Below are 56,297 nucleotides of genomic sequence, written 5' to 3'. Positions count from 1 at the left end.
CCCGGGTGTGCTGCGCCTGAGCGAGTTTTCCGACGGTGAGAGGCTGGTGCTGGCGCGCTGGGCACTATTCCACCTGCTCGCAGGGCAGGACGACGCGCTGCTGTTGCTGGACGAACCCGAAACCCATTTCAACGACGCTTGGAAGCGCGAGATCGTGCAGGTGGTGGATGCAGCCATGGGAGCGGATGCCAGCCAGGTGCTAATCGCCACCCACTCGGCCATCGTGCTGTCCGACGTGTTCGATGAGGAAGTGGTTCTCATCCGCAAGGCGAACGGCCAATCCACCGCCGAGGGCGTGCCGGACCAAACCTTCGCCACCGACCCCAGCGCGCTGATGATGACGGTGTTCGAAGCCGAGGACAGCATCGGGGCGCGGGCCCAGCAGCGCATCGAGGCCTTTTTGCGCGCCGCCGCCCAAAAGACGCAGCCAACGCCGGACGACGTGCGGCAACTGCAGGCGCTGATCCGTCGCCTGGGCACGGGCTTCTATCGCACCGAGCTGCAAACCTTGCTCAACCGCTGGCAGCAAGCTCCCGACCTGCGCGCCATCGAGCAGGTGATTCCCACCCTGCAGTCGGACGCGTTGAAGAACGAACTGCGCGCGCTGATCCTCAAGGCCCGCGATGCGAACGGCAACGCGGAGGACAGTGATGCTTAAGCCCATTCACCGCGTGGCGTGCTCACCAGCCTTGGCCGCCTGCCAGCAGTTGATGCGGCGCTTCGCACTGTGGCTGTGTGATCACCAGCTCTCCGGCGTTTCCATTACCCAAGCGAACCTTCGGGCCAGCATGGGCAGCGCCATTGAAGGCGATTGGCTGTGGCTCTTGCTTGCAGGCGCCAGCGGCACCAAGGCACTCTTGGATAAGGCGAAGCGCATCGCCGACCTGTCACCGGCTGAGAAGACTGGGCTCCAGCAGTGGATTCAGGCGGTTAGTGCTCTGGCGCAGCATTTCGGCCCGACACCACCCGCCGCTCTGCCGGTCGCTCCGCCGAATCAATGGCGCAGCCAGGACGAGCACTGGAAAGCCTTCAAGACACTGATGGTGGCGTTCTACGAGGACGGCTTGCGCGGCGGCCTGCCTTACGCTGCCAACGGCGCCCCCACAACTGATGTCACGCTACGCGTGAGCTACGACCAATTCGTGCGCGAGTTTCGCGCCGCGCATCGCCTCGACTCCCACCCCGATGCCCGCGAGGCCTGCGTGCTCTGTGGCGGGCCGCTGGTACTGCCCGCCGTGGACCACTGGCTGGCCAAGACGACGTTCCCGCTGCTGGCCGTGTGCGCGGACAACCTGTTGCCGATCTGCGGCGAATGCAACGTGGCGCCGCAGAAGGGCCAGAAGGCCGTTCACACTGGCGGCGCGTTCTCCGATTGGTTCCACCCCTACCTGCGCCATGCCAACGGGGCAATCCGGCTGCGCTACGACGAAGCCACGCCGAGCGTTCGCGTCGAGAGCGCAACGCCTGCCGATGCCGTCAAGGTTCAGAACCTGGACATCCTGCTCAATCTTGGTCAACGCTGGACCCGAGAATTCAAAGCCGAGTACCGGCGACTGCAGCGCGAAGCGCAGCGCCGATACCGCGGCGACGTGCGAGCGCTCCAGCATCGCATCATGGACTACCGCCGAAGCCTGTCGGCAGCCGAACCGCACCACGAGATTCACGCTCTGCTGGCCGAGGCGCTGCTCGACCCCGCGCGCTTGCAGGCGTTTGCAGAGTGAATGCCGGGCAGGCTGCAGCAACCCGCACCAGTGCTCATAAGCTCGGGAGGCCAGTCAGCACACGGTCAACCGCCCGCCACCAATACCTCAAGGCCAACCGTGCGCGGTTGGCCTTTTTTATTCGCCCCCACAAGCCCTTGCGTCAACCCGGGCAAGCCCTGGCTTTACTTTACTTGAGCCGGGATTTGCGATATCGATAAGCCAATTTCCCTTCATACGCGGCTTTTACGGGTTCCCCGCAGCCGCCGGCCAGCCATGCCCATCCTATCCAGACTCACCCTGCTCGCCGCCTGCGCTTTTGCCGCGCACGGCGCCGTGGCGTCGTGCATGCCGCGCACCGATGAAGAATTGAAGTCCATGAGCAATGCCGACGTAAGAGCGGCCTATTGCGAAGCCCGCATGCAGTCGGCGATCCGGACGAGCCCGCCGCCGGCGACATCGCCCCTGCCGCACCTGCCCGGCGTCGGTCAATCGAACCCGCTGGGGGGTGCTCCAGCGGGGAATGCATGCCTGACCGCGACCGCGCAGTTGGTGCGCGTCATGGAAGCGCGCAAGATCGACGTCGAACAAGCGCGCAAGCAGTGCGACAAATAAGGCGGGAGGCAGCCGCCAGCCCGCCGGCGTGACCCTCCCGGAAAACAAAGGTCCGGACTCCCGGGATATGGGGACCGGACCTCGCTCGTGCGCTTATCCGTACTTAGAAACGTGCACCGGAAGCGGCAATCTCATCCAACTTGGCCCGCAAGGCTTCGCGCGCGAGCTCGGCCGCGTCCTTGGGTGCGCTCATCTTCGCCATGCGGTTCGCCTTGTCCGAAGTCGGCTCCGGCAGCGGCGGCCCTTCGCAAACGCTGCTGCGGCCGGCCACCACCCCGTCGAGGAAATAGCGGCCGATCATTTCGTCCACGCAGGGAATGCTCTCGCCCACCAGGCCGTGCGTGTAGTGGTTGGTGACCGTGACCAAGTGGGCCTGCGGCAGCTGCTCGAAGGAACGCAGCGCACCTTCCGTCGCGGTGAGCGCGTCGAACTCGCTTTGCAGCATCAGGATCTGCCCCGCGCGCGCCGCCTGTGATAGCGGGGGCTTGACCACGGACGGCCCGCCCCAGTCGAGGCACAGGTGGCGCGTGACGGAACCGCCGGAGTAGGGATAGCGGGCCGCCATTTCGTTGCCGAGCCCGACCCAATACTGGGTATCGGTGTTCGAGACAGGCGTATCGTTACAGACCACGGAGTGGAACACCGAATCCGAGTTCCGGAGCGAGATCGGCCCTGGCGCCGGCTCCAGCGCTTCGAAATAGGGCTCCACCATGGCCTGCGCCAGGCCGCGGATTTCGATGTCCTGGCCGAAGTCGTCGGAGAAGGTGTACTCCATCAAGGCGTCGTTCAAGGCATTGGGGTCCTGCGCACGGGCGGAATCCTCCTCGATGAGCCAATGCATGCCTTTGGCTGCGGCGATGAGCTGCACGCCCCGCTCCACCCGCCGCGTCAAGTTGAGGACGCTGTGCAGGGAGAGGACCCGGTCGAAGGCCACCCGCATCGGCTCAGGCAGCCCCCGGAAAACCGCGGCGATCGCGGCCGGATCGGTGCCGAGACTGTAGAGGCCAGGATAAGCGCTGGCATACTCGGGAATGAAGCTGTCCAGCACCCGCTGCATGGACATGGGCTGCCACACGAGGTTGACGTCGATGGGGCCGGTAACGTCCATCGAGCTGTCCAAGACCATGCGGCCGACGCGTTCCGGGAAGAGCGAAGCGTACCAGGCGCCCAGCCACGTCCCGTACGAAATGCCGTAGTAATTGAACTTGGCATCGCCGAGCAATTCGCGGATCAAGTCCATGTCTCGCACGGTGTTGTCGGTATTGACGTACTTGGCGAGCGGGTTGCGCAGGCAGGCGTCGGCCAGCGCATGGGCGTTGAACAGCATGGCGGCGATGTTCGCCTCGCTGCGGTCGGAGCTATGGCGCTCGGGCTGCAACGCCCCGTTCGTCGCGCAGTAGAGCCGGCTGCTGGCCCCGACGCCACGCGGCGAGAATCCGATCATGTCGTAGCGTTGCACGATGGTGGGCAGCAGCTGGCCCGCCGTGGTGCTCGCATCCGCGCCGCTCCATAGCGAAGCGAGCATCAGGGACATGGTCAGGCCGTCCCCGCCCGGGCCGCCCGGGTTGATCAGGATCGCGCCCTGGCGCTGGGAAGGCTCGCCGGCCGCCACCCGCGTCACGGCCACGACGGCGTCGCCGCGGGAAGTATTGGAATAATCCAGCGGGACGCGGATCGTGGCGCAGGTCAGGCGATCCTTGAAGGTCTGGTACGCGATCGAATCGCCGCCCATGACTTCCGGGTCGCATGGCTGCCAATCGACGACCTGCTCCCGGTAAGGCTGCAAGGGGTCATCGGGCGGCGCGACCGCCCCGTCGCCACCGCAGGCGGCCAGCACGCCCAGGACCGCGACGGCCAAGCCCTGCGCCAGCATGCGTCCGCCACGGCGCCCCCCCGCCTGGCAGCTGGTGGAAAAATCGTTGGTTCCCGCCACTGATACGCTCCGTTAAAGAATTATCAATTTGTTTCATTCATTATCAACTGCGATGGCAAGGAAGGGCAAGTGGACTCGGCCACTGCGGGCGGTACACTGGCTTGCACGACAGAACGCATCCCCGACGGCATGGACGCACTGACCTTATTCCTGGAGCGCACCCGCACGCCCGTGGGAGAACTGCTCATCCTCACGGACGCGAACGGCCACTTGCGGGCGGTGGATTGGGAAGATTATTCGCCGCGCATGCACCAGCTCCTGGGCTGGCATTACGGGAAGAACGGCTACATCGTGCGCGACGCAGCACGATGCAGCGAGGCGCGAGGCCGGCTCGAGGCCTATTTCGCTGGCGAGCTCTCAGCCATTGACAGTCTCGAGGTCGCCACGGCCGGCACGATATTCCAACGCGAAGTCTGGGCCGAACTCCGGCGCATACCGCTAGGCAGCACGATCAGCTACGCCGAGCTGGCCACCCGCATCGGCCGGCCCAAGGCGGTACGGGCGGTTGGCCTGGCAAACGGGGCGAATCCCATCAGCATCGTCATCCCGTGCCACCGGGTCATCGGCGCCAACTCCGGGCTGGTAGGCTACGGCGGCGGCTTGCATCGCAAGATGTGGCTGCTGGAGCACGAGGGCGCACTCACCCCTTCTGCGCCGCCCCGGCAGCCGGCTTTGTTCTGAGTGCATCAGCCTCAGGGGCGCGGAGGACACACGCGCTCGCATGGCACACCACCAGCGCACTGGCGGCCGCGCAAAAAAAACACCGCCTGCGCAACGCGCAGGCGGCGGGTCGATGGAACGCGGCGGCGCAGCCGAAGCTAGCGTTTCATTTGCGCGTTATCGCGGGTGGACTTGACCAGGCTTTGCAATTCCTTGCCCTTGGCCAAATGCTGCTGCAGATTGGGCAGCACCTTGGCCGCGAAGGCCTTGACCTCGGCATCTTCGGCGTCCTTGGCCGCTTTCTCAAATAGCTTGACGGCATCCTCGTGCGCGTCGACGGCGATCTCCTCGGCGTACTCCTTGTCGAAATCCGCGCCGTTTTTCTTCTGCAAATCGTTCACAGCGGAGCGCACCTTCCGGGTCGGCTCGGACGGAAGCTCTACGCCCTTGCGGCTCGCCAAAGCCTTGAGTTCGCTGTCCACGGCGGTATGGTCGGCCACCATCATTTTGGCGAAGGACTTCACGTCGGGGTGGGAGGCGTTTCGTTCCGCCAGCTGGCTCGCGCTGATTTCGAGCTGTCCGCTCTCCGCGGCGTCCTGTAGAAAGCTGGCGTCCTTGCGGGCGAGGTCGGCCGCGCCGGCCGAACCGGCGCCAAACGCCAACGCTGCGGCGAGTACCGCGGTCTTCAACTTAAGCATGGTGATCTCCATCGTCGGTTGTGTGGTGTATGCCTACCCAGCAAGCCGCGTTCCCAGCCCACTCACGGTTTAGGGCCTTCCCGCTTTTCCAGTGTCCACGGGGTATCGTCTTGCGGCTTGCCCAGCCCGGGGCGGTCTTGTCGCGGGTCGGGTTGGGGCGAGCCGTCATACTGCGTCGCCGGCTCGTGTTCGGCTCGCTTCGACGGCGGCTCACCCTTGGAGGCTCCGGTACTCTCGGGTAGCGATGCCATTTGGCCCGCGCCTTCGTCATTGGGGGATCGCTGGGGCTCCTGCTGTTTGCTCGACGTCATGGTGTGCTCGCTGTAAGGTGTTGACTCCGGGGGAGTCCAGCAAGCGCCATGCCCTCTTGGGCTGCCACCACGGCGGCGGGGCCGCTTCGCGACACCCCATCTTTTCTACTCACGCGAGGCAATGACGATTGACGATGGACAGACAGCTCTATGACCTGGCCGGCGCCAACCCGGAATTCCGTTTCAGCCCCTACTGCTGGCGCTCCCGCTTGGCACTCATGCACAAAGGGCTGAGAACCGAATTCTTGCCGTGGCGCTTCACGGAAAAAGACAAAATCGCTTTCTCGGGCCAGGGGCGCGTACCGGTGCTCGTGGACGGCGGTCGCGTCGTGGCGGACTCCTGGAACATCGCGCTCCACCTGGAAACCACGTACCCGGACGCACCGTCGCTGTTCGGAGGGCCGCAGGCCCAGGCACTGGCGCGCTTCGTCAACGGCTGGGCGGACTCTGTCCAATTGCCGGGCCTTTCCCGCCTCGTCTTGGCCGACATCGTGCCCGCCTTGCATGAAGGCGACGTGGAATATTTCCTGCGCAGCCGCCAAGAGCGTTTCGGCATGCCGGTCGAGGCCGTCTGTGCGGGGCGCGAGCGAGAGGTGGAAACATTCCGCGCCAATCTCGCTCCCTTGCGCCTACTCCTACGCAACCAGCCTTTCGTCTGCGGCGAGGCGCCCGCGTATGCCGATTACATCGTCTTCGGCGGCTTTCAATGGGCACGCTGCGTCAGCGACTTCCCCGTCCTGGCGGCAGACGACGTCGTGGCGGAGTGGGTCGAACGCATGCTCGACCACGCCGGCCCGCAAGCGCGCGACATGCCCAAGCTGCGCCGCGTGCAAAATCCCTTGTAGGATGACGCTTCCGGCCCCATATTTGTCGTTCCGGCCGACTGGGGCACAAAGCCGGAGGGTCTGTCCGCCCCCGATACTGATCGGGGTTCGCCATCGCGGACTGGCGCCTCCTCACGATAGAAATTCGTGATTGCCGGAATAAAATCAATCAATTTGATCAATTCTCAGGTGACGTATACCATTCATATACGTCTTTTCAACCCAGCAAGAGAGGAAACTGCAATGTCTCTAGTGAACACTCCGATCAAGCCTTTCAAAGCAACCGCTTTCAAGGACGGCAAGTTCATCGAAGTCACCGACGAAACCCTGAAGGGCAAGTGGGCCGTGGTGATGTTCTACCCCGCCGACTTCACCTTCGTGTGCCCGACCGAGCTGGAAGACTTGGCCGACAACTACGAAGAATTCCAAAAGCTGGGCGTCGAGGTGTACTCGGTTTCGACCGACACGCACTTCTCGCACAAAGCTTGGCATGACACCTCGCCCGCCATCGGCAAGATCAAGTTCGCGATGATCGGCGACCCGACCTGGGAATTGGCCACCAACTTCCAAGTCCTGCGCGAAGGCCAAGGCTTGGCTGACCGCGGCACGTTCATCATCGACCCGCAGGGCGTGATCCAGGCCGTGGAAGTCACCGCCGAAGGCATCGGCCGCGACGCCAAGGAACTGCTGCGCAAGGTCAAGGCCGCCATCTATGTGGCGAACCACCCCGGCGAAGTCTGCCCCGCCAAGTGGAAGGAAGGCGATAAGACGCTGGCTCCTTCGCTGGATCTGGTCGGCAAGATCTAAGCACCGCGCGGATGGATGGCGGCTCCTACCGGAGGCGCCATCCCGCGGAAAGGCATCGCAGTCAACGAATCATCGTATCAAGCAGTATCGCCCGGGCAGCCACAAGCGGTCCGGGCACCATCCGAAAACACAAGACGGAGCGAAGGGAGCGCATATGTTGGACGCTAATCTCAAGAACCAGTTGCAAGCCTATTTGGAAAAGATCACGCAGCCGATCGAGATCGTTGCGTCCATCGACGATGGAGAGAAGTCTCGTGAACTTGCCGAACTCCTGAAGGAGATCGCGGGTCTGTCGAATCGCATCACGCTGATCGAGCGACGCGATGACGACGAGCGCAAGCCTTCGTTCTCGATCAACCGCCCCGGTGAAGACATCGGCATCCGCTTTGCCGCGATTCCCCTGGGCCACGAATTCACCTCGCTCGTCCTGGCGCTGTTGCAGGTTGGCGGCCACCCCGTCAAGCTCGACGCCGACGTGATCGAACAGATCAAGGGCCTGGACGGCGACTTCTCGTTCGAAACTTACGTATCGCTGTCCTGCCAGAACTGCCCTGAAGTCGTGCAATCGCTGAACGTGATGGCGTTGCTCAACCCGCGCATCCGTCACGTGACGATCGACGGTGCGCTGTTCCAGGACGAAGTGGAAAAACGCCAAGTGATGGCCGTGCCGACGATCTTCCTGAACGGCGAAGTGTTCGGCCAGGGCCGCATGGGCGTGGAAGAATTGCTCGCCAAGCTCGATAGCAACGCCGGCCAGCGGGAAGCGGAAAAGCTCAATGCCCGTGCGCCGTACGACGTGCTCATCGTGGGTGGTGGTCCGGCCGGGGCCGCGGCGGCCATCTATGCGGCACGCAAGGGCATACGGACCGGCATCGTCGCGGAACGGTTCGGCGGCCAAGTGCTGGACACGCTGGCGATCGAGAACTTCATCTCGGTCAAGGAGACCGAGGGGCCCAAGTTCGCCAGTGCGCTGGAAGAACACGTCAAGGCCTACGACGTCGACATCATGAACGCACAGCGCGCCGAAGCGCTGCTGCCTGGCGACAAGCAGATCGAGGTCAAGCTCGCCAACGGCGCCGTGCTCAAGAGCCGCTCGGTCATTCTGGCCACCGGTGCCCGCTGGCGTGAAGTGAACGTGCCCGGCGAGCGCGAGTACCGGAACCGCGGCGTGGCCTATTGCCCGCACTGCGACGGCCCCCTGTTCAAGGGCAAGCGCGTGGCAGTCATCGGAGGCGGCAACTCCGGCGTAGAAGCTGCGATCGACTTGGCCGGCATCGTCGAACACGTGACGCTGCTCGAGTTCGCAGGCGAGCTGCGCGCCGACGCGGTCTTGCAACGCAAGCTGCACAGCCTGCCTAACGTGAAGGTCATCACCCAGGCGCAAACCACGGAAATCACCGGTGACGGCCAGAAGGTCAACGGCCTGACCTACAAGGACAGGCAATCCGGCGAGCTGCAGCACATCGAGCTCGAAGGCGTCTTCGTCCAGATCGGCCTGGTGCCGAATACGGAATGGCTCAAGGGCACGGTGGCGCTGAGCAAGCACGGCGAAATCGAAATCGATGCCAAGGGCCAGACTTCCGTGCCGGGCGTGTTTGCCGCGGGCGACGTGACGACCGTGCCCTACAAGCAAATCATCATCGCCACCGGCGAGGGTGCGAAGGCCGCGCTGAGCGCATTCGATTACTTGATCCGCTCCTCGGTGGAGGCCGAGAAGCCGGAAGCCGTTGCAGTACCCGCCTGAGTCCACGCTGGGTTGGCGGTACGAGGGCCTGCCGGGGCAACCCGCAGGCTTTTTTTCTTTCACCCGCCGGCCGTGCCGTTGCCTGTCGCGGGTACATCCCGGGACGCCTGCTCCCACTCTTGGAGCAGCACCGCGATGTTGGCCGCCGTCCGCTCGATATGGACTTTCAGCAAGGCGGCTGCTCGCTCCTTCTCCCGGGCAAGCGTGGCCGTCAGGATGGCCTCGTGTTCGTCGGGAATGTCGCGGTCCAACGGTCGCTCTCGAAAAAATATGCGGCGATAGCGATCCGAAAACGCCAGCAGCTTTTCGCAGAACTGCGCCAACACCGGCATCTGCCCGCCGCCGATCAGCGTCATGTGAAACTCGCGGTGCCGGACCTCCCACTCCGACAAGGCTTCCCGGTCCGAAGCCGCCCGCCTTTCCACCTGCTGTAGCCGGTGATGCGCGGCCAGCACCGAAATCTCCCACTCTTCCCCCCCCTGCTCCATCGCGACGATGAGCGCATGAGGCTCCAGCATGAGCCGCAGGTCCGTGATTTCTTTGTGATTGCGGGCAGACACCGGGGCGGCCCGATAGCCGCGTTGGTCGTGCGCGATCACCAGGCCTTCGGCCGTGAGCCGTGACAGCGCTTCCCGCAGCGGGCTCAAGCTGACGTTGAACTGCTGACTGAGCTGGTTCAGGCGTAGAGGCTGCCCCGGCTTGAAGGTGCCATTCAACAACTCATCGCGCAAAGCGGCAGTCAGTTGAGAAGTCAGGGATGTGCTCATGGGAGGCCGCGGCACCGGACTAAAAAAATCGATATTGACTATAAAATCGATTTAAATAAATATAAACGAAAATCTACAAGCCAGGAGATCCTCTATGCTGCCCAAACGCATTGACCGCGCGGTCGTCAACGCCAAGATCGGCGAATATGCAGACCCGAACCGTTCGCTCGACGATCGGGCGGCCATTTACAAGGAACTGATCGGATTCGTGCCGCCTCGCATCGAGGCGCGGCTGTCAGTGACGGGAGCGCTCGATCCCACGCTCGTGGACCTGCAGGAGAAAATGCGCGAGCACGCGATGTATCCGAAGTGCTTCGACGTGAAAACCGCGCAGCTGATGCTCTTCGGCATGTTATTGATGGACATGAGCGATGCCGCGGTTCTCCATGGCATCGCGGCCCGGCGTGCAGGCGCGACCTGGGAGGAGATGCAGGCGGTAGTGAGCCTGTGCTTCCTGTTCCGCGGTCTGTCGGCCGCCAATCGCGGAGCCGAGCTATTGGCCAACATTGCCGAACACGAAGCCAAGCAGGAAACGCAGCCGCAAGGCTGAGCCGGGTTCCGGCACATAAAAAACCATCTCCGGGAGACACCCATGATTTCTACCTTGCGCCGTCGGCAGACGGCCGGCGCACTCGCGGTCGCGGCCGTCCTTTCGTTGGGAAGCTGGCCCCTGCCCTCGGCTGCCCAGGATTATCCCAACCGCCCCCTGCAGCTGATCGTGCCGTTCGCCGCCGGCGGCGCCATCGACCAGATGGCGCGCGCCGTAGGCTCGGCCTTGAGCCGTGAACTAGGTCAGCCGGTCGTGATCGAGAACAAGCCGGGCGCCGGCGGCAACATCGGGGCCGCGCAAGTGGCCAAGGCCGCACCGACCGGGTACACATTGCTGGTCGGCACCTCGGCCACGCACGGCGTCAATCCCTCCCTGTATTCCCAATTGCCTTACGACGCGGTCAAGGATTTCATCGCCGTCGCCCACTGGGGTTCCGTGCCCAATGTACTCGCCGTACTCGCGACCTCGGACTTCCAATCCGTGGAAGATCTCGTCGCCCAAGCCAAGCGCGAGCCGGGCAAGCTGACTTTCGGTTCGGCGGGCAACGGAACCTCGCTGCACTTGGCCGGGGAGCTCTTCAAGCAAGCCGCCCAGGTCGATCTCGTCCACGTGCCCTATCGCGGCGGCGCGCCGGCGTCCCTGGACCTGCTCGCAGGCAACATCACCATGATGTTCGACACGGTGGCGGTGTCGCTGCCCAATTTGCGCGCCGGCAAGACGCGGGCCCTCGCTGTTGCAGCCAAGACGCGGCATTTCGCGTTGCCGGACGTTCCCACGTTCGCCGAAAAAGGGTATCCCTCGGTGGTCTCCGCCACTTGGGCCGGCATCTTCGCGCCGACCGGCACGCCGGCGCCGGTCGTGCAACGGCTGGAGGAAGCAACGCGCAAAGCCCTGGAAGATCCCACCGTGGTAGAGGTCATGCGCAAGACGGGCGTGCAGATCGACTACAAGAACAGCGTCGACTTCGCCGCCTACGTCGACAGTGAAATCAAGCTGTGGGGCAACATTATCCGAAGCAACAACATACGCGGCGACTAATGCCCTCGCGTGGCTATGCCTCCCGGCTCTCCAGCGTGAAGGCGGCGCTTTCGTCCTGCGCCAGCACGCTGGTGAGCCAGGGCATGGTCTCTTTCAAGGCCGATGCCAGCACCCAGGGAGGATTGACCACGAACATGCCACTGCCGTGCAGGCCCAGGCCGTCCCGCGCGGGTTTGCGCACCGCCAGGCTGACATGCAGCCAAGAGCCCGCAGGCACGCGCGCCAGGCGCGACGGCAGTTGCTGTGCCTCGCGCCGCTGCACGAGCGGATACCAGATCGCATAGCAGCCCGTGGCGAACCGCTTCACCCCCTCCTGCAAGCAATGAACCACGCGCGCGTAGTCGCGCTTGTCTTCATAAGAAGGGTCGATGAGGATGATGCCGCGTCGCGTCGGGGGGGGCAGCAACGCCTTTAGGCCTTCGAAGCCGTCCGCCGCATAGACCATGGCGTGGCGGGCGACCTCCTTGCCCAACTGTCCGACGTTGCGGCGCAATACGTCGATCTCGGTCGGATGCAGCTCGAACAGGCGCAGCCTGTCCCGCTCGCGCATCGCCTGCGCCGCGAGAAACGGCGAACCGGGATAACTGCGCAAGAACTCGCTGCCGTTGAACGCTTCGACCTCCTCCACGTAGTCTGCCGCCGCCGGCGGCAAGTCTTCGCGCGTCCACAGGCGGGCGATGCCCGTTTCGAACTCCGCCGTCTTGTCGGCCCACTCGCCATCCAGCGCATAGGCGCCGGCACCGGCGTGTGTGTCGATGTACCAATAAGGACCGTCTTTCTGCGCGAAGTAACGCAGCAATTGGACCAGGACGATATGTTTGAGCACGTCGGCGTGGTTGCCGGCGTGAAAGGCATGGCGGTAGCTGAACATGGGATTTCCAGAAGAGCGCTCATTGTAGGGGGCCTCGCGCGGCCGTTGGCCGCGATGGTTACAACTGCCACCCATCCCTTGCAAACGTGACCGCTTGCACCCTTGCCCCGCGTTCTCCCGCACCGGCGCGCATCCATCTTACAAATCCACACACGCCGACAGGCATCCGCCGCGGGGTGGCCTTATGGTGACACGGTCCGGCCGCACCGGCGCATCTTGCCGAGCACCCGCTCGGCCCACGCCAGGCCGATTCCAGGAGAGATCGATGACCCTACGCAAACTCATGATCGTAGCGATCGCCGCCGCCAGCACGGCGGCGCCACCATTGGTCATGGCCGCCTCCGACGCCGCGGAGGCAAAGCGCTCTGCGGGCGAGTTCGCAAGCGACGCGCTGATCACCACCAAGGTCAAGGCGGCACTGCTCAAGGAGCAATCCACCCAGTCCCTCAGCATCAAGGTCACGACGCAGGACGGCGTCGTCCGGCTCAGCGGCACGGCAGACGACGAAGCGCAGATCGACTCCGCGGTACGCGTGGCGCGCGGCATCGATGGCGTGCAGGACGTCAGGAACGACATCCAGCTCAAGCCCCAGGGCAAGGACAAGCCCTAGCCGCCCGTGGCCCCGGGGCCGCTTCCGGCTGCCCCGGCCCCCTTTCGCACACCGTTGCAACGGGGAGAAATGCCCCATCTCTGTGCTTTTCATTTTGCAGCGCCGCCCCTAATATGCGCCTGGGGGAACGGACCATGGATGGGCCGCAATCCGGAACGCGCGAACCGCGCCCACGCGGCTCCGGGCCGGGCACTTCGCATGGCATCCCGCCACTGTCAAGCACCCGACCTGGAATCCACCATGCTAGAGCGCTTCTTCAAACTGACCGAACACGGTACCAACGCGCGTACCGAATTGCTGGCGGGAATCACGACGTTCCTGACCATGTCCTACATCATCTTCGTGAACCCCCAGATCCTGTCGTCTACCGGCATGGATCGTGGAGCGGTCTTCGCGGCGACCTGCCTGGCAGCAGCCATCGGCTCGCTCATCATGGCCTTCGTTGCCAATTACCCGATAGGCATGGCGCCGGGGATGGGGCTGAACGCATTCTTCGCCTTCACGGTGGTAGGCGCCCTCGGATTCACCTGGCAGCAGGCGCTCGGCGCCGTATTCATTTCCGGCGTCATTTTCATCCTGCTGACGGTCACCGGCATCCGGACATGGCTGATCGCCGGCATCGCACCCTCCCTGCGCAGCGCCATCGCTGCCGGCATCGGGCTCTTCCTCGCCATCATCGCGCTGAGCAGCTCCGGCATCGTCGTAGACAGTCCCGCCACCCTGGTCACGCTGGGCGACCTGCACAAGCCCGGCCCGCTGCTGGCCATACTGGGCTTTTTCATCATTGCGGTATTGGACGCGCTCAAGGTGCGGGGTGCGATTTTGCTGGGCATCCTGGTCATCACGGTGTTGAGCATGCTGCTCGGCATCAATGAATTCCAAGGCGTCGTCTCGGCGCCTCCGAGCCTTGCCCCCACCTTCCTCCAACTGGACATCCTCGGCGCGCTGCACGCCGGTTTCCTGCACGTCGTGCTGGTATTCGTGTTGGTCGAAGTGTTCGACGCCACGGGTACGTTGATGGGAGTGGCCAAGCGCGCCGGACTGCTCGTCGAAGGCAAGAACCGCATCGGGCGCGCGCTGTTCGCCGACAGCACCGCCATCACCGCCGGCTCGTTGCTCGGGACGAGCAGCACCACCGCCTACGTGGAAAGCGCTGCCGGCGTCCAGGCAGGCGGTCGCACCGGCCTGACGGCTCTGGTCGTGGGCGTGCTGTTCCTGGCTGCGTTGTTCATCTCGCCGCTGGCCGGGTCGGTCCCAGCCTATGCCACGGCGCCGGCCCTGCTGTACGTGGCCGGTTTGATGATGCGCGAACTGATCGACGTGAAATGGGAGGACGTCACCGAGGCGATCCCGGCCGCGCTCACCGCCCTGGCCATGCCCTTCACCTACTCGATCGCCACGGGCCTGGCCTTCGGCTTCATCAGCTACGTCATACTCAAGGCCTGCACGGGCCGCGTCCGCGAAATCCATCCTGCAAGCTGGCTGATCGCCGTCCTGTTCCTCATCCGCTTCGCGTTCTTCGCCGGCGGTTGATCACCACGCCCTGCCAAAGAACCACCGCGGCCGCCGACAGGCCGCCGCGGGCCGGTTCAGGCTTCGTCTTCATCGACAAATAACGTACACGCGCCTTCCTCGGCTGCGCTCACCACCCGGCGCATGGCGCCGAACAATTCGCGCCCCACCCCCCGGTGGTGCGCCCGCAAGTCAGGTGCCAAGGCCGGGGGGCGCGCCTCCAGGTCCGCCAAGACCTCCAATACCCCTTTTTCGGCATCGAGCCGGACCATGTCCCCGGTGCGGACTTTTCCGATGGCGCCGCCCTTGAGCGCCTCCGGCGTCACGTGAATGGCCGCGGGCACCTTGCCTGAGGCCCCCGACATGCGTCCGTCCGTCACGAGCGCAACGCGGAATCCCCGCCCCTGCAATACCGACAGGGTCGGCGTCAGCTTGTGCAACTCGGGCATGCCGTTGGCTGCTGGGCCTTGCCACGGCACGACGGCGACGAAGTCGCGCTCCAGCTCACCCCGCTGGAAGGCTGCCAATACCTCATCCTGGTCGTTGAAAACGATGGCGGGCGCTTCGACCTTGAAGTGTGCCGGGTCCACCGCAGACGTCTTGACGACGGCCCGACCAATATTGCCGGAGAGGACCCGCAGGCCGCCACTGGGCAGGAAGGGGCGGTCGATGGGGCGCACGATATCCTCGTTCCTCGAAACGGAAGCACCCTCCCGCCAGGCCAGCCTGCCGCCGTCCAGGTAAGGTTCGCGGCAATAGGCGGCGAGTCCCGGCCCCACGATGGTGTTGACGTCGGCATGGAGCAACCCCGCCTGGAGCAATTGGCGGATGACGAACTGGAGGCCGCCCGCTTCGCGGAAACCGTTGACGTCCGCGCTTCCGTTGGGGTAGACGCGGGCCAAGAGGGGCACCACGTCGGAGATGGCCTGGAAATCGTCCCAATTGAGCTCTATGCATGCCGCCCGCGCCATCGCGATCAGATGCAGCGTGTGGTTGGTCGACCCGCCCGTGGCCATCAGGCCAACGATACCGTTGACGAAGGCGCGCTCATCCAGCACGTCGCATATCGGGGTATATCGGGCGCCCCCGTGCCAAAGCGAGACGGCCAGCCTGGCCGCTTCGCGCGTCAGCGCTTCGCGCAGCGGGGTATGGGGATTGACGAAAGAGGTGCCCGGCAGGTGCAGGCCCATGAACTCCATCAGCATCTGGTTGGAGTTGGCCGTCCCGTAGAACGTACAGGTACCCGGCCCGTGGTAAGCCCGGCTCTCGGCTTCGAGCAACTCCTCGCGCCCGACCTTGCCCTGCGCATAAAGCTGCCTCACCCTGGCCTTGTCATCGTTCCCGACCCCGGTAGTCATCGGCCCGGCCGGAACGAACACCGCTGGCAAATGGCCGAAGGCCAGCGCGCCCATGACCAAGCCTGGCACGATCTTATCGCACACCCCTAGGTACAGCGCCGCATCGAACATTTGGTGAGACAGCGCAACGGCGGTAGACATCGCGATCACGTCGCGGGAAAACAGCGACAGCTCCATGCCCGCCTGGCCCTGGGTCACGCCGTCGCACATGGCGGGCACCCCGCCGGCGAACTGCGCGGTAGCGCCCGCTTCCATCGCAGCCTCTTTCAGCCACGCGGGAAACTCACCCAGCGGCTGGTGTGCCGATAGCATGTCGTTATACGAGGAAACGATGGCCACATTGGGCCGGTCCTGGACTTTCAGCCATACCTTGGCCTGCTCGGGCATGGCCGCAAAGCCGTGGGCCAGATTCGTACAGGAAAGGCCACTGCGCTGGACTTTGGACCCGGCCCGGGCGCGGGTTTCCTCCAACCACCTCCGGCGCCGATCGCCTCCCCGGGCGACGATGCGCTCGGTGACCTCTTGCACTACGGGATGCAAAGACATGGCGTGCTTCCTCCGGAATCTCGACGGGCGGGCGCGGCCGGCGCGCCGGAGCGGCGCCGCAAATATCGCGCCCGACCCGGGGCTAGCCTTCCAGCGTCTTGAGTCGCCGCAATTGCGGAAACCATATCATCCATAGCAGCGCAACCGCGATCGTGCCCGCCCCGCCGATCAGCACGGCGGGCACCACGCCAAACAGCGCTGCGGTGACGCCAGACTCGAACTCGCCCAGCTGGTTCGAGGTGCCGATGAACAAAGAGTTCACGGCGCTCACCCTGCCCAGCATTTCGGGCGGGGTCTGCAGTTGCACCAGCGTGAAGCGGATCACGACGCTGACGACATCCGAAGCGCCCAAAACGAACAGCGCTGCCACGGACACGATCAGATTCGACGACAGGCCAAATACGATCGTGGCCAAGCCGAACACGCCCAAGGACGCAAACAGCACCGGGCCGACATTGCGCTTGATCGGATAATGCGCCAGCACGACAGACATGACCAAAGCGCCCACAGCCGGAGACGTCCGCAACAGTCCCAACCCCCAGGGCCCGGTCTCTAGGATGTCGCGCGCGTAAATCGGCAGCAACGCCGTCGCGCCGCCCAGTAGCACGGCGAACAAGTCGAGCGACAGGGTGCCCAGGATGACGGGCCGGCTGCGGATGAACGAAATGCCCGAGAAAACGGATTTCAGCGTAACGGGCTCTCTCGGGGCAGCCACCTTTTCGGCGCGAATGAGCGCCACCAGCACGCCGCCTAGGAAGAAGAATAGGCAGGCGACGACGTAGGCCGTCATGGAACCGAGCCCGTAGAGCAGCCCCCCCAGGGCTGGGCCCAGGATGTGCGCCGTCTGCGTCGCCGAGGTAGACCAGGCCGCAGCCTGGGGAATGAGCTCCCGCGGCACGACCCCCTGCACCAGGGCCGCCATGGTCGGCGATTCGAATGCCCGCGCAGCGCCGCCCAGGGCGACCAGCACAAGAATGGCATCGCGCGTGAGCCAGCCGTAATACGTGCCGAGCGCCAATGCGCCGGCGGCAAGCGACTCCACGAGCATGCAGATGCTTGCGATGGCCCGCCTGTCATAGCGATCGGCCACCTGTCCGACCACGAAAGTCAGCAACACCATCGGTACGAACTGCGCGAGCCCGACGAGCCCTAAATCAAACGCGCTGCCCGTGATCTCATAGACTTGCCAGCCGACGGCCACCGACAGCATCTGGAACGACAGCGTCGACATGACCCTGCCGAACCAGAACAGAATGAAGGGAGGATGCCGTGCAACCGAAGTGACCTGTCCGGCATCACTTCCCGAACGCATCGCCCATCTCTCGCGCACGTTGGGCGGCGGCCTGCATGGCGCGGACCAGGGCTTGCCGGAAACCTGCCTGAGCCAACACATCGAGGGCGGCAGCGGTGGTCCCGCCTTTGGACGTGACGCGTTCGCGCAAGACGGCCGGCGGGTCGGACGACGACGCGGCGAGGTTGGCGGCGCCCGCCAGGGTGGCCAAGGCCAGTTTGCGCGACTGTTCCGCATCGAGCCCCACGGCGAGCCCGCCTTCGATCAGCGCCTCGATGAACAAGAAAACGTACGCCGGCCCGCTGCCCGACAGGGCCGTCACGCCGTCCAGGTCATCTTCGCGCCCGACCCAGACGGTTTGTCCGACCGCTTGGAGAATGGCTTCGGCCTGGGCCCGATCGGCCTCGCCGACGCCATCGGACGCCGCCAAGCCCGTCACGCCCTGCCCGATCAGCGCCGGCGTATTCGGCATGCAGCGCACGAGCCGCTGCCAGGGGGCCGCCTCCGTGCCGAGCCAGCGCGCGAGGTCGACCATGCGGATTCCCGCGGCGATGCTGATCACCAGGCTATCTTTCAGCCACGGCCGGGTGGATGCGGCCACCTCCTTCATGACTTGCGGCTTCACTGCGTAGACCCAGACCTTGCAGCGCGACAGTGCCTCGTCGGGCGCGGCCGAGACGCTCGCCCCCCGCTCGGCCCAGGACTGGCGAACCGAGTCGTTCACCTCGACGACGTGGATGTTCGCCATGGGGCACAGCTTGCCGGCGAGGCCGGAAATCAGCGCGGCGGCCATATTGCCGCCGCCGATGAACGCGATGGAAAGATCTGGAGTCATGTCAGTTCCGATGAAGGCGATGAATGCGGTTGCGCGCTCACGGGTGGGCGAGCGCCGAAAATGGCGGTGCCGACTCGTACGACCGTGGCGCCGGCCGCCACCGCGGCCTCCAAGTCGTCCGACATGCCCATGGACAGCGTATCGAGCTGCAGCCCGGCGCGGTTCAAATCATGCATCAGATTCGCCAGGCGGGCGAAGACCTCACGCTGTTCGCGCGGGTCTTTCTGGGGTGCGGGAATGCACATCAGCCCCCGCAGGCGCAGCCGGGGCAGTGCCTGGACGGCAAGCGCCAGGTCAAGCGCATCTTCCGGCGCCACGCCGCTCTTGGTAGGCTGGGCGTCGATGTTGACCTGTATGCACAGTTGCAACGCCGCCGCACCCGCCGGCCGGAGATCCGAGAGCCGCTGCGCGATCTTGAGGCGATCGATGCTATGCACCCAGTCGAAATGGGCGGCCACATGCTTGGCCTTGTTGCTCTGCAAAGGGCCGATGAAGTGCCACTCAGTATCAGGCCTCAGGTCCTGGAGCCTGGACAGTTTCTCGACCGCCTCTTGGACGTAGCTCTCGCCAAAGGCACGCTGGCCGGCGCGATAGGCCTCCCGCACCGCCTCCGCCGGGAAGGTCTTGGAAACGGCGATCAATCGCACCTGTTTCGGATCGCGCCCGCAATCCAGGACGGCACGCTCGAGGCGGGCGCGAACCGCGAGAAGGTGATCGGCAATAGACGACATGGAATGACAACCCGTTTTAGCCCAGGACCGAGGTCTGCACGAAAATCCCGGCGAACACCGAAAAGCCGAACCAGGTGTTGTGCAAGAAAGCCCGGAAGCACGCTGCGCGGTCGCGGTTCCGTATCCACCAGAGGTGCCTGGCCGCGACTCCCGCCGCGCAGGCGAGGCCCGCCGCATAGGCCCAGCCGTAGTCGAGCATGGCGCCGACGACGCCCAGCAGCGCCAACGTTGCGACATAGCAGAAGCCTACCGCTGCGACGTCCCATCGGCCAAAAGTGATGGCCGAGGTGCGCAACCCGAGCTTGAGGTCGTCCGGACGATCGACCATGGCGTACTCGGTGTCGTAGGCCACGGCCCAGAAAATATTGGCCGCCAACATGATCCATCCCTCCAGCGGGATGGTCTCCAACACGGCGGCATAGGCCATCGGAATCCCAAAGCCGAAGGCGATGCCCAGGTAAGCCTGGGGGATGGCAAAAAAACGCTTGAACTTGGGATAAGTCGCCGCCAGGAAGACAGCCACCACCGACAAGGCCCACACCAGCTTGTTCATCGGGAGGATCAACACCAATGAGACGAGCGCGAGCGCGATGGACACGCCCAGGGCCTCGTTGGCGGTGATCAACCCGGAGGTGAGGACCCGGTCGCGCGTGCGCTCGACGTAGCGGTCGACATCCCGGTCGAAATAGTCATTGATGGCACAGCCCGCCGACCGCATCAGGGCGGTACCGGCCACGAAGGCGAACACGTAATACAGCGAGGGCCGCCCCTGGCTGGCCGCCCAAAGCGCCCAGAGCGTGGGCCAGACGAGCAGCAGTATGCCGATGGGCTTGTCGATGCGCACCAGCCGAGCGTACAGGGCGAGGCGCTGGAATACCGTCGGGGAAAGCGAACTGTTCATCCCCATATGGTAACAAGCCGCCGGATTTCCCGGCGGCCATCCCGCCCCTACAGGCTGCGCAGGGCAAAGCGTTTGAGCTTGCCCGTCTCCGTCCGGGGCAAGGCGTCGACGAAGCGGATGACGCGCGGGTACTTGTACGGGGCGATGGTTTGCTTGACGTGCTCCTGCAGGGTCTTGACCAGCTCGTCTCCCGGCTCGAACCCGGGGCGCAGGACGACGAAGGCCGCCACCACCTGGCCCCGTTCCTCGTCCGGCATCCCCACCACGCCGCATTCGGCCACGGCTTCATGCTGCAGCAGCGCACCCTCCACTTCCGGACCGGCAATGTTGTAGCCGGCCGAGATGATCATGTCGTCGGTGCGCGCTTGGTAATAGAGGTAACCGTCTTCGTCCATCAGGAAAGAATCGCCGGTCAAGTTCCAGCCGTTCCTGACGACGTTTGCCTGGCGCTCGTCGGCCAGGTATTTGCACCCGGTCGGCCCCCGCACGGCCAGGCGCCCCACCGTGCCAGGAGGCAGGGAACGCATCGACTCGTCGACGATGCACACCTCATAGCCCGGCACCACCTTGCCGATCGCTCCTCTGCGCACCTGGTCGCCGGCGCTGGAAATGAAGATATGGATCATCTCGGTGCTGCCGATGCCATCGGTCATCTCGATCCCGGTCGCCTGCTTCCAAAGCTGGCGCGTGGCGTCCGGCAGGGCCTCGCCAGCGGAAACCGTATGGCGGAGGCTGGAAACGTCGTAACTCCCGGCCAGGGCTGCCATCTGGCGGTAAAACGTCGGCGCGGTGAATACGATGGTCGCCCGCGCAGACTGGATGATGTCCAGCAGTCCGGCCGGAGTCAGCTTCTCGGCCAGCACGGTAGAGGCACCGGCCCGCAACGGGAAGCACAGCATGCCGCCCAGCCCGAAAGTGAAGGCCAGGGGCGGCGTGCCGCAAACGACGTCGTCCGGGCGCATGTCGAGAATCGAACGCGGGAAAAGATCGCACATGGCGAGCACGTCGCGGTGGAAGTGCATGCAGCCCTTCGGGCTGCCCGTCGTGCCACTGGTGAACGCGATCAGGCACACGTCGTCGGCCGCGGTGTCGCACGGGGCGAACGACGCCGACTTGGCGCGCGCCAGGCTTTCCAGCGATTCGCTGCCTTCGTCGTTGAAATATCGCACTTGGGCAAGTGTCGGACAGTGCATGGGCCCGGGCCGCATGCACGCCTCCAATTCGTCCCGCAAGCGCGCGTCGCACAGCGCCGCGCTCACCTGCGCCTTGTCCAGAATGGGCTTGAGCTCGGCCGCGCGCAGCAGCGGCATGGTCGGCACCGCCACCAGGCCCGCCTTGATGGTTGCGAGGAGCGCGGCGGCCATGGCGGGATTGTTTGGCCCCCGCAAGAGGACCCGATTGCCCGGGACCAGCCCCATGTCTTCGGTCAGCACGCGAGCCAGGCGGTCGACCCGATCCTGCAGCTCGCGGTAAGTGATGCACCGGCGCTCTCCGGCCTCGATGGTCCAGATCGCCGGCCGCTCGCCATGCCCCGCGGCAATTGCCCCGTCCACGAGCTCCGCGGCACAGTTGAACCGGGCCGGGTAGCGGACGGCGGGATGATCCAGCAAGAACGTCGGCATGGACTCGGGCGGGGGAAGATGATCGCGCGCAAACGTATCGAGGTGTCCCGAGCGTTCCATGGTGTGGCTCTCCAGCGATGCGCACGGCAAGCGGCCGCGCAGTGACGGAACAGAATTAATTTAGCCTAAAATTTTTAAACCTCAAATAATTGTCGAGCGGTCTGCCGGAAAGGGAAATAGAAAAAATCCCTGCATCGCGACACGGGCGATACAGGGATTTCCAGGAGGAGCCGCCGGTTCGAAGCACCCAGCCCCTGCCCCGGCGGTTTTCGGAGCAAAACGCCTATTGCAGCAAGCTGCGCAGCATCCACGCGGCTTTTTCGTGGTATTCCAGGCGCTGGGTAAGCAGGTCGGCCGTGGGCTCGTCGTTGGCGGCGTCGGCCACTTTCAGCGTCGCGCGCGCGGTCTTGGCCACGGCTTCGTGGCCGATCACCAGCTGGCGCACCATCTCGAGCGCCTCAGGCACGTCGGTCGGCTCCTTGATGGTGGAAAGCTTGCTGAACTCGCGGTAGGTACCCGGAGCAAAGTGGCCCAGGGCGCGGATGCGCTCGGCGACGTCGTCGATGGAGTTCCACAGGTCGGTGTACTGGGTCATGAACATTTCGTGCAGGGTGTTGAACATCGGCCCCGTCACGTTCCAGTGGAAGTTGTGCGTCATCAGGTACAGCGTGTACGTATCAGCCAGCAGCTTGGACAAGCCCGCGGCGACTGCGGCACGATCCTTGTCCGAGATGCCGATGTCGATGCGCGGCGCACCGACGGACGAACGGGCGGTACCCGTCTTGGTGCTTGTCTTCTTTGTTGCCATTGTGGACTCCCTTGGGTGTGGGTGAGAAAAAGCCGGAGCGGCCTACAGGATACTAGATCGGGGCGGATCGCTATAGCTCAAGCGCAAAAATACGTCACGACGCCGTCTCGGCTTCGAGCATGGTCACGCCGTTCAGCCGGCATGACCGGATGGTGGCAATGAGGGTCTCGATCGCGGCGGTGCGCGGGAAGCTCTTGCGCCATGCCAGCACGACGCGCCGGTCGGGCACCGGCTCTTCGAACGGGATGTACCGCAGGAGGTCCCGCGGGTCGGGCTCGGCCGGCACCGATGACATGGGCAGCACGGTAATGCCTATGCCAGAGGCCACCATGTGCCGAATCGTCTCCAGCGAAGAGCCTTCGAAAGTCCGCTGGATGCCCTCGTTGGTGGCGGAAAACCGCGACAGCTCCGGGCACACTTCGAGCACCTGGTCCCGGAAGCAGTGGCCGGTACCCAGCAGCAGCATCGTTTCGCTCTTGAGCTCCTCGGCCTTGACGCGGCTGCGGTTCGCGAGGGGGTGCCCCTTGGGAACCGCGACGATGAACGGCTCGTCATACAGCGGCTGGATCGCCAGGCCGGTATCGGGCAGCGGCAGCGCCATGATGGCGCAGTCGATTTCGCCTTGCCGCAGCAGCTCCAGCAGCCGGACGGTGAAATATTCCTGCAGCACCAGGGGCATCTGCGGCGCGACCTCGATCAGCTTGGGCACGAGCTGCGGCAGCAGGTACGGGCCGATGGTATAGATCACTCCCACCCTCAACGCTCCCGAGAGCGGATCCTGCCCCTGCTTGGCGATTTCTTTCAGGTTGGCGCTTTCCTCCAGCACTTTCTGCGCTTGCGCCACGATCCGCTGGCCGATGGGGGTGATGCCGACCTCGGCGCCTCCCCGCTCGAAGATGGTCACGCCCAACTCGTCTTCCAATTTGCGTATGGCCACGGACAACGTGGGCTGGCTGACGAAGCAAGCTTCGGCGGCGCGGCCGAAATGCCGTTCGCGTGCTACCGCGACGATGTACTTCAATTCGGTCAGGGTCATGACACGCCTCTCTCAAGCTTTCAGGAAATCTTCGCGCCCGCGCATCCACCGGGCCAGATGGGCCGACACCACGTCAGGGGCACGTGCCATCAGGTCGGCTGCGGCCTCGTGCGCTTGTTCAGCGATCTCCAGGTCATTTTCGAGATCGGCGAACCGCATCAGCGCCAGGCCGGACTGCCGCACGCCCAGGAACTCCCCGGGGCCGCGCAGCTCGAGGTCCCGCCGGGCGATCTCGAAACCGTCCGTGGTTTCATGCATGGTGCGAAGCCGGGCCTTGGCGACCTGCGACAGCGGGGTTTGGTACAGCAGCACGCAGACGGACTCGGCCGCCCCGCGCCCCACCCTCCCCCTGAGCTGATGCAGCTGGGCCAGGCCGAAGCGTTCGGCGTGCTCGATGACCATGAGCGAAGCATTGGGAACGTCGACCCCGACCTCGATCACCGTGGTGGCGACCAATAGGTCCAGCTCCCCGCGCTTGAAGGCATCCATGACCGCGGCCTTCTCAGCCGCCGGCAGGCGGCCGTGCATCAGTCCGACCCGGCATTCCGGAAGGGCATGCCTCAGCGCCTCGTAGGTGTCGACAGCCGTCTGCAGCTCCAGCGTCTCGCTTTCCTCTACGAGCGGACACACCCAGTACACCTGCCTGCCCGTCCGCGCCGCCTCGCGGATGCGCGCAATGACCTCTTCGCGGCGCGCCTCGGACAAGAGCTTCGTGATGACGGGCACGCGCCCCGGCGGCAATTCGTCGATGACCGAAACGTCCAGGTCCGCGAAAAAAGTCATCGCCAAGGTACGTGGAATGGGCGTGGCAGACATCATCAACTGATGGGGAAACTCGTCGGCCCCGCCCCCCTTGTTGCGCAGCGCGAGACGCTGGCCCACGCCGAAACGGTGCTGCTCATCGACGATCGACAGCCCGAGGCGGGCGAATTGGACGTGCTGCTGGATCAAGGCCTGGGTGCCGACTGCCAAGTGCGCCTCGCCGCTTTCGATCATGGCCGCCGCCTCCCGGCGAGCCTTGGGCGCGAGGCTGCCCGTCAACCAGGCCACCTTCACCGACAACGGTTCGAGCCAGTCCACCAGTTTGCGGAAATGCTGTTCGGCCAGGATTTCCGTCGGCGCCATCAAAGCCGCCTGGTAACCGTTGTCAATGGCCTGGGCTGCTGCCAACGCGGCCACCACCGTCTTGCCACTGCCCACGTCTCCCTGCAACAAGCGCTGCATGGGATGGGGCTTGGACAGGTCCGCCGCGATCTCGCTCCTGACGCGCTGCTGGGCGCCCGTAAGTGCGAACGGCAGGGTATGCAAAAGGCGGTTGACCAGGCTGTCCGGGGCGTCCGAGGGAGGCAACGGCGGCGCGCGTTTTTCCCGGCGCGCCGCGCGCGCGCGCGCCAGCGAGAGCTGCTGCGCCAGTAGTTCGTCGAACTTGATGCGCAGCCAGGCGGGATGCGCCCGGTCGACAAGCGACTGGGTCGCGACGTCCGGGGGCGGCGCATGGAGCAGCCGAACCGCCTCCTCGAACGCCATCAAGCCATAGCGCTCCCGCAGCCAAGCAGGCAGGGTATCGCTCAGGTCCGCCTGCTCCAGCGCATTCGCGATCGCTTTGCGCAGCGCAGACTGGGGCAACCCTTCCGTCGTCGGATAGACGGGCGTGAGCCGGTCCGGCAGAGGCGTATGTTCATCGGCCACGGTGACGCGCGGATGCACCATCTCCATGCCGAAAAACCCGCCTCTCGCCTCCCCCCGGGCCCGGACCCGGCGCCCGGCGGCCAACTGCTTTTGCTGGCTGGGATAAAAGTTGAGAAAGCGCAGGCCGAGCTCCCCAGTGTCGTCCTGGATCGCGGCCACCAGCTGCCGGCGGGGACGGTAAGTGACTTCGCAGCGCGTCACGACCCCTTCGACCTGCGCCCACATGCCCGGCAGCAACCTCCCGATGGGGGTCAGCCGGGTTTCGTCTTCATAGCGGATGGGCAGGTGCAAGACGAAGTCGTCCGCACCGGACAGGCCCAGCTTGCGCATTTTGCGCTGCAGCGGCGTCAGCCCGGTGTCGTCGGAAGCTGCCTGCAAGTCCATCCCCCGTCGATTACACCACCAGCACCGCCTCGACCTCGAACTCTGCGCCTTTGGGCAGGGCGGCCACCCCTACCGTGGACCGGGCGGGGAACGGCTGGGGAATGAGTTCTGCCATGATCTCGTTGACGACGCCGAACTTGGACAGGTCCGTCAAGAACAAGGTGAGCTTGACGATCTGGTCGAGCGAGCCGCCTGCTTCGCGCACGACGGCGGCCATGTTGGCGAACGCCTGCCTCACCTGCGCCTCGAAGCTGGACGCCTCGAGTTCACCGGTGGCGGGCACCAGACCGATCTGGCCGGACAAATAAACCGTCCGGCCGGCCGCGGGAACCGCGACCGCCTGGGAATAGGGCCCGACGGCAGCGGGCGCTGCATCGGTGTGAATGATTTGCTTGCTCATGCTTACCTCGAGAATACGGCTGGAGGGGAACCGGTCGGCACCCATGCATAAAGCTATCAGAAATTCGATTGCAATAGTTAGCGGCCCTGCCAGGGGTAACAATTTCCTTGTTGATAGAATGGCCTGCCGAGCGAGATCCCCCGCGGCGTGCCGTTGCGCCGCGCAATGCTGAACGGACAAGCCGCAGAATCCCTTTTCGTATGAAACCATCGTCATGGCGCGAACGCCTGCTGGGCAAGGCTCGCGACCCGTTGTCGCCCGAGACCCGGCATTCGATCGCGCTGGCCGCCATCGTGGCCTGGATCAGCCTCGGTGCAGACGGACTCTCCTCTTCGTCTTACGGACCCGAAGAAGCCTTCCGCGCGCTGGGAAACTACACCCACCTCGCCCTTTTCCTGGCCATCGCCACGGCGATCACGGTCTTCGTGGTCGCGCTCGCCTACAACCAAGTCATCGAGCTCTTTCCGACCGGGGGCGGCGGCTACCGTGTCTCGACCGCGCTGCTGGGCCCTTCCGCCGGCCTGCTGTCCGGATCGGCCCTGATCGTGGATTATGTGCTGACCATAGCGATTTCGGTTGCCGCCGGCACCGATGCCCTGTTCTCGCTGCTCCCGCTCGGCTGGCAGCCCTACAAGATCTGGGCCGCCTGTGCGATGGTGCTTTTCCTGCTCTGGCTGAATCTGCGCGGCGCCAAGGAAAGCGTGAAGGTGCTGCTGCCTATCTTCGCCGGCTTCGTCCTCACTCACGCCGCATTGATTGCATGGGGCATTTTCGCGCACGCCGAAGGGCTGCCGCTGCTGATTCCCAACACCCTGCGGGAAGTCCGCGAACTCACCCACGAGGCGGGCTGGTTCTTCGTACTGGCGGTGTTCCTGAAAGCCTACTCGCTGGGCGGCGGCACCTACACCGGGATCGAGGCAGTATCGAACAACGTCGACCGGCTCGCCGAACCGGTCGTCCGCACGGGCAAGCTGACCATGCTGCTCATGGCCATCAGCCTCGCCTTCACCGCCGCCGGCATCATCCTGCTCTACCTATTGTGGAATGCGGCGCCGGTCGAAGGCCAAACGCTCAACGCGGTGGTTTTCGGCGACGTGCTGCGGGAAATGGGTTTCGACGGCACTGACCTCTTCGTCGCGCTGGCCGCGGTATTGACCTGCGAAGCGGGCCTGCTATTCGTGGCCGCCAACACGGGTTTCCTGGGCGGTCCGTCGGTCCTCGCCAACATGGCGTCGGACTCATGGATGCCGCACCGGTTCCGCTACTTGTCGAACCGCCTGGTAACCGAAAACGGCATCCTGCTGATGGGCGTGGGCGCCCTCATCATCCTGCTCCTGACCGGAGGCAAGGTTTCGGTGCTGGTGGTGCTCTATTCCATCAACGTGTTCCTGACGTTCAGCCTCTCGCTGGCAGGCCTGTCGAGCTACTGGATACGCAACCGCGACAAGCCCGTCTACAAGAAACACTGGAAACGACGACTCGCGCTTTCGCTCGGCGCACTGACCATCACCAGCGCCATCCTGGTGATCACCATCTTCGAGAAATTCTTCGAGGGAGGATGGGCCACGCTGCTCATCACCAGCGTACTCGTGGTGATCTCCCTCGGCATTCGCGCACATTACCGGGAAACGCGGCGCCGCATCGCGGCGATCGACGAAATCTTCGCGGGCCAGGCCTTCGGCTCGGACTGCACGCCCCCGCCCCTGGACCCCCAGGCTCCCACCGCGGCCTTCCTGGTGGGGTCGAGCCGGGGCGGAGGACTGCACGCGCTGCTGTGGGTGCAGCGCATGTTCCCCGACCACTTCAAGAATTTCGTCTTTATCAATGCGCGCACGGTCGACGCACACGTCTACGGCGGGCGCGAGGCGATGGAGGCCATGAAGCTGCAGGCCACCACATCGCTCAAGTACTTCGAGCGCTTCTGCAACAGCTACGGCCTGGCGGCCACCAGCAAGCTGGGATTCGGCACCGACGCCGTGCAGACCTTGGAAAAACTCATCTCCGAAGTGCTGGAGGAATATCCCAATACCATCGTGTTTGCGAGCAAGCTCGTATTCAAGCGGGAAAACTTTGTCACGCGGCTGCTGCACAACCAGGCAATCAACGCGCTGCAGCGCCGCATGCATGTCAACGGACAGCAGCTCATGGTGCTGCCGATGCGGATCGACTAGCGCTCCCCGCGACGGGTGAGTCGACCTGCGGGCGCGTTATCCTATACCCAGACTGTCTGGAATTCGCGCCCCATGCTTCGATTCGAACACATTATTCAGATCAATGACCCACTCGTGCCCCTGCTCACGCCGCTCACGCGGGAGCAGATCTGGCGCGGGCTCTTTATCCGGGCGCACCAGCCGACGGAGTTCGTCATGGGGCTGGAGGGCTGCGTGATCGAAAACGAGATCGAGGAAGCCGGGCGCACTATCCTCAAACGTGTCCTGGATTTCGGGCCATTCCAGGTCCACGACGAGGTAACCCTCACGCCCATGCAGGAGGTCACGGTGCTCGCCGCGGCCACTCGCCTGTGGCCACGCTGTGAGGCCACGATCCGCATCGAAGAGCCCTCGCCGGGAGACTTTTTCCTGCGCTTTATCTACGAACTCGACCTGGCAGAAGGCCACAGCGATCTCGACGAAACATCCGTGGAGCTGCGCAAGCAGGCCTACCTCGCGGCCGACATGGATACCGTCCAGCGCATACGGGAGCTGGCGGAGTCGGGAAAGCTGCTGCACTGAACCGTTGCCCCTAGAACGCAAACACCCTGGGAGCCAGACCACTCCGGTCCGGCTCCCAGGGTGCGCAAGCGCGCGCCGCCTCAGCCGCGCCTAGTTCATTTCTCGACGAACGCGCGTTCGACGACGTAATCGCCGGGATGGCCGGTGCTCTCCGACACCTTGAACCCGAGGCCGTCGAGGATCGCACCGACGTCCGCCAGCATGTGCGGACTGCCGCACAGCATGGCCCGGTCGTGTTCAGGATTGAGCGGCGGCAGTCCGATATCGGCCGCCAGCTTGCCGCTCGTCAAAAGCTCGGTGATGCGGCCTTGATTGCGGAAAGGCTCACGCGTGACGGTGGGATAGTAGATGAGCTTCTCTCGCACCAGTTCACCGAAGTATTCATTGTTCGGCAGTTCGTTGCTGATGTAATCGGCATAGGCCAGCTCGCTGACCCAGCGCACGCCATGCACCAGCACCACTTTCTCGAAGCGCTCGTAGACGTCCGGATCCTTGATGATGCTCATGAACGGCGCCAGCCCCGTTCCGGTGCCGAACAGATATAGGTTCTTGCCCGGCAGGAGGTCGTCCACCACCAGGGTGCCAACGGGCTTGCGGCTGACCAGGATGGAGTCTCCCACCTTCAAGTGCTGCAGGCGCGACGTCAATGGTCCGTTGGGCACCTTGATGCTCAAGAACTCGAGGTGTTCTTCGTAGTTGGCGCTGGCGATGCTGTACGCCCGCATCAAGGGCTTGCCATCGACCTCCAGGCCGATCATGACGAAGTGGCCGTTGTGGAACCGCAGCGCGGGGTCGCGGGTCGTTCTGAAGCTGAAAAGCGTGTCGTTCCAATGATGAACGCTGGTGACGCGTTCGGTGTTGAAAGCGGCCATAACCTGTGGGGTTCCGTCAAGGGGTTTGAAACCAGTTTACCAAAGCGCTTCGGCAGAGCCTGGAGGAAACCCTGGATTCTATGCGGTTTAGCACGCAGTACAGCGCAAATCGCGGCATGTTATGAGCATGGGTTCTAAGCTTATGAACCTCCCTCGCCCAAACCGGCGCCACGCACGAAAGAAGGTGCATCGCCAAGCTCAATTTTGCGCGAAGGCGCCCGGATACAAGCTGCGCCAGAATCCGCACTGATACGCCGCCACGGCATTGAACAAGCCCGATTTTTGGGGCTCGAGGCGCAGGGCAGCGCCAGATTCCCCGAACAATGGCCAGACGGGCAGGCCGGTCGCGCGCGGCACGCCTTCCCGAATGAACGAGGACCACGTCGCCACCATTTGGTCAGCCAAGGCCTGAGACTCGCGGGACAGGTCAGGCGCGTCGATTTTCGACGTATTCGAGAAATTCGGGAAAAAATAGTTGAGCCCGGCCGAGTGCACGGCGCCGAGTTCGAAGCCCGGGTCGGGAGTGTCCGGAATCGATACGCCGAGCACGGGCGCGTTGCGGTCCGCGAACTCAAACATGTAGACCGGCACGTGCCGGGACAAGAGGCGGGCCGTTTCGACGTAGAGGCAATGGTTAATGCCGATGTCGGGGCGGAAATCGCTCATGGTCGACCCGAGCGCCGCAGGCGCGGACGAATAGCGGCTGAGCGGATAGCGCGCCAAGACCTCCGGCGCATGGTCTCCATAAATGGTGCGCAACAGCTCTTCGTGATTGCCCGCCGTAATGCTCTCGCCAGCCTGCATGGCATAGCCGACGTACAGCCGCAGCTCGTCCCGCGTGCCGCCATACAAGACCGGGACCCGAACGAATTGCCCCGCCTGCAAAGACGTCACGCCGTCGCGCGGCAGGGTCTCATTGCCGTACGGGGGCGCAAACGCCATGAGGTCCGAGCCGGCCGCGCGATCGCCCGCGGCGATCAGCGTCTGCGGATCCTTGCCGCGCAAACACGCCACCGCCGTCGCATCGTCCAGGCATCCGGCCTCCTTGGCCACGCGCACCCCGAACTCGCGCCAGGACGCCACGTCCCGCAGGTGAAAGGAGCAGGCCGCGCTAGAAATGATCGCCTTGTGGAACAGGCCCTCGGTCGCTTCCGGCGTCATCAGGTGCATGCAAACGGACGCACCGCCGGCAGACTCGCCGGCAAGCGTGATGTTGTCCGGGTCGCCGCCGAACGCCGCGATGTTGCGCTTGACCCAGCGCATCGCCAGGCGTTGGTCTTCCAGCGCATAGCCGCCGTTGGTCGCGTCGGCGAACCCGGGATGCGGCATGAAACCGAACACGCCCAGTCGATAATTCATTGACACCACGACGGCGTCGGCCGCCTTCGCCAGCCGGTCCAAGCGGTAGAGGTTGCTGCCCCCGCCGACGAAGCCGCCGCCGTGGATCCAGACAATGACCGGGCGTTTGCCTTTGTCGGAAGCCCCGTCACGGATGGGCACGGAAACATTCAAGCTCAGGCAGTCCTCGGCGTCACTCGCCTCGGTCAGGTCGTACCGGGCCGCCTGGGCGCAGGGCGGTCCAAATTCCCCGGCTTGCAACACGCCTTCCCAGGGCTGCGCCGGCTCGGGCGGCATCCACCGACGCGGACCGGCGGTGGATGCCGCGTAAGGAATGCCGCGGAACTCGAGCACACCGTTGCGCACCACGCCCTGCACTTTGCCCGCGTGCGTGGAGGCCATGGTCTCCACGGCGGCCGGCTCCATATCGAAATCCTCCTGCTGGCTCGCAGTGGCGGTAGCGATGCCGATGACAATCTGAATGAGTATCCCGGCCCCAAGCAGCAAACTGCGCCGTACGTTCATCGTCCCCCTCGATTTCGCGCGATGAAAGGCCACGGAAAGCCATGGCCTCGAGCCGCCCGGCGCACATCTGAAGGTACGAGCTCAGGCAGAATCTTGAAACATTTTATTACACTCACTTACCAATCGGGACGAACTGGAAAGTGCCGCACAGGACGGAGGGGAGGCGGCGTTCGAGTGGGGAAGGATGGACAAGCGAAAAAAGCTCGCCGTGAGGAACTGAAAACGGAAGAAACCGGGAGGCAAAGCCGGGTATTGTTTTTTCTGGCTCTTTGCGGTTCGCCCCCCGGCAAACGGGGCAATGCTACGGTTGGTTCAACTCCTGCTTATTCTCCCTCGCCTTTCTTGCCTCATCGTAATGGGACTTCACGGCGAAAAACATGCACGTAAACAACACGATGAGTTTGAACGCACCAAAGACTGCGGGAACCCAAAAATCCATCATTTCCTCACTGCAGCCTGGACAGCTGCATCGATCGCCGGCGGGCCAGGCAAGACAAACACAAACCGGTAGACAGCGGCGTGCTATCGACAGGCGTTAGGCAAACTCCGGTCTTTTCCGCGCCTCATTCGAGGAAATTGCCGCGCGGCACCTGGGGGCTCGCATCAAACGCGGAAATGAAAAAACCGACCTATTGGTCGGTTTTCTCGCCGCACCGGCAAACCCAACGCGGCTTCTTGAATCTTGGTGGAGCGGAGGAGGATCGAACTCCCGACCTTCGCATTGCGAACGCGACGCTCTCCCAGCTGAGCTACCGCCCCAAGAAAAAGGTAGGCCAAAACTATACCGTATTTTTTCGATGCACGCCAACGCGCTGCGCACACGCGCCCGGCCGTACCATGCGAAGCGTGTAGACTTATGAGCTCGCAGTTCCGGCCAATCTCGCGGCCTGGCAACCGGCGACACATCGTAGGCCCAGTTGCTTGAATTCCGAACCATCCTCGTTTGCGCCGCGCGCACTTTGGAAGATCCGCGCGATCGTCACGTTGTCGCTCATGACCGGCGTCATGGGCAGCACCATCCCTACGCCGCTTTACCCGATCTACCAGGCGCAATTGCATTTGCCCTCTTTCACGACCACGGCGATCTTCTTCGCCTACGTCGTGGGCGTGCTCGGCGCGCTGCTGATAGGTGGAAAACTCACGGATCGCATACGCGATCGTCGCAAGCTGATGATCCCGGCGCTGGCGATTGCAGCCGCAGGCGCGATACTGCTCGCCTCGGCCCATAGCCTCGCCACGCTATTGGCCGGGCGCCTGCTTGCCGGGCTCGGCACCGGCGCCTTGACAGGCGCCGCCAACACCACGCTGATAGAAATCGAACCGCCCCAGCACAAGCAACGGGCCGCGTTGTTAGGCACCGCCGCGTTCACTGCAGGTGGCATTCTCGGACCGATTCTGAGCGGATTGGCGCTGCAAAACGACTTCTACCCGCTGGTCGCGCCTTTCGTCGCGATCGTCTCGCTGGCCCTCGTCTCCGCCTACGGCTTGTGGCGCGTACCGCTGGCTTCCGCTGCGTCGGCCGCCCCGGCGCGATCTATCCAACCTGGCCAGCCGGCGCAGTCCCGGCCAATCCCCAGGCGACGCGTCGTCCAGCTCATGTTGCTGAGTTGCCTCACGCTGTCCATGCTCTGGGGCGTCGGCTCGACACTGATGGCGATGGGGCCATCCCTCGGGGAGAAGTTGCTCGGCATCCACGACTATGCCGTGAGCGGCTATGCCAGCTCCATCATGTCGGCTTGCGCCGGCGCGGCGCAATTCTTGAGCCAGCGCATGCCCAGCTCTTCCGCGTTCCGGCGCGGCCATGTGCTCTTTGCGTGCGGTCTGGCCTGCGCCATCGCCTCACTGCTGGGCACGCTACCCTGGCTAATGGGCATTGCCGTGCTAGTCGCCGGCCTGGGGTTCGGCGCCGCGTTCATCGGAGCAGCCGGAGTCGTCAACCAGATCGCCCCGCCGCACCGGCGCGGCCTGATGGTCTCGCTGTTCTACGTCGCCGGCTACGTCGGGAACGCCTGGACCATGGCAACCGGCGCCATGACCGACCACTTCGGGCCCCTGCCCGCCGCGATGACGCTGCTGGTCACCGCCACCATCGCGTCGGCCGGCTTCGTGGTGGCATCTCGCAAATTACTGCCGGCACGCGCCTGACTGCCGGTTTGTCCCCAGTTACCCACGCAGAGTGTGGACAACTGCGTGGACAGCCTTGGGACTACCCAAAAAAAACCTTTCCCGACAACGACTTAGAATGGACGATGAAAGATTGGGCACCGCTGCTTCCGCCCGGCGCCCGTCAACCATGCGTCGGCCCCAATAGCCCGTGCTTATGCTCCACGGTCCGACGGGCGGGCTCGGGCGATGCCGAGAGCCCCTGCAAGATGCCGCAGTCCTTCGCAGAAAGATTCCCGCGGCACTGGCTGCGCAGCGCCTTGAGCGTCTTCTGCAGCGCCTTGAGTTCGGCGATCCGGGTCGCGACGTGCTCGATATGTTCGTCCAGCAGCGCGTTGATCTCGGCGCAGTTGTCGGCAGGCGAGTCACAGGCGTGCAAGAGGCGCCGGATTTCGCCCAGCGTCATGTCCAGCGCCCGGCAATTGCGCACCAATTGCAGCCGCTCCACGTGCGGCTCGCCGTAAACGCGATAATTGCCGGCCGTCCGCCCCGGAGGCGGAAGCAATCCCTCGCGCTCGTAATAGCGGATCGTCTCGACGGGCGTATTCGTGCGCGCTGCCAGTTCGCCTATCTTCATCGAACCCCCTGGCGGTTTCCGTCCGTCTAGCTTACGCCATTGGCACTGCGCATGCATGCCGAGGCATGGCCGCTTGACCCTGTACCCGCTACAGGGTTTCCAATGACTGCAACGATTGCTGGAGTCCATGGATGTCGGAATCTTGTCCCCAGTGCCAAGGCGACCGCCACGCCGCCCCTGCGGGGGCCGGCCGCGCGCCGTCCGTCGACGCGAGCCGTCCTTTAAGGGAATCCCTGTTCAGGATCGAGCAAATGGACTGCCCGACCGAAGAGCGACTGTTGCGCAAGGCCCTCGAGTCGCTGCACGGCGTGCATACGCTCTCCTTCGACCTCATCCAGCGCACGCTGAAGGTCGGACACGTGCTGGACGACCCGCAGCCCATCATGGCGGCCATCGCCGGGTTGAACATGTCACCGGTACTGCTCGAAGACGGTAGCCCAGCCGCCGCAGGCGAACCGGCCACACAGCGCCCCCCCTGGATCAGGATGGGCCTGGCGGGGCTCTGCGCGATCGGCGCCGAAGCATGGGCGTATGCCTCCGGCAGCGACGATTCGCTTCCGGTCATCGCGATCGCACTGGCCGCCATCCTCCTCGGTGGCATCCCCACGCTGCGCAAGGGCTGGCTGGCGCTCAGGCACTTTACGCTCAACATCAACCTGCTCATGACGGTAGCGGTGATCGGCGCCGCATTGATCGGCCAGTGGCCAGAGGCGGCCATGGTGCTCTGGCTGTTCGGCTTGGCCGAGATGATCGAGGCCTTGAGCCTGACCCACGCGCGCAACGCGATCCGCAGCCTTACGGCGCTCGCGCCCGAACAAGGCCTGGTAAAGCAGGGCGACGGAGCCTGGCGGGAGTCTCCGGCCCGTCTCATACCCGTTGGCGCCGAGGTGCGCGCGCGACCGGGCGAACGCATCGTGTTGGACGGCATCGTGCTGCGCGGCGCCTCCAGCGTCGATCAATCCGCCATCACCGGGGAAAGCATGCCGGTGGACAAGCAGGCGGGCGACACGCTCTACGCGGGCACCATCAATCAGGAGGGCGTGCTGGAGTACCGCGTCACGGCAAGCGCCGGCCACTCCATGCTGGACCGGATCGCCCAGACCATCCAGGAAGCGCAGGGCAAGCGCGCGCCTACACAGCGTTTCATCGACCAATTCGCACGCATCTATACGCCCGCCGTCTTCGCGGTCGCCATCGTGGTGGCCTTCTCCGGCCCGCTCGCTTTCGGCATGACCTGGCTGGACTCGATCTACCGCGCCCTGGTCCTGCTCGTCATCGCGTGCCCGTGCGCGTTAGTCATTTCCACGCCGGTCACCGTCGTCAGCGGGCTGACGGCAGCCGCCAAGCGCGGCATCCTGATCAAGGGAGGGCTCTATCTCGAACAAGGCCGGCGCCTGCGCTGGCTGGCGCTGGACAAGACCGGCACGCTCACCCATGGCAAACCCGCGCTGACGGACGTCGTGCCGATCGCCGCCACGCCCATGACCACCGCGCTGGCATTGCAACTGGCGGCCAGCCTCGACGCCTTGTCATCTCATCCCATCGCGCACGCGATCGTCTCTGCCCACCATGGCGAGCTACTGCCCGTCACAGACTTCGCCTCGAGGCCCGGCCTCGGCGTCACCGGCCGCATAGCCGGCAAGGCATACGGCCTAGGCAACCTGCGATTGGCTCACGAGCTGGGCGCCGTGGACGCCATGCTGGAAACGACGATGAAAGCCCTGGAGCGCCAGGGCAAGACGACCGTCATTTTGTGCGAGGAAAGCGTGGCCGTCGCAGTGCTCGCCGTAGCCGATACGGCGCGCGAGACCAGCCGCGCGGCGTTGGCAGACTTGCGCCGGCTCAACGTGGAGCCGGTCATGCTTTCGGGCGACAACGCCGACACGGTTCGTGCCGTGGCTGACGACCTGGGCATCGAACATGCTCGCGGCGAACTGCTTCCGCAGGACAAGCTCGTCGCCGTCGAGGAGCTCGCGATGAAAGGCCCGGTGGGCATGGTAGGCGATGGCGTGAATGACGCACCGGCGCTCGCACGCGCCGACATCGGCTTTGCCATGGGCGCGGCCGGAGCGGACACGGCCATCGAAACCGCGGACGTCGCCCTCATGCACGACGACTTGCGCAAGCTTCCCGAATTCATCCGCCTCTCCCGGCGCACCGGGAGCGTGCTGCGTCAGAACATCGCCTTCGCCCTGGCGGTCAAGTTCGCCTTCTTCGCCCTGACGTTCACCGGCGACGCCACCTTGTGGATGGCCGTATTCGCCGACGCTGGAGCGAGCTTGCTGGTCGTGTTCAACGGGCTTCGGCTGCTGCGCTGAACCGCGCAGCAAGCCTACGCGGCACGGCGCCGGAACACGAGCTTGTCGGCCGACGACGCCGCGGCATCGTAGGCATAGCCTTCAGAATCGAAGCCCTGCAAGCCTTCCGGCTTGGCAATGCGGTGCTCGATGGCATAGCGGGCCATCAGGCCGCGTGCACGCTTGGCGTGGAAGCTGATGACTTTATAAGCCCCGCCCTTCCAATCCTCAAACACGCACTGAATCACGCGGGCCTTCAGGACTTTGCGGTCCACGACCTTGAAGTATTCCTCGGAGGCCAGGTTCACCACGACGGGCTGCTTGTCGCCCTCCTGCCGCTGGTTCAGGTAGTCAGAAATCGTGGTGCCCCAGTACTCGTAGAGATTCTTGCCCTTGGACGTCTCCAGGCGCGTGCCCATTTCCAGGCGATACGGCTGCATCAGGTCGAGCGGACGAAGCGCGCCATACAGTCCGCTCAGGATCACCACGTGCTCCTGCGCCCATTCGAGCTGTTTGGCCGTCAAGCTACCGGCCTGCAGCCCCTCGTACACGTCGCCATTGAAGGCCAGCACGGCCTGCTTGGAATTTTCGGCCGTAAACTTGGGCGTCCATTTGGCATAGCGCGCCACGTTGAGCTCGGCCAATGCAGGACTCAGGTCCATGAGCGCGGCGATGTCTTTGGCCGACTTGGCCTTGAGCACGGAAATTAGTTGCTCGGCCTGCTCCACGAACAGGGGCTGGGTGGCGGTCTCGACGTGCGCAGGGGTGTCATAGTCCAGCTTCTTGGCGGGAGAGAGAAGAAACAACATGGCAGGGTATCGGAGCGAATGAAACCAGCCGTTAATGTAGAACAAATGTGCCCTTGCGGCCTGGGGCAGCCCTACCCCGCGTGCTGCGGCCGCTGGCACGGTGGCACGATGCGCCTGCAGGCGCCCGACGCACCAACGTTGATGCGATCCCGCTACAGCGCCTATGTGCTCGGCCTGCACGACTACCTGTTGGAAACCTGGCATCCGTCCACCCGGCCGCCCATGCTGGACGCCGACCCGCCGGGGCTCAAATGGCTGGGGCTGGAAATCCGCCGCAGCATCGAACACGACGCGGGCCACGCCACCGTGGAGTTCGTCGCCCGCAGCAAACTGGCCGGGCGGGCGCACCGCCTGCACGAGATCAGCCGATTCGTGCGTGAAAACGGACGTTGGTACTACCTCGACGGCACCTTCCCCGAGCAGAGTGGTTAAACTTGCAACCGGCCTTCGAGGCCGCATCTTCCGGCCGTTCCCGGCCCAGACGCCAAATTCGAATCATGCCTGTCCACCCCCTGCACGACCATCCTGCCTTCACGCCCGCATTTTGCGAAAGCGAATACAACAACCTCGCCCGCATCCCCGACCACGCCAGCTACACCGCCCGCTGGGCCGCCGACGGCGCCCTGGCCCGGCGCGTGCAAAGCGCCCAGCTCGGCTTGCGCTATGGCGATGCGCCGGCGGAAACGCTCGATTTTTTCCCGTCGCGTCGACTCGGCGCCCCGCTGCTCGTATTCATCCACGGCGGCTACTGGCGCGCACTCGGCAAGTCGGATTTTTCGTGGATCGCGCCCGCCTACGTCGCCCGCGGCGCTGCCGTCGCCATCCTGGATTATGGGCTTGCTCCGGCCACCCCGATCGAAGAAATCGTGCGGCAAATGCTGCGAGCCCACGCCTGGCTGTACCGCCACGCCGGCGAACTGGGCTTCGATGCACGCCGCATCGTCACGAGCGGTCACTCCGCGGGCGGCCATCTCACCGCGATGATGGTGGGCGCGCGCTGGCAGGAATGGGCCCCCGACCTGCCCGCCGACCTCATATCGGCCGGGCTGGCCCTCAGCGGCTTGTATGACCTCGAGCCGGTCGCAATGGCGCCGTTCCTGGCCAACCTTGGGCTGACGCCCGAACAGGTGGCCAAGCTCTCGCCTGCGTATTTCACCCCGGAGCGTAAGACGCAAATGGTGGCGGCCGTGGGCGCGTCGGAAACCAACGAGTTCCGGCGCCAGACGGGCCTGATCGCCGCCTGCTGGCCGCGCAATGTCTCGCGTACGCTGGAGCTGCCTAACTGCCACCACCTGGACATCTGCGATCGACTCTCGACCCCCGGAGACCCGCTCTTCGAAACAGCCTGCGAGCTGCTCGGCATCTAGGCAAGCGGCAAATTGCCGGACGCCGCCTGCTGGAGCCAGGGCATGCGGCGAACCCGCTGGAGCATTCCAGCCGAGACGAGCCAGCTTTGCCCCTGCCCTCCAAGGCACCTCGGCCATAAAGTTGACAAAGTTAACTATTTAGTTTAATTTATCAACTAATTTGACGAGAAAGGCTTTCCCATGGTCGACGAAAATGCCCTGCTGGCCGAACGCCGCGGCCATGTCCTGCTGCTGACGCTGAACCGCCACCATAAGCGCAATGCGCTGGATACCGCCATGATGCGCGGACTGATCCAAGCATTGCGCGACGCCGATGCCGACGCCGACATCCACTGCGTGGTGATCGGGGCGCGTGGCACATGCTTTTGCGCCGGCGCGGACCTGGAAGAACTCCGCGCCATCCCGCGCGACCGCGCCGACCTGCTCCGGGCACGTGCCGACTTGCTGGTGGAGATCAACACCATCGTCGCCCGTATCAGCACCCCAGTCATCGCCGCCGTCAACGGTCCTGCGGTCGGGGCCGGCGCCGGGCTGTCGCTGGGGTGCGACTTGGTCGTCGCCTCGCCTGCCGCGCGATTCAGCTACCCCGAAGTCAAGCATGGCATCTCGGCCGGCGTCCTGATCCCCAACCTCATCCGGCAGGTCGGCCCCAAGCCCGCATTCGAATTGATCGCAACAGGAGACCCGATCAGCGCCGAGCGTGCCTACGAGCTCGGCATGATCAACAAAATCGTTCCGGCCGAGGAGCTGGATGCCGCCGCCCTCGCCCTGGCCGAGCGGTTGGCGCAGTTCGCCCCTGCCGGCCTGAGGGCGTCCAAGCAGGCGTTCCAGCAAGCTTACGATATGACCATGCAAGACGCCGTGCGGGCCGCGCGCGACGTCAACGACCGGATCCGCGCCTCGTAAGGACGACGCGCGCTCAAGAATCGCATCCATTTCCTCATTTCCGACCATGCTTTCCACTCGACTGACCAAACTCCTCGGCATTCGCCACCCCATCATCCAGGGCGGCATGAGCTGGGCTTCGTCCAACGCCGAGCTGGCGCTGGCCGTATCGCGTGCGGGAGGGCTGGGGGTCATCGCCGCCGGCCCGATGTATCCGGACGATTTGCGGGAAGCCATCGCCAAGGTCCGGGCCAATACCGACCAGCCCTTCGCGGTCAACGTCCCGCTCTATAACAAGCGGTCCGCGGAGTACCTGGACATCGTCCTCGAAATGGGCGTACCCATCCTCATCGCGTCGCAAGGGGGGCCCAAGGCTCACATCGCCCGCTTCAAAGATGCCGGCGTCACCTGGATCCACGTCACGGCCAATCCGGTCCACGCCAAGAAAGCCGAAGATGCCGGCGTGGACGCGGTCATCGCCGTAGGAGGCGAGGCAGGCGGCCACCCCGGGCCGGATGAAGTCGGCACCCTGGTCCTGGTGCGCGCCACGGTCAAGGCGGTGTCGGTGCCCGTCGTGGGCGCCGGCGGCATCGCCGACGGCGCCGGCATCGCTGCCATGCTGGCACTGGGCGCGAGCGGCGCCCAGCTCGGTACGCGATTCATGCTCACGCCGGAGGCGGGCCTGCATGCCGCCTACAAAGAAATGGTGCTGAAAGCCGGCATCGGCGACACGGCCATCGTCGGCCGCGGACGCTCGCCCATCCGCATGGTGAAGAACGCGTTCTCCGCCGAGTACGAGGCTGCGGTAGCCGCAGGCGCCAGCGATGAAGAGTTGAACGCCCTTTTCGCCCGCAGCTCGCTGCGGCAGGCGGCCAAAGACGGCGACATCGAGCAAGGCAAGGTCGAGGCGGGACAATGCGCCGGCCTGATCGATACGCTGGAGCCGGCGGGAGAACTCGTGGAGCGCCTGGTACGCGAAACGGAAGCTGCCCTGGCCGAAGCCGGATCCTGCGTCCGCTGAATCTTCGCCGGCACCCCGGCTACCGCGGCGTGCCGCACATCATCGTTGCGGCACGCCGCGCGCTGGCAGGATCAGGCCACGGAAGACGGAGCATACGTCACGCCCGTTCCGACGCCATCAGGAACGGTCAATGCGCCTGCCTCCACCTCCAGGCCTGCAAAAGGATCGTCCAGCAGATGGTCGAACTCGGCCAGCTCGGCTCCCGCATGAATGTTGCCCGCCACGCTAGCCAGGTGCGTGCCCTGGGCAGCCAACAGGCGGGGGCCGAAGATCGCGCCGAACCGATACCCGACGCCCGCCGCTTCGCAGATGCGGACTGCGGTCAGCGTATTCCGGATGCCCCCGAAATAGTGCATCTTGAGGTTGTATGAGTCGGCGGCCCCCATGCCGATCAGGCGTACCAGGCCGGACAGCCCGCCGATGGCTTCGTCCGCCTCGATGGGCAATACGCCCGCCGCGCGCACCTGGCGCAATCCGTCGATATCGTCTGCCGGCACCGGCTGCTCCATCAGGACGACACCCAACGGCCGCAACTCGCCACACACGCGAATGGCATCGTCGGCCCGATACGCCTGGTTGGCATCCACGGTCAACGTGACTGAGTCGCCCAGCCGCTCGCGCACGGCGCGGACCCGTGCGACATCCAGGTCCGGCTCGCCGCTGAGCTTGAGCTTGAGATAGCGATAGCCCTGTCCGGCCAGCTTGGCCGACTGCGCCGCCATCTCTTCTGGCGACTTGATCGACACGAGGCGCGACACCTCGACCTTGTCCCGCACCTTGCCGCCCAGCAGCATGTGCAATGGCAGGCCAAGCATGCGCGCCTGCAAGTCATAAATGGCACACACGAACCCCGACAGCGCGCAAACCTCCGCCCCGGCGGCCGCCTCCAGGCGCCGGTGGAGCGTCTCCAGGCTAAAAGCGTCCTGGCCGAGTGCTTCGCGCCGGAGCGCCTCCAGTGCCGGCTCGATACGGGCGGTATCAGGCTTGAAAATGGGCGTTCCCAGCACGTGCCCATAGCCCACCTGGCCGTTGCGCGCGGCCAGGGCTACGATCCAGCCGTCCACGTGGGTGATGACACCCCGCGCGAAGCGCCAGGTCGGATCGTCCTGGCGCTGCGAGCACGGGATGATGTCCACGCGGTCTATCGTGGCGTCCCCGCCGCGGCGAACGGCGGGGGCAATGGCGGCGTTCGTCATCATTGCAACTTGAGGTTGGCGGCTTTGATGAGGTCCTTGGTGCGCGTCGCATCCTCCAACACGAAACGCGTGGTTTCTTCCGGAGTGAGCGTCGCCAGTTCGGTGCCCTGTGCCTCCATTTGCTTGCGATATTCAGGTTTCTGGGCCACGACGTTGAGCGCCGCGTTGAGCTTGTTGATGATCTCGGCAGGCGTTCCTTTGGGAGCAGCCACCGTGTACCACGAGGCAGACTCGGCGCCTCCCAGGCCGACCTCCGCGAAGGTCGGCACGTCAGGCAACAGGGGCGAGCGCGACTTCGAAGCGTAGGCCAGCGCCCTCAGCTTGCCAGCCTTGACGTAGGGAAGTTCTCCCGACAGATTCATGACGCCCACCTGCAGGCGACCTGCCACCAGATCGGTGATGGCCGGCGCGGCGCCGCCGTACGGCACGTGAACCATGTCGATCGCCGCGGCCTGCTTGATCAGTTCCCCCCCCAGGTGGGGCGAGGTGCCGGTACCCGAGGAGCCGTAGTTCAGCTTGCCGGGCTGGCTCTTGGCGAGCGCGATGAATTCTTTGACATTATTGGCCTTGACGGACGGATGGACCACCAGCAGGTTCGGTTGGTTGGCCGCCAGGCCGATGAAGGCAAAGTCCTTGATACCGTCGTACGGAACGGGTTGGATCAGCGGCGTCACGATGTGCGCGGCCGCCGTACCGAACAACAGGGTGTAGCCGTCAGGCTCGGCGCGCGCCACGTGAGCCGCGCCGATCGTGGCGCCCGCGCCGGCCTTGTTCTCGATTACCACCTGCTGGCCCAGCTCGGCCGACAATTCCTTGGCCAAATTGCGCGCCACCAGGTCGGCGGGCCCGCCGGCCGCGTACGGATTGACTAGTACGATCGGCTTGCTGGGATACGCCTGGGCGTTTACCCCCGAGGCAGCCAATGCCAGGGCTGCCGCCAACAACGACTTCTTGAACAGTGTCATGGATGTCTCCTGATTAAGCCATGTTCCGGGCACTTGCCGCCCGCTAGATGGCATTCCTTTCCCGCAACGCTTGGATTTCTTCGGGCCCCAGTCCCAGCCTCTCAGCCAGGACCTCCTCCGTATGCTCGCCCAGCAGGGGCGGTCGCCCCAGGCTGGGGTCCTCGAAGCCTTGAAACTTGAACGGCACCGGCAGTGCATTGAATTTGCCGATGAGCGGATGCTCGAACTCCCGCACCATCCCGCGCGCCAGGACGTGCTCGTTGCTGAGGACTTCGTCCACGCTCAGGATGGGGCCGGCAGGTACCTTCGCTTCGTCGCAGAGGCGGCAGAATTCGTCGCGGTCGAAGCGAGCGATCGCCGCCGACAGGCCTGCCATCACCTCTTCGCGACGATTGACCCGGTCAATGTTCTTGGCGAGCGAGGGGTCATTGGCCCATTCGTGCAGGCCGAGCAGTTCACACAAGGGTTTCCAGTGCTGGTCGCTGCCCGTGACCTGTACCCATTTGTCGTCCCGGCAGCGGAATGCCGCCGACGGGACCCTACCCGGGTGCTCGGTACCCAGCCGCGGAGGCACTTCCCCCAAGGCGAAATACCGCGCCGCCGCCAGCGACAGCAACCCCACCTGGCCGTCGAGCATGGAGAAATCCACGTGGCAGCCCTTGCCTGTTGCCTGCCGTCCCATCAGCGATGACAGGATGGCGATCGCAACCCACAAACCGGATGTCAGGTCCGCCACGGGTAGGCCGGGCTTGACCGGTCCGCCGCCCCGCTCCCCGGTCAGGCTCATGATGCCTCCCATGGCCTGGAAGACGGTGTCATACCCTTTGCGCGGGGCGTACGGGCCCGTCATGCCGAACCCTGTGCAGGAGACGTAAACCAAGCGCGGGTTTTCCCTGGAGAGGCTGGCGTAATCCAGGCCGTAGCGCTTGAGCGTCCCTACGGGGAAATTCTCGAGCACGACGTCGGCCTGCGCGCTCAAGCGGCGAATCAGGTCCTGCCCCTCCTGGCTGCGCAAATTGACGGTGATGGACTTCTTGCTGCGGTTGAACGCCATGTAATAGGCAGACTCCTCACCGCCCTCGCCCTGCACCTTGGGCTCGAAGCTGCGGGTCTCGTCGCCGCTGCCGGGCTGTTCGACCTTGATGACCGTCGCGCCGAGCTCCGCCAATATCATGGTGGCGAAGGGGCACGCCAGGACCCGGGACAAATCCAGGATGGTGATGTTTTCCAGCGGACGAGTCATTTCGCGGCCTTGCGGAAACCCCGCATGATGACGTTGACGTCCCGCCCGGCGGCCAGCCCTTCCTCCAGCGTGAGCTCGGCCACCCGGTGGAACAGGCGCTTGGTGGTGCCCATCGCGATCGGGCTCCAGCTAGCCAATTTTTCTGCCATTTCCAGCGCGACGTCGAGCACCTTGTCCTCGGGAGCGACGCGGTTCGCCAACCCAAGCTCCAGCGCCCGGGCGCCGTTGATGGGTTCGCCCATGGTCAGCAGTTCGAAGGCGTGCTTGCGCCCCAGCTGGCGCACGAGGTTGGACATCACCACCGCGGCGACGATGCCATGCTTGAGCTCAGGATAGCCGAAGCGTACGTTCTCGGCCATCACCGTCAAGTCGCACGCGATGGCCAAGCCGGCGCCGCCGCCCAGGGCATTGCCACGTACGGCAGCCACGACGGGCTTGGACATCCGGGAAAAAACCATATGGAGGTTCGTCGTCAGGTCGGCACGGGCATTGACCGCGTGCGGATCCTCGGGCACCAGGGTGCTGAATTCCGACGTGTCGGCGCCGGCGCAGAACGACTTGCCGGCACCGGTCAACACGACGGCGTTGACGCCGGCATCGGCATCGGCCTGCCGAAGGGCGTCCAGCAGCGCCTGCGTCAGGGGGGTATTCAGGGCGTTGTGCTTCTCCGGCCGGTTCATCGTCAGGACACGGACGGCGCCGCGGTTTTCTATCAGGAGTTCGCTCATGCTCTCGTGCTCGCGGTTATCCAATATAGTTGATTTTATATACTATTTAATTGACAACTTCAACTATAAGCAGGAAATCGCCAGTCATTCCAGGCCAAAAAAACGAAGCCCGCTTGCTCGAACGCAAGCGGGCTCGCCGCGACGCGAATCCGGCCGGAGCCGGTGATTACTTTTCCTTGCGCCCGGAAGACTTGCCTTCTTTGGCAGTCTTGGCCCTGACCTCTTCCAGCAATTCGATGGCATGTCCGGTCAGCTTGTCGAGCGCCCGTTCGAGCACCTCGCGCTCCTCATCGGTCAGGACCGAGAGCATCTTCTCATTGCGGTCGACCGCCTTCGGGAAGACCTTGCGATACAAAGTCCGCCCCTGCGGGGTCAAGTCCAGCCGAACGCCGCGGCCGTCCGATTCGTCGGCCCCCCGCTTGACGTATCCGCGCTCGATGAGCTCGGCCACGCTGCGACTGGCCTGGCTTTTGTCGATATTGGCCTCGTGCGCGAGCGCATTCAGCGATAGCGGTGCAAATGCGCCGAGCAATCCGATGATGCGCCAGTCACGCGAGCCCAGGCCGTACTGGCTTTCGTTCACCGTCGCCGCGATGCGGCTGGAAACGAAGGCCAGGCGATTCAAGCGGTAAGAAAACAATTCCTTGAGGTTCGCGGGAACGGGTCTCGTCATACTTTCTCTCGCTAGGAGGGGGGAACGCAGCAATTTACCTCAGACCGCGCCGGACGATTTGGGCCGCCTGAGCTTGAAGCTGCTCATGGCCGTAGCCACCAGCGTGCCGGCTTCGTCCCGCACCTCGCACTGGCAGAACGCGATCGACTTGCCGGCATGCTTGACCTCTGCCCGCGCCGTCAGGTCCCCCTTGCCCGGCGAGGTGAAGTGGATGTTCAGGTCCACGGTGCCGGACGTCTCCAAGCCCGCCTCCAAAGTGCGGGTTGCGATGGCCATGCTCGAATCCATCAGCGTCGCGATCGCGCCGCCGTGGATCACCCCCCGCCGATTGGCCAGGCGGCTCGTGGACGGCATGCGCAAGACCGACCGTCCCCGGTCGGCCTCGACCACGGTAATGCCCAGCCAGGCCGAGAACGGCGCGATGGGCGAGCCTGCGAGCGGCCCGACCTCGATGGTGGCCACGGGGGGTTCAAGGTCCATGTGGGCTGGGTTATCCATTGGCGGCTCCTGAACGCGCAGCGATCAGCGGATTCAAGCCGCTTTGCGCCACGCGGCTGTGCAAAGTGCGGCCGAGCGCCCGCTCGCATGCTTCGGACGTTTCCAGGAGCGCATCCAGGTCTATGCCGGTCGAAACGCCCATGGATTCGAACAAACTCACCAAATCCTCCGTGCAAACGTTGCCCGTATGCCCGCCACCGTACTTGACCTTGGCCGGATGCCCGCCCACGCCTCCGAAGGCGCAATCGAAATACCGGCATCCCGCCTCCAGCGCCGCCACGTAATTGACCAGGCCGGTTCCCCGGGAATCATGGAAGTGGGCCACCACGGTCACTTCGGGTACTTCCGCATGCACTGCCTTGACCAGCTTCTTGACGGTCACCGGCGAGGCCATGCCCGTGGTGTCACCCAGGGCCACATGCATGACGCCGAGCTGCGCGAACCGGCGGACGTCTTCCAGGACACTTTCCGCCGGCACCGCTCCCTCGAAAGGACAGCCCCAGGCGACCGACACGGTGCCTATCATGCGAAACCTCCCCTGCGAAGCCGCCACCATGTCGGCGATGTTCTGCCATTGCTCCGCCCGGCTTCGCCGCAGGTTCTTCATCGAATGCGACTCGCTGGCCGACACCAGCAGACTGATCTCATTCGCGCCATGGCCCGCATCCAGGTCTGCCAACGCACGCTCGACCGCCCTCACGTTGGCGCAGGTCGCCTTGTACCAGACCCCCTCCCGCCGCGGCAGGGTGCGCAGCAGGTCGCTTGCATCGGCGAACTGGGGTACGACCTTGGGATTCGAGTAGGAAGTCGCCTCGACGCGCTGGAATCCCATCCTCGCGAAACGATCGATCAAATCGACCTTGGTAGCGGTCGGGATGAAGGCCTCTTCGTGCTGCAGCCCGTCGCGGGCGAAGCACTCACACAGGATCACGTCGCTCATGCCTTGCTCCCGGTGGCGGCATGCACGTTGGCCAGGCCGAACAACTCGATGGCATGCGCCTTGAGCTTGTTCTTCTGCACCTTGGAACTCCCGGTCATGCCGATATTGTCGAACGAATCCACGATCTCGAGATAACGCGGGACCTTGAAGTTGGCGCAGCGCTTCTTGCACCAATCGATCAACTCCTGGCGCTCCGCGTGGTGCCCCTCTTTCAACTGCACGAACGCCGCGGTCACCTCGCCCAGCCGCGCGTCGGGCACGCCCACCACCTGGGCCAGCTGCACCGCGGGATGCGCGTGCAGGGTTTCCTCGACCTCGGCCGGCGCGACGTTCTCGCCGCCGACCCGGTACATGTCCTTGAGCCGGCCAACCATCCGGAGCCGACCGTCAGGCGACATTTCACCCAGGTCGCCAGTGCGCAGCCACCCGTCCGGCGTGAACGCCTTGGCGGTCGCCTCGGGCATCTTGTAGTAACCGCGCATGACGTGCCAGCCTCGCACCTGGATTTCACCCTGCGCCCCGGGCGGCAATACTTCGCCCGTGTCCTGGTCGGCGATGCGCACCTCGGTGCCGGGATGCGGCAGCCCCCAGCCATGCGCCCGCAGCTCGAAGGGGTCGTCCCAGGAAGTCATGATGACGTTGGGCGAGGCCTCCGACTGCCCATAAGCGTTGCAGACGTTGTCCACGCCCATCACGTCCCGGATCTTCTGCATCACCTCCGGCCCGGCGGCGGCCCAGCCGCCCCTCAGGTGGAGCTTCTTGGGATCGAAGTCGGGATGGCCCATCATCATCAGGAAAATGGTGTCATTGCCGGACGTCAGCGTGCACTTTTCCACGTCCATCACGCGCAGCGTCTCGGCCACGTCGAACTTCGGCAACGTGAGCAGACAGCACCCATAGACCAGGCTGACCAGGATGGACAGCGTCGTGCCAGAAACGTGGAAGAAGGGGCGGATGCTGAAATAACGGTCGTCATGCCGCACGCCGATGCGCTGGCCCGCCGCCCAGGCATTGGTGAGCATGTTGGCGTGGGTAAGCATCACGCCTTTGGGGAAAGACGTCGTGCCCGAGGTGAACTGCATCAGCAGCAAATCGTCCGGGGTGACCTCCGCGGCCAGCGATTCGATGCGCGCCAGCGACGCCTCGTCCGCACGGGCCATCAAGTCGGCAAACCGCTCGGCGCCGGCAGGACATGGCCCGTCGCCCACCATCACGGCGCGACGCAGCTCCGGCAGCGCCTCGCCCGGCAGCCGCGAGTTGAACGCAGGCTCGACCGTCGTCAATAGCTCGACGAAGTCGATGCCCAGGAATGTGTCGGCGAAGATCAGCACCTTGACGTCGGCCTGCTTCAGGCAGAACTGTAGCTCGTCCGTCTTGAAGCGCGTGTTGACCGGCACCGTGACGGCGCCGATGGTGGCGCAGGCAAAGAACAGCTGCAACCACAGCGCGCCGTTGCCGAGCATGATGCCGACGTGGTCCCCTTTGCGTACGCCGCTGGCATGCAGCGCCGCCGCCATGCGGCGGGTTCCGTCCAGCACCTCGTTCCAAGTCAGCCTATCTGCCTGGCAGATGAAGCCTTCGCGCTCGCCATACTCGGCTGCCGTGCGCTGGAGCGTGCGGTACAACGTGGTAGGACGCTCAACCATCTTTGCGGCCTCCCGACCCGAATCCGGCGATCGCACGCTTCCAGTCGCTATGACGCAGGTTTTCCTCGATGGCGAGTAGCTCCACGGCCATCGCGCCTTCGCGGGTCGTCTCTACGCCTTGGTCCACGCAGCGCTTGGTGAGCCGCACGGTCAGCGGCGCGGCGGCGGCAATCTGCTGGGCCATCGCGGCGGCACGCTCCTCGAGCTCCTCCGGCTGGTACACGTGGTTGACCAGCCCTATCTCCTTGGCCTCCTGCGCATCGATCGTGCGACCCGTGAACAACAGCTCCTTGGCCATCCGCGTCCCCACCATGCGCGGCAGGCGCTGCGTAGCGCCGATGGTGCCCCAGCTCACTTCGGGATAACGGAATTGCGCCTTGGTCGACGCGAGGATGAAATCACAGGCTCCGGCGATCTCGCAGCCCGACCCGAACGCCGGCCCGTGCACGACGGCGATCACAGCCTGCGGCAGGCGCTCGATGGCGGCGTAGGCGGTGAACCCCTTGACCCGGCGAGCGGTCAGCTCGGCAGTAGACATGCCTTGCCGCTCTTTGAGGTCTGCCCCCGCGCAAAACACCGGTCCTTCACCCTTGATGAGAACCACGTGCACGCTCTCGTCGGCGGCCAGCGCCTCGGCGGCGGCGATCAAGTCGCCACACATGGCCGAATTGAGCGCATTTCGGCTCTCCGGCCGGTTGAGCGTCAGCGTCGCTATCCGGTCCTGGACCTCGACCCGGATGGTGGAATATGCACTGCTCATACGATCCCCTGGTGTTCTGGTGCTTAGATAGTTGTTTTTATACACTACTTTGTTGACGATCTCAACTATATGGATGTGACAAAGCTTGCGGGCAGATTCTCTCCGGCCGTTCAGCTTACGGGGAACGCAGCCGCAGCGGGTGCAAGCACCCCGTCATCCATGCACAAACAGCGGTCGGCGACGGGCGCAACGAGCGCCTCGTTCTGCTCGGACAACAGTACGGCCAGCCCCTCGGCCCGCAAGGCCCGCATGGCTTCGGCCAGGCGCTGCACGACAATGGGCGCTACCCCTTCGGAAGGCTCGTCCAGCAATATCACTTTCGGCTGGGTCATCAATGCCCGCCCTATGGCGAGCATCTGCTGCTCTCCGCCACTCAAGGCACCGCCCGGTCGACGCTCGAGCGGTGCAAGCTCGGGAAACAGCTCATACACGCGTTCGGCCGTCCACACCGGGGCGCCCGCGCGCGGAGGTGCCTCGGCCACCTCCAGGTTCTGCCGCGCCGTGAGCTGGGTAAATATGCGCCGGTCCTCGGGCACCCAGGCCAGGCCTGCCTGCACGCGACGGTCGGTCCGCCAGCCGCTCACCGGCACGCCGTCCAACAACACCTCCCCCGTCGTCGCCACGCGGCCTGCCAACGCCCGCATCAGCGTAGTCTTGCCGGCGCCATTGCGCCCCACGAGCGCAACGATCTCCCCCGCTGCAACCTCCAGGTCGACATCGAACAATGCTTGGGCGCGGCCATAAAAGGCGCACAGCCTGCGGGCCTGCAACACAACGCTCATGCCCCCTCCTCGACGGCGGTCGTCCCGAGATACGCGGCGCGAACCTGCGGATCCTCCGCGATCTGCTGCGGCGTACCCTGTGCGACCAGGCGGCCGCGCACCAGCACCGCCACGCGATCGGCAAAGCCGAATACCACGTCCATGCTGTGCTCGGTAAACAATACCGCCAACCCGCGCGCGGCCTCCTGCTTGACTAGGGCCATCAATGCCCGGCGATCGGCCCGCGTCATGCCCGCGGTGGGCTCATCCATCAGCAGCACGCGAGGGCGTTGCGCCAAGGCGCTCGCCAGCTCGACGCGCTTGAGCTCGGGATACGGCAACTCAAGGCACGGGCGATCGGCCAGGGCGGCTAGCTCAAAACGCTCGAGCCACGCCTGTACCTCCTCCTGCGCGCCCCGCAAGCCGCGCGTTCCCAGCCGGCGCCAGGCGGCCGGATCACGGGCGGCCAGCGCCAGCGCGACATGCTGCCGCACGGTAAGTGAAACCGCTACCTGGGCGATCTGGAACGTGCGTGCCATTCCCATCCGCGCCCGGGTTGCCACGCCCAGGCCGGTCACGTCCGTTCCGTCGAACTCCACGCGCCCGGAGTCGGGCCGGAGCTGCCCATTGATGCATTGGAAGCAGGTGCTCTTCCCCGCGCCGTTCGGACCGATCAGCGCCAGCATCTGGCCGGCGTCCAACGCGAAGCTCACGCCATCGACCGCGCGCACGGCGCCGAATGATTTGGAAAGACCGGACACCCTCAGCTTCATGCCGTACCCGCCGCCGATCGACGACGCCTCCAGCCTGTCAAGCCGCCAGGCGCCAGCATCACCAGGGCCAACATGGCGCCCCCCACCGCGGCGCGCCAGTATTCCGTGCTCCGGGCCAGGTAATCTTGCCCCACGGTGTAGACCGCCGCCCCCAGCCACGGCCCGAAAAGTGATTGCAGCCCGCCGAGCAGCGTCATCACCAATGCGTCGACAGAACGGGGAATGGCCAGCAGGTCAGGCGCGACTGAACCCTTCGCAAACACTGTCAGCACGCCCGCCGCGCCGGCCATGGCTCCGGCCAGCATGAACGCCGTCCATCGCACCGCGAACACCGGCAGCCCCAGGCTTTCCGCGCGCAACGGGGCGTCGCGCGTCATGCGCAGCGTAAGGCCGAACGGTCCGTGCAATACCTTGCGCAACATCAAGCCGCATGCAGCGGCAATTGCCAACACGAACCAGTAATATCCCTCGCGCGACGAGAGCCAACCTTGCGGCCAAAACCCGAACAAGCCATTGCTCCCTCCCGTCACGGCATCCCATTGGAAAGCCACGGACCAGGTAATTTGCGCAAAGGCCAGGGTCAGCATCGCCGCGTACACGCCGGCCGCGCGCAGTACGACGAACCCGTACACCACCGCACCAAACCAGGCCAGCAGCATGCCGGCCAGCAGGCACACCAGGGCGGCAATCAGCCCGCCTGCCCCGGTCGCGTCCAATCCTGGCAGCCAACGCGTCACCCATGGCGCTGCCAGCGCGGCGCCGTAGGCGCCCAACCCCAGGAATGCTGCATGACCGAAAGAATGCATGCCCCCAGGCCCCATCAAGACGTACAGGCTCGCGGCAAACAGCCCGGCGATCAGCACGTCCACCGCGAGCACGAGCAGATAAGGCGCATCGGAGGCGAACCAAGGAAGCACCGCCAACCCAGCCAGCAAGAGAGCCAGTGCCCCGCTGCCCCGGCGGGTAGGAAGCGGCAACGGATGCCATTCCGCGCGCAAGGCGCGCGTCGGTGCAGCTGGCCTGCCGAACAGCCCCCACGGACGGAAGGCCAACACGACCGCCATCAACAGAAACTCAATAACCAGCGTGAGCTTGGGAAGCACAAACTCGGTGCCACCGATTTGGACCGTACCCAAGGCCACGCACGCAGCCTTCACCAAGCCTATCATCATGGCCGCGACGAACGCACCAGTGACGCTGCCCATGCCGCCAACCACCGTCACGACGAAAGCCTCGGCCACGACCTGCAGATCGTAGGTCAGCGCCGCCGGCTCGCGCGGCATCTGGAGCGCGCCCGCCAACCCCGCCAGTCCGGCCCCCAGCGCGAACACTTGGGTGAACAACCGCCGCTCGTCCACCCCGACGGCCAAGGCCATCTCCCGATCTTCGGTCGCCGCCCGCAACTGGAGCCCCCACCGGGTCCACGCCAAGACCCCATGGCTGAGAACCAGCACAGCAAGCCCCGTGGCCATCAACACCAGGTCATAAACAGGAAGGTTCAGCGTCCCCGGCGCGATCACCCCGGTCAGTCCGGGCGCCTTGGGCCCGAGCCGGTCATCGGCGCCCCAGATCGCCAATGCGATGTCGCGGATGATCAAGACCAACGCGAAGGTCGCCACTAATTGGAAGAGTTCGGGGCTACCGTAAAGACGCCGCAACAACACGCGCTCGATCAATGCCCCGACCAGCGCCACGCCCAGCGCAGCACCGGCGACCGCGGCCCAGAAGCCGATCCCGCCGAGCCAAGGCATCAGCCATGCGGACAAACTCACCCCGAGGTAAAGCCCCAACATGGCCAGCGAGCCATGGGCAAAATTCACGACCCGCGAAACGCCGAAAATCAGCGTCAGCCCGAGAGAGAGCAAGAACAAGCTGCTGGCGCTCGCCAGCCCGTTCAGCAGTTGCGCCAACACCGTCTAGCGCGCCGGACGCAGCTTCGCCACTTCCGCGTCGGAAGGCTGGTACTTGGCGCCGTCCGCATAGTAGAAGTCCACCATGACGCCCATGCGCTGCGCGCCCTCGCCTTGCAACGCGGTACGGCCGACGAAAGCACCGAGCGTGGCCTGGTTATCCTGGGGCCGGAACACGATCGGCCCCCAGGGCGTCGTGAGCGGCATGCCGCGGAAGGCATCGACGATCTTCTCGGCATCGGTGCTCTTCGCGCGGCGCAAGGCCGCCGCCGCGGCATGGATCGTGACGTACCCGACCACGGACCCTTGCCGCGGAGGCTCGCCATACTTGCCGCGATAGGCATCCAGGAAACGCTGGTGTTCCGGCGTCTTGATGGCATACCAGGGATAACCGGTCACGATCCACCCTTCAGGGGCCTCGTCGCGCAGCGGCTCCAGATACTCAGGCTCGCCGGACAAAAGACTCACGACCTCGCGGCCCTTGAACAGGCCACGCATCGCGCCCTCGCGCACGAACTTGGTCAGGTCCGTGGCAAACAGCACGTTGAAGATCGCGTCTGGCTTGCTCGCCTCCAGCGCCTGGACGACGGGGCCGGCATCGAGCTTGCCCAGCGGGGTCGCCTGCTCCGTGACGAACTCCACATCCGGCTGCGCCGCCTTGAGCAGCGTCTTGAACGTCTGGACGGCAGACTGCCCATATTCGTAGTTGGGATACACGATGGCCCAGCGCTTCTTGCGCAGCTTGGCGGCTTCGGGAACCAGCATGGAGACCTGCATCCAGGTCGATGGGCGCAAGCGGAAGGTATACCGGTTGCCATTGGCCCAGGTAATCTTGTCGGTCAAGGGCTCGCTGGCGAGGAACGGGATCCTGCGCTGCCTGGCATAGTCGCCCAGTGCGAGTCCCACGTTGGAGAGGAACCCTCCCGCCAGCATGACCACCCGCTCGCGCGAGACCAGCTCTTCCGCGGCACGCACCGCATCGCCAGGCACGCCGTTGTCGTCCCGGATGACCAACTCCAGCGGCCGCCCCAGGATGCCCCCTGCCGCATTGACTTCCTCCACCGCAAGCAACATGGCCTTGCGATAGGGTTCGAGGAACGCGGGCTGCGCCTTGTAGCTGTTGATCTCACCAATGCGCAAGGGATCGGCGGCATGCGCTGGCGCAGCAAGACACATCGACAGGCAAAAGAAACCGGAGACGAGCGAAACGCGGAACATGGACGGACTCGAATAACGCCCCGGAACGGGAAAATGCCGGGCGGACGGGGCGGTGGGCGCCGGCATGCCTCCTTGTCGGAGATCCGGCTATTGTACGAGGAGCGTGGCCGCAGGCGAGGCAAGCGGACACAGGGCGTGGGGTAGATGGCAGCCCCGGCTGCCCCAGCACTCAGCCTGCAGAAGCCAGGCCCAGGCGCTGGGCGTAGAGGCGCAGGTCCTGCGCGGAGGGCTCTGGAAACACAACGGCGTCGGACTCCTCTTCCGGCGGGTTGAGGTCGTCGCCGGCCACGGCCAGCAAAGGAGGTAGCAAATCTTGCCAGCGCTGGACCTCTTCTTTGTCCAGCAACCCGGGATACATCTTGTCCAACTGGATGAGATCCAGCAAATCCTCGACCAACGCATTGCGATACCGGTCGCTGGCTTCCAATCTCGCACGAAAGTAGCCAGAGCGCAAGACGGTGCGCAACACCGCCACCCCCGTTTTCCTCCAGCCCGCGGCCTCCTGGCCCTCGAAAAACGCACCGGCAAAAACCAGGGCCTTGGCGGCCTTGGCCGGATAAGCGACATTCAGCGAAGCGCCGAGTCTCTGGCGCAGAAACCGGGTTTGCACCACCAAATTGCGCCGTCCGACCTCATTCAACCCGTCCCGGTCGACCTGCCACTTGATCCAATTCACGATACGGCGCGCCAAACTGTAGGATTGCCAGCCCACGCCCTTGCCCGGCGCGTTGGCCACGATCCAGTTCGTGATCAATTTTTCGTGCCACTCGAACCGGGCTTCGGCGCCGTCTGCAACCAGGTCATCGAAGGCATGCAAATTCCGCAGCCAATTCTCCCCCCAGGGGCGCCAATGCCATCCGCGATTGTCGGAGAGCACGCGCTCGATCCCGAAAAAATTAAATGCCTGCGCGCCCACCATCGTCGGGGCACGCCGGCAAAAACTCCATTGCCCCGCCGTGTGACGCAATACTGGTGACTCCACCGTATCGAACCAAGCGAGATATTCGTCTTTCCGGGTCAGGCGCCCGCCAAGCAAGGCCAGCGGCTGCCCATATCGCACCCCCCACCAAATGCGGTGCAAGCCCTCGGCGCTCTCGCTCCAAAATGTGGACGACCTGGAATGCTGTGGGAGAGAGGACATCCTGGGCATATCGCACACTCGATTAGTTTGACGTCTCACGCACCGCGACTGGCGCGCCCGCAACAACAACAGCCCTGCTGCGCCTAGCGGCGCCGAACCAGCCCTAAAGATCGGAAAAACGCAGCCGATAACTCGGGAAACGAAATCGTTATGGCGTAATTTTGCCTACTAATTCCTACAGATGAAATAGTTCTGTCAGGCTGTTTGGTTACGATGTTTTTAAACCACTAAACGAAACGCTCGGGGAAGTGCTGGGCTGCCGAGCCACACGCGAGCGATCTTGGAGCAGTCCTGGCGTGATGTGCTCGGAGGGTGGAGGGGTTGAAGGGCGTGGGGAGGGAGGATGGGTGGGGGGATGGCGGCGTAGCCTGGACGCATAAAGTAAAACCCCCGCCGGGAGGCCCGAGCGGGGGTTTTGGGGTAATTAGCCTGACGATGACCTACTTTCACAGACGTGCGTCCACTATCATCGGCGCTGAGGCGTTTCACTGTCCTGTTCGGGATGGGAAGGAGTGGGACCACCTCGCTATGGTCGTCAGGCTTTGACTGGTTGGCGGGCTGTTGATCGCGCTTGGCGCGGTATCGAACAACCTACCCAATTGGAAGAAGCAACAACGTGTTGTGACTGCGTTTTTTGCGGCACACGCTACAACCGCCAGGGTTATAGGATCAAGCCGCACGGGCAATTAGTATCGGTTAGCTCAACGCATTACTGCGCTTCCACACCCGACCTATCAACGTCCTGGTCTCGAACGGCCCTTCAGGGGAGTCAAGCTCCCGGGAGATCTAATCTTCAGACGAGTTTCCCGCTTAGATGCCTTCAGCGGTTATCTCTTCCGTACATAGCTACCCGGCAATGCCATTGGCATGACAACCGGTACACCAGAGGTACGTCCATTCCGGTCCTCTCGTACTAGGAACAGGCTCCGTCAAATCTCCAGCGCCCACGGCAGATAGGGACCAAACTGTCTCACGACGTTTTAAACCCAGCTCACGTACCTCTTTAAATGGCGAACAG

The 56,297-nt window shown here is 64.6% G+C and carries 52 protein-coding genes, 1 tRNA gene and 2 rRNA genes (1 of these 55 running past the window's edge); 19 read left to right on the top strand and 36 right to left on the bottom strand.

The genetic code is table 11. The features are described 5' to 3' along the window. From Q0319_RS14060 to Q0319_RS14050, 3 genes are all read left to right on the top strand, one after another. Positions 1-658 carry the final stretch of an AAA family ATPase gene (locus tag Q0319_RS14060; RefSeq protein ID WP_299453555.1) on the top strand. It extends 1,250 nt beyond the left edge of the window, so the window shows 658 of its 1,908 coding nt (coding positions 1,251-1,908); its start codon lies beyond the left edge, outside the window; it ends in the stop codon at positions 656-658. After that, complete coding sequence (locus Q0319_RS14055; RefSeq protein WP_299453553.1) at positions 651-1,721, top strand: hypothetical protein; 1,071 nt, start codon at positions 651-653, stop codon at positions 1,719-1,721. The genes Q0319_RS14060 and Q0319_RS14055 overlap by 8 nt, the downstream gene beginning before the upstream one ends. 255 nt (positions 1,722-1,976) lie before the next feature. Next, positions 1,977-2,315: a hypothetical protein gene (locus tag Q0319_RS14050; RefSeq protein ID WP_296468641.1), complete on the top strand. Its 339-nt coding sequence runs from the start codon at positions 1,977-1,979 to the stop codon at positions 2,313-2,315. Between the two features lie 103 nt (positions 2,316-2,418). Here the strand turns inward: Q0319_RS14050 and Q0319_RS14045 are convergent, their stop codons facing one another. Further along, complete coding sequence (locus Q0319_RS14045; RefSeq protein ID WP_299453551.1) at positions 2,419-4,248, bottom strand: alpha/beta fold hydrolase; 1,830 nt, start codon at positions 4,246-4,248, stop codon at positions 2,419-2,421. A 69-nt stretch (positions 4,249-4,317) separates the two neighbouring features. On the opposite strand from Q0319_RS14045, the gene ogt reads away from it, so the two are divergent. After that, positions 4,318-4,929, top strand: a complete 612-nt coding sequence (ogt, locus tag Q0319_RS14040) for a methylated-DNA--[protein]-cysteine S-methyltransferase (protein WP_363322286.1) — start codon at positions 4,318-4,320, stop codon at positions 4,927-4,929. Between the two features lie 137 nt (positions 4,930-5,066). Here the strand turns inward: ogt and Q0319_RS14035 are convergent, their stop codons facing one another. Next, a complete protein-coding gene (locus tag Q0319_RS14035; protein WP_296468638.1) occupies positions 5,067-5,606 on the bottom strand; it encodes a DUF4142 domain-containing protein in 540 nt (179 codons plus the stop codon). A gap of 62 nt (positions 5,607-5,668) precedes the next feature. After that, a complete protein-coding gene (locus Q0319_RS14030; protein ID WP_296468636.1) occupies positions 5,669-5,917 on the bottom strand; it encodes a hypothetical protein in 249 nt (82 codons plus the stop codon). A gap of 134 nt (positions 5,918-6,051) precedes the next feature. Between Q0319_RS14030 and Q0319_RS14025 the strand changes: the two genes are divergently transcribed. From Q0319_RS14025 to ahpF, 3 genes are all read left to right on the top strand, one after another. Further along, positions 6,052-6,762 carry a glutathione S-transferase family protein gene (locus tag Q0319_RS14025; RefSeq protein WP_296468634.1) on the top strand — a complete coding sequence of 237 codons (711 nt, stop codon included), beginning with the start codon at positions 6,052-6,054 and terminating at the stop codon, positions 6,760-6,762. 222 nt (positions 6,763-6,984) lie between these two features. Beyond that, positions 6,985-7,548, top strand: a complete 564-nt coding sequence (gene ahpC / locus Q0319_RS14020) for an alkyl hydroperoxide reductase subunit C (protein WP_296468632.1) — start codon at positions 6,985-6,987, stop codon at positions 7,546-7,548. A 154-nt stretch (positions 7,549-7,702) separates the two neighbouring features. Next, the gene (gene ahpF / locus Q0319_RS14015; RefSeq protein WP_299453545.1) at positions 7,703-9,292 is read left to right on the top strand and encodes an alkyl hydroperoxide reductase subunit F; all 1,590 of its coding nucleotides are present in this window, start codon (positions 7,703-7,705) and stop codon (positions 9,290-9,292) included. A 59-nt stretch (positions 9,293-9,351) separates the two neighbouring features. Here ahpF and Q0319_RS14010 read toward each other — a convergent pair whose 3' ends face one another. Beyond that, a complete protein-coding gene (locus tag Q0319_RS14010) occupies positions 9,352-10,059 on the bottom strand; it encodes a GntR family transcriptional regulator (protein WP_299453543.1) in 708 nt (235 codons plus the stop codon). A gap of 94 nt (positions 10,060-10,153) precedes the next feature. On the opposite strand from Q0319_RS14010, the gene Q0319_RS14005 reads away from it, so the two are divergent. Continuing rightward, complete coding sequence (locus Q0319_RS14005) at positions 10,154-10,609, top strand: carboxymuconolactone decarboxylase family protein (protein ID WP_296467603.1); 456 nt, start codon at positions 10,154-10,156, stop codon at positions 10,607-10,609. Between the two features lie 42 nt (positions 10,610-10,651). Beyond that, positions 10,652-11,647, top strand: coding sequence for a tripartite tricarboxylate transporter substrate binding protein (locus tag Q0319_RS14000; RefSeq protein WP_296467601.1), 996 nt, complete (start codon positions 10,652-10,654; stop codon positions 11,645-11,647). Between the two features lie 13 nt (positions 11,648-11,660). Here Q0319_RS14000 and rlmJ read toward each other — a convergent pair whose 3' ends face one another. Beyond that, complete coding sequence (rlmJ, locus tag Q0319_RS13995) at positions 11,661-12,518, bottom strand: 23S rRNA (adenine(2030)-N(6))-methyltransferase RlmJ (RefSeq protein ID WP_296467596.1); 858 nt, start codon at positions 12,516-12,518, stop codon at positions 11,661-11,663. A gap of 265 nt (positions 12,519-12,783) precedes the next feature. On the opposite strand from rlmJ, the gene Q0319_RS13990 reads away from it, so the two are divergent. Next, on the top strand, positions 12,784-13,128 hold the full coding sequence (locus Q0319_RS13990; RefSeq protein WP_296467593.1) for a BON domain-containing protein: 345 nt from the start codon (positions 12,784-12,786) through the stop codon (positions 13,126-13,128). A 240-nt stretch (positions 13,129-13,368) separates the two neighbouring features. Further along, positions 13,369-14,661 (top strand): NCS2 family permease, encoded by a 1,293-nt coding sequence (locus Q0319_RS13985; RefSeq protein WP_296467590.1) that lies wholly within the window; start codon positions 13,369-13,371, stop codon positions 14,659-14,661. Positions 14,662-14,717: 56 nt separating this feature from the next. On the opposite strand, the gene edd is transcribed toward Q0319_RS13985, so the two are convergent. The 10 genes from edd to Q0319_RS13935 all read right to left on the bottom strand — a co-directional run bounded on the left by edd (position 14,718) and on the right by Q0319_RS13935 (position 26,241). After that, positions 14,718-16,544, bottom strand: a complete 1,827-nt coding sequence (gene edd, locus Q0319_RS13980; protein WP_296467587.1) for a phosphogluconate dehydratase — start codon at positions 16,542-16,544, stop codon at positions 14,718-14,720. An 82-nt stretch (positions 16,545-16,626) separates the two neighbouring features. Continuing rightward, entirely contained in the window at positions 16,627-17,856 is a 1,230-nt protein-coding gene (locus tag Q0319_RS13975; RefSeq protein ID WP_296467583.1) for an MFS transporter, read from the bottom strand. Next, positions 17,840-18,670 carry a pyrroline-5-carboxylate reductase gene (gene proC / locus Q0319_RS13970; RefSeq protein WP_296467579.1) on the bottom strand — a complete coding sequence of 277 codons (831 nt, stop codon included), beginning with the start codon at positions 18,668-18,670 and terminating at the stop codon, positions 17,840-17,842. Before proC ends, Q0319_RS13975 begins: the two co-directional genes overlap by 17 nt. Further along, positions 18,667-19,401, bottom strand: a complete 735-nt coding sequence (locus Q0319_RS13965) for a YggS family pyridoxal phosphate-dependent enzyme (RefSeq protein ID WP_296467576.1) — start codon at positions 19,399-19,401, stop codon at positions 18,667-18,669. Before Q0319_RS13965 ends, proC begins: the two co-directional genes overlap by 4 nt. Before the next feature lie 16 nt (positions 19,402-19,417). Further along, entirely contained in the window at positions 19,418-20,302 is an 885-nt protein-coding gene (gene ubiA, locus Q0319_RS13960; RefSeq protein ID WP_363322285.1) for a 4-hydroxybenzoate octaprenyltransferase, read from the bottom strand. A gap of 47 nt (positions 20,303-20,349) precedes the next feature. Beyond that, positions 20,350-21,984 carry an AMP-binding protein gene (locus tag Q0319_RS13955; protein ID WP_296467570.1) on the bottom strand — a complete coding sequence of 545 codons (1,635 nt, stop codon included), beginning with the start codon at positions 21,982-21,984 and terminating at the stop codon, positions 20,350-20,352. 223 nt (positions 21,985-22,207) lie between these two features. Continuing rightward, positions 22,208-22,732, bottom strand: a complete 525-nt coding sequence (locus Q0319_RS13950) for a Dps family protein (RefSeq protein ID WP_296467567.1) — start codon at positions 22,730-22,732, stop codon at positions 22,208-22,210. A 94-nt stretch (positions 22,733-22,826) separates the two neighbouring features. After that, on the bottom strand, positions 22,827-23,768 hold the full coding sequence (locus Q0319_RS13945; protein ID WP_296467564.1) for a LysR substrate-binding domain-containing protein: 942 nt from the start codon (positions 23,766-23,768) through the stop codon (positions 22,827-22,829). 12 nt (positions 23,769-23,780) lie between these two features. Then, positions 23,781-25,841, bottom strand: coding sequence for an ATP-dependent DNA helicase RecG (gene recG / locus Q0319_RS13940; RefSeq protein WP_299453530.1), 2,061 nt, complete (start codon positions 25,839-25,841; stop codon positions 23,781-23,783). A 10-nt stretch (positions 25,842-25,851) separates the two neighbouring features. Further along, positions 25,852-26,241 carry a Rid family detoxifying hydrolase gene (locus tag Q0319_RS13935; protein ID WP_296470739.1) on the bottom strand — a complete coding sequence of 130 codons (390 nt, stop codon included), beginning with the start codon at positions 26,239-26,241 and terminating at the stop codon, positions 25,852-25,854. A gap of 200 nt (positions 26,242-26,441) precedes the next feature. On the opposite strand from Q0319_RS13935, the gene Q0319_RS13930 reads away from it, so the two are divergent. Further along, the gene (locus Q0319_RS13930; protein WP_299453528.1) at positions 26,442-28,412 is read left to right on the top strand and encodes an APC family permease; all 1,971 of its coding nucleotides are present in this window, start codon (positions 26,442-26,444) and stop codon (positions 28,410-28,412) included. A gap of 72 nt (positions 28,413-28,484) precedes the next feature. After that, complete coding sequence (locus tag Q0319_RS13925; protein ID WP_299453525.1) at positions 28,485-28,973, top strand: AtaL-like protein; 489 nt, start codon at positions 28,485-28,487, stop codon at positions 28,971-28,973. A 95-nt stretch (positions 28,974-29,068) separates the two neighbouring features. Here the strand turns inward: Q0319_RS13925 and Q0319_RS13920 are convergent, their stop codons facing one another. From Q0319_RS13920 to Q0319_RS13910, 3 genes are all read right to left on the bottom strand, one after another. After that, complete coding sequence (locus Q0319_RS13920; RefSeq protein ID WP_296470667.1) at positions 29,069-29,845, bottom strand: ferredoxin--NADP reductase; 777 nt, start codon at positions 29,843-29,845, stop codon at positions 29,069-29,071. A gap of 198 nt (positions 29,846-30,043) precedes the next feature. After that, the gene (locus Q0319_RS13915) at positions 30,044-31,708 is read right to left on the bottom strand and encodes a carboxylesterase family protein (protein ID WP_299453523.1); all 1,665 of its coding nucleotides are present in this window, start codon (positions 31,706-31,708) and stop codon (positions 30,044-30,046) included. Between the two features lie 683 nt (positions 31,709-32,391). Continuing rightward, positions 32,392-32,467: transfer RNA gene (locus tag Q0319_RS13910), tRNA-Ala, on the bottom strand. Positions 32,468-32,629: 162 nt separating this feature from the next. Between Q0319_RS13910 and Q0319_RS13905 the strand changes: the two genes are divergently transcribed. Then, the gene (locus Q0319_RS13905; RefSeq protein ID WP_296467902.1) at positions 32,630-33,853 is read left to right on the top strand and encodes an MFS transporter; all 1,224 of its coding nucleotides are present in this window, start codon (positions 32,630-32,632) and stop codon (positions 33,851-33,853) included. Between the two features lie 142 nt (positions 33,854-33,995). On the opposite strand, the gene cadR is transcribed toward Q0319_RS13905, so the two are convergent. Further along, entirely contained in the window at positions 33,996-34,448 is a 453-nt protein-coding gene (gene cadR / locus Q0319_RS13900; RefSeq protein WP_296467899.1) for a Cd(II)/Pb(II)-responsive transcriptional regulator, read from the bottom strand. 251 nt (positions 34,449-34,699) lie between these two features. Between cadR and Q0319_RS13895 the strand changes: the two genes are divergently transcribed. Continuing rightward, positions 34,700-36,766: a heavy metal translocating P-type ATPase gene (locus tag Q0319_RS13895; protein ID WP_299453520.1), complete on the top strand. Its 2,067-nt coding sequence runs from the start codon at positions 34,700-34,702 to the stop codon at positions 36,764-36,766. A 14-nt stretch (positions 36,767-36,780) separates the two neighbouring features. Here the strand turns inward: Q0319_RS13895 and yaaA are convergent, their stop codons facing one another. After that, entirely contained in the window at positions 36,781-37,554 is a 774-nt protein-coding gene (gene yaaA / locus Q0319_RS13890) for a peroxide stress protein YaaA (protein ID WP_296467894.1), read from the bottom strand. A gap of 18 nt (positions 37,555-37,572) precedes the next feature. On the opposite strand from yaaA, the gene Q0319_RS13885 reads away from it, so the two are divergent. From Q0319_RS13885 to Q0319_RS13870, 4 genes are all read left to right on the top strand, one after another. Further along, positions 37,573-37,986 (top strand): YchJ family metal-binding protein, encoded by a 414-nt coding sequence (locus tag Q0319_RS13885; RefSeq protein WP_296467892.1) that lies wholly within the window; start codon positions 37,573-37,575, stop codon positions 37,984-37,986. A 65-nt stretch (positions 37,987-38,051) separates the two neighbouring features. Then, positions 38,052-38,921 carry an alpha/beta hydrolase gene (locus tag Q0319_RS13880; RefSeq protein WP_296467890.1) on the top strand — a complete coding sequence of 290 codons (870 nt, stop codon included), beginning with the start codon at positions 38,052-38,054 and terminating at the stop codon, positions 38,919-38,921. Positions 38,922-39,101: 180 nt separating this feature from the next. After that, positions 39,102-39,827 carry an enoyl-CoA hydratase/isomerase family protein gene (locus Q0319_RS13875; protein ID WP_296467887.1) on the top strand — a complete coding sequence of 242 codons (726 nt, stop codon included), beginning with the start codon at positions 39,102-39,104 and terminating at the stop codon, positions 39,825-39,827. A 46-nt stretch (positions 39,828-39,873) separates the two neighbouring features. Continuing rightward, positions 39,874-40,827 carry a nitronate monooxygenase gene (locus tag Q0319_RS13870; protein ID WP_299453516.1) on the top strand — a complete coding sequence of 318 codons (954 nt, stop codon included), beginning with the start codon at positions 39,874-39,876 and terminating at the stop codon, positions 40,825-40,827. A gap of 71 nt (positions 40,828-40,898) precedes the next feature. Here Q0319_RS13870 and Q0319_RS13865 read toward each other — a convergent pair whose 3' ends face one another. The 16 genes from Q0319_RS13865 to Q0319_RS13790 all read right to left on the bottom strand — a co-directional run. Further along, complete coding sequence (locus Q0319_RS13865; protein ID WP_299453513.1) at positions 40,899-42,026, bottom strand: enolase C-terminal domain-like protein; 1,128 nt, start codon at positions 42,024-42,026, stop codon at positions 40,899-40,901. Further along, complete coding sequence (locus tag Q0319_RS13860; RefSeq protein WP_296467881.1) at positions 42,023-42,988, bottom strand: tripartite tricarboxylate transporter substrate binding protein; 966 nt, start codon at positions 42,986-42,988, stop codon at positions 42,023-42,025. The genes Q0319_RS13865 and Q0319_RS13860 overlap by 4 nt, the downstream gene beginning before the upstream one ends. A gap of 43 nt (positions 42,989-43,031) precedes the next feature. Continuing rightward, complete coding sequence (locus Q0319_RS13855; protein WP_299453509.1) at positions 43,032-44,231, bottom strand: CaiB/BaiF CoA-transferase family protein; 1,200 nt, start codon at positions 44,229-44,231, stop codon at positions 43,032-43,034. Continuing rightward, the gene (locus tag Q0319_RS13850; protein ID WP_296467877.1) at positions 44,228-44,959 is read right to left on the bottom strand and encodes an enoyl-CoA hydratase/isomerase family protein; all 732 of its coding nucleotides are present in this window, start codon (positions 44,957-44,959) and stop codon (positions 44,228-44,230) included. The genes Q0319_RS13855 and Q0319_RS13850 overlap by 4 nt, the downstream gene beginning before the upstream one ends. Positions 44,960-45,125: 166 nt before the next feature. After that, entirely contained in the window at positions 45,126-45,632 is a 507-nt protein-coding gene (locus tag Q0319_RS13845; RefSeq protein ID WP_299453506.1) for a MarR family winged helix-turn-helix transcriptional regulator, read from the bottom strand. A gap of 39 nt (positions 45,633-45,671) precedes the next feature. Continuing rightward, the gene (locus Q0319_RS13840; RefSeq protein ID WP_299453505.1) at positions 45,672-46,130 is read right to left on the bottom strand and encodes a PaaI family thioesterase; all 459 of its coding nucleotides are present in this window, start codon (positions 46,128-46,130) and stop codon (positions 45,672-45,674) included. Then, the gene (locus tag Q0319_RS13835) at positions 46,123-47,070 is read right to left on the bottom strand and encodes a hydroxymethylglutaryl-CoA lyase (protein ID WP_299453504.1); all 948 of its coding nucleotides are present in this window, start codon (positions 47,068-47,070) and stop codon (positions 46,123-46,125) included. The genes Q0319_RS13840 and Q0319_RS13835 overlap by 8 nt, the downstream gene beginning before the upstream one ends. Continuing rightward, positions 47,067-48,716 carry an AMP-binding protein gene (locus Q0319_RS13830; protein WP_296468617.1) on the bottom strand — a complete coding sequence of 550 codons (1,650 nt, stop codon included), beginning with the start codon at positions 48,714-48,716 and terminating at the stop codon, positions 47,067-47,069. Before Q0319_RS13830 ends, Q0319_RS13835 begins: the two co-directional genes overlap by 4 nt. Beyond that, positions 48,709-49,476, bottom strand: coding sequence for an enoyl-CoA hydratase/isomerase family protein (locus Q0319_RS13825; protein WP_296468618.1), 768 nt, complete (start codon positions 49,474-49,476; stop codon positions 48,709-48,711). The genes Q0319_RS13830 and Q0319_RS13825 overlap by 8 nt, the downstream gene beginning before the upstream one ends. Positions 49,477-49,586: 110 nt before the next feature. Further along, on the bottom strand, positions 49,587-50,258 hold the full coding sequence (locus Q0319_RS13820) for an ABC transporter ATP-binding protein (RefSeq protein ID WP_296468619.1): 672 nt from the start codon (positions 50,256-50,258) through the stop codon (positions 49,587-49,589). Next, positions 50,255-51,010, bottom strand: a complete 756-nt coding sequence (locus tag Q0319_RS13815) for an ABC transporter ATP-binding protein (RefSeq protein WP_296468621.1) — start codon at positions 51,008-51,010, stop codon at positions 50,255-50,257. Before Q0319_RS13815 ends, Q0319_RS13820 begins: the two co-directional genes overlap by 4 nt. Continuing rightward, entirely contained in the window at positions 51,007-52,923 is a 1,917-nt protein-coding gene (locus Q0319_RS13810; protein WP_296468623.1) for an ABC transporter permease, read from the bottom strand. Before Q0319_RS13810 ends, Q0319_RS13815 begins: the two co-directional genes overlap by 4 nt. A 3-nt stretch (positions 52,924-52,926) precedes the next feature. After that, positions 52,927-54,096: an ABC transporter substrate-binding protein gene (locus Q0319_RS13805; RefSeq protein WP_299453560.1), complete on the bottom strand. Its 1,170-nt coding sequence runs from the start codon at positions 54,094-54,096 to the stop codon at positions 52,927-52,929. A 211-nt stretch (positions 54,097-54,307) separates the two neighbouring features. Further along, positions 54,308-55,219, bottom strand: coding sequence for a hypothetical protein (locus tag Q0319_RS13800; RefSeq protein WP_299453503.1), 912 nt, complete (start codon positions 55,217-55,219; stop codon positions 54,308-54,310). Positions 55,220-55,706: 487 nt separating this feature from the next. After that, positions 55,707-55,819, bottom strand: a 5S ribosomal RNA gene (rrf, locus tag Q0319_RS13795). 125 nt (positions 55,820-55,944) lie between these two features. Beyond that, positions 55,945-56,297 (bottom strand): 23S ribosomal RNA (locus tag Q0319_RS13790); the annotation flags it as partial.

Origin of the sequence: uncultured Pigmentiphaga sp., from assembly GCF_937950555.1 — a bacterium.
Lineage (GTDB): Bacteria > Pseudomonadota > Gammaproteobacteria > Burkholderiales > Burkholderiaceae_B > Pigmentiphaga.
The sequence above is the reverse complement of the archived record's forward strand: the minus strand, read 5'-3'. Positions and strand labels throughout refer to the sequence as shown.

Coding starts and splice junctions, on each gene's coding strand:
- Q0319_RS14055 (WP_299453553.1), top strand. CDS start 651: ATGCTTAAGCCCATTCACCGCGTGGCGTGCTCACCAGCCTTGGCCGCC.
- Q0319_RS14050 (WP_296468641.1), top strand. CDS start 1,977: ATGCCCATCCTATCCAGACTCACCCTGCTCGCCGCCTGCGCTTTTGCC.
- Q0319_RS14035 (WP_296468638.1), bottom strand. CDS start 5,606: ATGCTTAAGTTGAAGACCGCGGTACTCGCCGCAGCGTTGGCGTTTGGC.
- Q0319_RS14030 (WP_296468636.1), bottom strand. CDS start 5,917: ATGACGTCGAGCAAACAGCAGGAGCCCCAGCGATCCCCCAATGACGAA.
- Q0319_RS14025 (WP_296468634.1), top strand. CDS start 6,052: ATGGACAGACAGCTCTATGACCTGGCCGGCGCCAACCCGGAATTCCGT.
- ahpC (WP_296468632.1), top strand. CDS start 6,985: ATGTCTCTAGTGAACACTCCGATCAAGCCTTTCAAAGCAACCGCTTTC.
- ahpF (WP_299453545.1), top strand. CDS start 7,703: ATGTTGGACGCTAATCTCAAGAACCAGTTGCAAGCCTATTTGGAAAAG.
- Q0319_RS14010 (WP_299453543.1), bottom strand. CDS start 10,059: ATGAGCACATCCCTGACTTCTCAACTGACTGCCGCTTTGCGCGATGAG.
- Q0319_RS14005 (WP_296467603.1), top strand. CDS start 10,154: ATGCTGCCCAAACGCATTGACCGCGCGGTCGTCAACGCCAAGATCGGC.
- Q0319_RS14000 (WP_296467601.1), top strand. CDS start 10,652: ATGATTTCTACCTTGCGCCGTCGGCAGACGGCCGGCGCACTCGCGGTC.
- rlmJ (WP_296467596.1), bottom strand. CDS start 12,518: ATGTTCAGCTACCGCCATGCCTTTCACGCCGGCAACCACGCCGACGTG.
- Q0319_RS13990 (WP_296467593.1), top strand. CDS start 12,784: ATGACCCTACGCAAACTCATGATCGTAGCGATCGCCGCCGCCAGCACG.
- Q0319_RS13985 (WP_296467590.1), top strand. CDS start 13,369: ATGCTAGAGCGCTTCTTCAAACTGACCGAACACGGTACCAACGCGCGT.
- edd (WP_296467587.1), bottom strand. CDS start 16,544: ATGTCTTTGCATCCCGTAGTGCAAGAGGTCACCGAGCGCATCGTCGCC.
- Q0319_RS13975 (WP_296467583.1), bottom strand. CDS start 17,856: ATGCGTTCGGGAAGTGATGCCGGACAGGTCACTTCGGTTGCACGGCAT.
- proC (WP_296467579.1), bottom strand. CDS start 18,670: ATGACTCCAGATCTTTCCATCGCGTTCATCGGCGGCGGCAATATGGCC.
- Q0319_RS13965 (WP_296467576.1), bottom strand. CDS start 19,401: ATGTCGTCTATTGCCGATCACCTTCTCGCGGTTCGCGCCCGCCTCGAG.
- ubiA (WP_363322285.1), bottom strand. CDS start 20,302: ATGAACAGTTCGCTTTCCCCGACGGTATTCCAGCGCCTCGCCCTGTAC.
- Q0319_RS13955 (WP_296467570.1), bottom strand. CDS start 21,984: ATGGAACGCTCGGGACACCTCGATACGTTTGCGCGCGATCATCTTCCC.
- Q0319_RS13950 (WP_296467567.1), bottom strand. CDS start 22,732: ATGGCAACAAAGAAGACAAGCACCAAGACGGGTACCGCCCGTTCGTCC.
- Q0319_RS13945 (WP_296467564.1), bottom strand. CDS start 23,768: ATGACCCTGACCGAATTGAAGTACATCGTCGCGGTAGCACGCGAACGG.
- recG (WP_299453530.1), bottom strand. CDS start 25,841: ATGGACTTGCAGGCAGCTTCCGACGACACCGGGCTGACGCCGCTGCAG.
- Q0319_RS13935 (WP_296470739.1), bottom strand. CDS start 26,241: ATGAGCAAGCAAATCATTCACACCGATGCAGCGCCCGCTGCCGTCGGG.
- Q0319_RS13930 (WP_299453528.1), top strand. CDS start 26,442: ATGAAACCATCGTCATGGCGCGAACGCCTGCTGGGCAAGGCTCGCGAC.
- Q0319_RS13925 (WP_299453525.1), top strand. CDS start 28,485: ATGCTTCGATTCGAACACATTATTCAGATCAATGACCCACTCGTGCCC.
- Q0319_RS13920 (WP_296470667.1), bottom strand. CDS start 29,845: ATGGCCGCTTTCAACACCGAACGCGTCACCAGCGTTCATCATTGGAAC.
- Q0319_RS13915 (WP_299453523.1), bottom strand. CDS start 31,708: ATGAACGTACGGCGCAGTTTGCTGCTTGGGGCCGGGATACTCATTCAG.
- cadR (WP_296467899.1), bottom strand. CDS start 34,448: ATGAAGATAGGCGAACTGGCAGCGCGCACGAATACGCCCGTCGAGACG.
- Q0319_RS13895 (WP_299453520.1), top strand. CDS start 34,700: ATGGACTGCCCGACCGAAGAGCGACTGTTGCGCAAGGCCCTCGAGTCG.
- yaaA (WP_296467894.1), bottom strand. CDS start 37,554: ATGTTGTTTCTTCTCTCTCCCGCCAAGAAGCTGGACTATGACACCCCT.
- Q0319_RS13885 (WP_296467892.1), top strand. CDS start 37,573: ATGAAACCAGCCGTTAATGTAGAACAAATGTGCCCTTGCGGCCTGGGG.
- Q0319_RS13880 (WP_296467890.1), top strand. CDS start 38,052: ATGCCTGTCCACCCCCTGCACGACCATCCTGCCTTCACGCCCGCATTT.
- Q0319_RS13875 (WP_296467887.1), top strand. CDS start 39,102: ATGGTCGACGAAAATGCCCTGCTGGCCGAACGCCGCGGCCATGTCCTG.
- Q0319_RS13870 (WP_299453516.1), top strand. CDS start 39,874: ATGCTTTCCACTCGACTGACCAAACTCCTCGGCATTCGCCACCCCATC.
- Q0319_RS13865 (WP_299453513.1), bottom strand. CDS start 42,026: ATGATGACGAACGCCGCCATTGCCCCCGCCGTTCGCCGCGGCGGGGAC.
- Q0319_RS13860 (WP_296467881.1), bottom strand. CDS start 42,988: ATGACACTGTTCAAGAAGTCGTTGTTGGCGGCAGCCCTGGCATTGGCT.
- Q0319_RS13855 (WP_299453509.1), bottom strand. CDS start 44,231: ATGACTCGTCCGCTGGAAAACATCACCATCCTGGATTTGTCCCGGGTC.
- Q0319_RS13850 (WP_296467877.1), bottom strand. CDS start 44,959: ATGAGCGAACTCCTGATAGAAAACCGCGGCGCCGTCCGTGTCCTGACG.
- Q0319_RS13845 (WP_299453506.1), bottom strand. CDS start 45,632: ATGACGAGACCCGTTCCCGCGAACCTCAAGGAATTGTTTTCTTACCGC.
- Q0319_RS13840 (WP_299453505.1), bottom strand. CDS start 46,130: ATGGATAACCCAGCCCACATGGACCTTGAACCCCCCGTGGCCACCATC.
- Q0319_RS13835 (WP_299453504.1), bottom strand. CDS start 47,070: ATGAGCGACGTGATCCTGTGTGAGTGCTTCGCCCGCGACGGGCTGCAG.
- Q0319_RS13830 (WP_296468617.1), bottom strand. CDS start 48,716: ATGGTTGAGCGTCCTACCACGTTGTACCGCACGCTCCAGCGCACGGCA.
- Q0319_RS13825 (WP_296468618.1), bottom strand. CDS start 49,476: ATGAGCAGTGCATATTCCACCATCCGGGTCGAGGTCCAGGACCGGATA.
- Q0319_RS13820 (WP_296468619.1), bottom strand. CDS start 50,258: ATGAGCGTTGTGTTGCAGGCCCGCAGGCTGTGCGCCTTTTATGGCCGC.
- Q0319_RS13815 (WP_296468621.1), bottom strand. CDS start 51,010: ATGAAGCTGAGGGTGTCCGGTCTTTCCAAATCATTCGGCGCCGTGCGC.
- Q0319_RS13805 (WP_299453560.1), bottom strand. CDS start 54,096: ATGTGTCTTGCTGCGCCAGCGCATGCCGCCGATCCCTTGCGCATTGGT.